Source organism: Cupriavidus taiwanensis LMG 19424 (assembly GCF_000069785.1).
GTDB classification, from domain to species: Bacteria; Pseudomonadota; Gammaproteobacteria; order Burkholderiales; family Burkholderiaceae; genus Cupriavidus; species Cupriavidus taiwanensis.
This window is the reverse complement of the sequence record NC_010530.1, coordinates 112,740-170,410: the sequence shown is the minus strand read 5'-3', so window position 1 is coordinate 170,410 and position 57,671 is coordinate 112,740. Positions and strand designations below refer to the sequence as shown.

The 57,671-nt window shown below is 68.3% G+C and carries 47 protein-coding genes and 1 pseudogene (1 of these 48 only partly in view); 21 read left to right on the top strand and 27 right to left on the bottom strand.

The window, feature by feature from the left end:
- Together RALTA_RS16515 and RALTA_RS16510 are read right to left on the bottom strand one after the other, a co-directional pair.
- Positions 1-560 carry the 5' portion of a thiamine pyrophosphate-dependent dehydrogenase E1 component subunit alpha gene (locus RALTA_RS16515; protein WP_041232417.1) on the bottom strand. Its footprint begins 442 nt before the window's first position, so 560 of the gene's 1,002 nt are visible here — the first part of the coding sequence; its start codon is at positions 558-560; its stop codon lies beyond the left edge, outside the window.
- Positions 561-623: 63 nt separating this feature from the next.
- Positions 624-1,691 carry an ATP-NAD kinase family protein gene (locus tag RALTA_RS16510; RefSeq protein WP_012355012.1) on the bottom strand — a complete coding sequence of 356 codons (1,068 nt, stop codon included), beginning with the start codon at positions 1,689-1,691 and terminating at the stop codon, positions 624-626.
- 365 nt (positions 1,692-2,056) lie between these two features.
- Here RALTA_RS16510 and RALTA_RS16505 point away from each other — a divergent pair, with 365 nt between their 5' ends.
- The 4 genes from RALTA_RS16505 to RALTA_RS16490 all read left to right on the top strand — a co-directional run bounded on the left by RALTA_RS16505 (position 2,057) and on the right by RALTA_RS16490 (position 6,392).
- Entirely contained in the window at positions 2,057-3,046 is a 990-nt protein-coding gene (locus RALTA_RS16505) for a YncE family protein (RefSeq protein WP_012355010.1), read from the top strand.
- Positions 3,047-3,066: 20 nt separating this feature from the next.
- Entirely contained in the window at positions 3,067-4,371 is a 1,305-nt protein-coding gene (locus RALTA_RS16500) for an MFS transporter (protein WP_012355009.1), read from the top strand.
- On the top strand, positions 4,368-5,330 hold the full coding sequence (locus tag RALTA_RS16495) for an amidohydrolase family protein (protein WP_012355008.1): 963 nt from the start codon (positions 4,368-4,370) through the stop codon (positions 5,328-5,330). The genes RALTA_RS16500 and RALTA_RS16495 overlap by 4 nt, the downstream gene beginning before the upstream one ends.
- Positions 5,331-5,402: 72 nt before the next feature.
- Entirely contained in the window at positions 5,403-6,392 is a 990-nt protein-coding gene (locus RALTA_RS16490) for a LysR family transcriptional regulator (protein WP_012355007.1), read from the top strand.
- Here the strand turns inward: RALTA_RS16490 and RALTA_RS16485 are convergent.
- Both RALTA_RS16485 and RALTA_RS16480 read right to left on the bottom strand, forming a co-directional pair.
- Positions 6,361-8,367 carry a sigma-54-dependent Fis family transcriptional regulator gene (locus RALTA_RS16485; protein WP_012355006.1) on the bottom strand — a complete coding sequence of 669 codons (2,007 nt, stop codon included), beginning with the start codon at positions 8,365-8,367 and terminating at the stop codon, positions 6,361-6,363. The two genes, RALTA_RS16490 and RALTA_RS16485, sit on opposite strands and share 32 nt — an antisense overlap.
- A 234-nt stretch (positions 8,368-8,601) precedes the next feature.
- Positions 8,602-9,642 (bottom strand): LLM class flavin-dependent oxidoreductase, encoded by a 1,041-nt coding sequence (locus tag RALTA_RS16480; protein WP_012355005.1) that lies wholly within the window; start codon positions 9,640-9,642, stop codon positions 8,602-8,604.
- A 231-nt stretch (positions 9,643-9,873) separates the two neighbouring features.
- Here RALTA_RS16480 and RALTA_RS16475 point away from each other — a divergent pair, with 231 nt between their 5' ends.
- Positions 9,874-10,629 (top strand): IclR family transcriptional regulator, encoded by a 756-nt coding sequence (locus tag RALTA_RS16475; RefSeq protein WP_012355004.1) that lies wholly within the window; start codon positions 9,874-9,876, stop codon positions 10,627-10,629.
- A 19-nt stretch (positions 10,630-10,648) separates the two neighbouring features.
- On the opposite strand, the pseudogene RALTA_RS31090 reads toward RALTA_RS16475, so the two are convergent.
- Positions 10,649-13,433: pseudogene (locus RALTA_RS31090) on the bottom strand (hypothetical protein).
- Positions 13,434-13,624: 191 nt separating this feature from the next.
- Between RALTA_RS31090 and RALTA_RS16465 the strand changes: the two are divergent.
- From RALTA_RS16465 to RALTA_RS16440, 6 genes are all read left to right on the top strand, one after another.
- Positions 13,625-14,338, top strand: coding sequence for an IclR family transcriptional regulator (locus RALTA_RS16465; protein ID WP_012355003.1), 714 nt, complete (start codon positions 13,625-13,627; stop codon positions 14,336-14,338).
- Positions 14,339-14,402: 64 nt separating this feature from the next.
- Positions 14,403-16,010 carry an OPT/YSL family transporter gene (locus RALTA_RS16460; RefSeq protein ID WP_012355002.1) on the top strand — a complete coding sequence of 536 codons (1,608 nt, stop codon included), beginning with the start codon at positions 14,403-14,405 and terminating at the stop codon, positions 16,008-16,010.
- 54 nt (positions 16,011-16,064) lie between these two features.
- Complete coding sequence (locus tag RALTA_RS16455; protein WP_012355001.1) at positions 16,065-17,249, top strand: aminotransferase class V-fold PLP-dependent enzyme; 1,185 nt, start codon at positions 16,065-16,067, stop codon at positions 17,247-17,249.
- A 30-nt stretch (positions 17,250-17,279) separates the two neighbouring features.
- Positions 17,280-18,035, top strand: coding sequence for a dipeptidase PepE (pepE, locus tag RALTA_RS16450; protein ID WP_012355000.1), 756 nt, complete (start codon positions 17,280-17,282; stop codon positions 18,033-18,035).
- 299 nt (positions 18,036-18,334) lie between these two features.
- Positions 18,335-19,495, top strand: a complete 1,161-nt coding sequence (locus RALTA_RS16445) for a porin (protein ID WP_041232416.1) — start codon at positions 18,335-18,337, stop codon at positions 19,493-19,495.
- 58 nt (positions 19,496-19,553) lie between these two features.
- Positions 19,554-20,510 (top strand): DUF1177 domain-containing protein, encoded by a 957-nt coding sequence (locus tag RALTA_RS16440; protein ID WP_041232415.1) that lies wholly within the window; start codon positions 19,554-19,556, stop codon positions 20,508-20,510.
- Positions 20,511-20,520: 10 nt separating this feature from the next.
- Here the strand turns inward: RALTA_RS16440 and RALTA_RS16435 are convergent, their stop codons facing one another.
- Entirely contained in the window at positions 20,521-21,501 is a 981-nt protein-coding gene (locus RALTA_RS16435; RefSeq protein WP_012354997.1) for a DedA family protein/thiosulfate sulfurtransferase GlpE, read from the bottom strand.
- Between the two features lie 417 nt (positions 21,502-21,918).
- On the opposite strand from RALTA_RS16435, the gene kdgD reads away from it, so the two are divergent.
- Positions 21,919-22,833 carry a 5-dehydro-4-deoxyglucarate dehydratase gene (gene kdgD, locus RALTA_RS16430; protein WP_012354996.1) on the top strand — a complete coding sequence of 305 codons (915 nt, stop codon included), beginning with the start codon at positions 21,919-21,921 and terminating at the stop codon, positions 22,831-22,833.
- A 115-nt stretch (positions 22,834-22,948) separates the two neighbouring features.
- Complete coding sequence (locus tag RALTA_RS16425) at positions 22,949-24,475, top strand: aldehyde dehydrogenase (NADP(+)) (RefSeq protein ID WP_041232414.1); 1,527 nt, start codon at positions 22,949-22,951, stop codon at positions 24,473-24,475.
- 154 nt (positions 24,476-24,629) lie between these two features.
- On the opposite strand, the gene RALTA_RS16420 is transcribed toward RALTA_RS16425, so the two are convergent.
- From RALTA_RS16420 to gudD, 3 genes are all read right to left on the bottom strand, one after another.
- Positions 24,630-25,625: a Bug family tripartite tricarboxylate transporter substrate binding protein gene (locus tag RALTA_RS16420; RefSeq protein ID WP_012354994.1), complete on the bottom strand. Its 996-nt coding sequence runs from the start codon at positions 25,623-25,625 to the stop codon at positions 24,630-24,632.
- Between the two features lie 102 nt (positions 25,626-25,727).
- Positions 25,728-26,750, bottom strand: coding sequence for a Bug family tripartite tricarboxylate transporter substrate binding protein (locus RALTA_RS16415; protein ID WP_012354993.1), 1,023 nt, complete (start codon positions 26,748-26,750; stop codon positions 25,728-25,730).
- A gap of 83 nt (positions 26,751-26,833) precedes the next feature.
- Positions 26,834-28,189 (bottom strand): glucarate dehydratase, encoded by a 1,356-nt coding sequence (gene gudD, locus RALTA_RS16410; protein ID WP_041232413.1) that lies wholly within the window; start codon positions 28,187-28,189, stop codon positions 26,834-26,836.
- Between the two features lie 162 nt (positions 28,190-28,351).
- Between gudD and RALTA_RS16405 the strand changes: the two genes are divergently transcribed.
- The gene (locus tag RALTA_RS16405) at positions 28,352-29,125 is read left to right on the top strand and encodes a FadR/GntR family transcriptional regulator (RefSeq protein ID WP_012354991.1); all 774 of its coding nucleotides are present in this window, start codon (positions 28,352-28,354) and stop codon (positions 29,123-29,125) included.
- A gap of 75 nt (positions 29,126-29,200) precedes the next feature.
- On the opposite strand, the gene RALTA_RS16400 is transcribed toward RALTA_RS16405, so the two are convergent.
- A complete protein-coding gene (locus tag RALTA_RS16400; RefSeq protein ID WP_012354990.1) occupies positions 29,201-29,830 on the bottom strand; it encodes a response regulator transcription factor in 630 nt (209 codons plus the stop codon).
- 306 nt (positions 29,831-30,136) lie between these two features.
- Here RALTA_RS16400 and fusA point away from each other — a divergent pair, with 306 nt between their 5' ends.
- The 3 genes from fusA to RALTA_RS16380 all read left to right on the top strand — a co-directional run bounded on the left by fusA (position 30,137) and on the right by RALTA_RS16380 (position 37,545).
- Complete coding sequence (gene fusA, locus RALTA_RS16395) at positions 30,137-32,245, top strand: elongation factor G (protein ID WP_041232412.1); 2,109 nt, start codon at positions 30,137-30,139, stop codon at positions 32,243-32,245.
- 291 nt (positions 32,246-32,536) lie between these two features.
- Entirely contained in the window at positions 32,537-32,962 is a 426-nt protein-coding gene (locus tag RALTA_RS16390) for a PRC-barrel domain-containing protein (protein ID WP_012354988.1), read from the top strand.
- Between the two features lie 254 nt (positions 32,963-33,216).
- The gene (locus tag RALTA_RS16380; protein WP_167330463.1) at positions 33,217-37,545 is read left to right on the top strand and encodes a response regulator; all 4,329 of its coding nucleotides are present in this window, start codon (positions 33,217-33,219) and stop codon (positions 37,543-37,545) included.
- A 36-nt stretch (positions 37,546-37,581) separates the two neighbouring features.
- On the opposite strand, the gene RALTA_RS16375 is transcribed toward RALTA_RS16380, so the two are convergent.
- The 3 genes from RALTA_RS16375 to RALTA_RS16365 are packed head-to-tail and all read right to left on the bottom strand — an operon-like array spanning position 37,582 to position 39,880.
- Positions 37,582-37,932, bottom strand: coding sequence for a DUF3325 domain-containing protein (locus RALTA_RS16375; protein ID WP_012354986.1), 351 nt, complete (start codon positions 37,930-37,932; stop codon positions 37,582-37,584).
- Positions 37,929-39,584, bottom strand: coding sequence for a PepSY-associated TM helix domain-containing protein (locus RALTA_RS16370; protein WP_012354985.1), 1,656 nt, complete (start codon positions 39,582-39,584; stop codon positions 37,929-37,931). Before RALTA_RS16370 ends, RALTA_RS16375 begins: the two co-directional genes overlap by 4 nt.
- Complete coding sequence (locus RALTA_RS16365) at positions 39,584-39,880, bottom strand: DUF3649 domain-containing protein (RefSeq protein WP_167330462.1); 297 nt, start codon at positions 39,878-39,880, stop codon at positions 39,584-39,586. Before RALTA_RS16365 ends, RALTA_RS16370 begins: the two co-directional genes overlap by 1 nt.
- Positions 39,881-40,220: 340 nt before the next feature.
- On the opposite strand from RALTA_RS16365, the gene RALTA_RS16360 reads away from it, so the two are divergent.
- Positions 40,221-40,919, top strand: a complete 699-nt coding sequence (locus tag RALTA_RS16360; protein WP_012354983.1) for a hydrolase — start codon at positions 40,221-40,223, stop codon at positions 40,917-40,919.
- 208 nt (positions 40,920-41,127) lie between these two features.
- Here the strand turns inward: RALTA_RS16360 and RALTA_RS16350 are convergent, their stop codons facing one another.
- A complete protein-coding gene (locus RALTA_RS16350; protein WP_012354981.1) occupies positions 41,128-41,547 on the bottom strand; it encodes an organic hydroperoxide resistance protein in 420 nt (139 codons plus the stop codon).
- A gap of 46 nt (positions 41,548-41,593) precedes the next feature.
- A complete protein-coding gene (locus tag RALTA_RS16345; RefSeq protein ID WP_012354980.1) occupies positions 41,594-41,944 on the bottom strand; it encodes a hypothetical protein in 351 nt (116 codons plus the stop codon).
- Positions 41,945-42,240: 296 nt separating this feature from the next.
- On the opposite strand from RALTA_RS16345, the gene RALTA_RS16340 reads away from it, so the two are divergent.
- A complete protein-coding gene (locus tag RALTA_RS16340) occupies positions 42,241-42,831 on the top strand; it encodes a P-loop NTPase family protein (RefSeq protein WP_012354979.1) in 591 nt (196 codons plus the stop codon).
- Here RALTA_RS16340 and RALTA_RS29105 read toward each other — a convergent pair.
- The 11 genes from RALTA_RS29105 to RALTA_RS16290 all read right to left on the bottom strand — a co-directional run bounded on the left by RALTA_RS29105 (position 42,764) and on the right by RALTA_RS16290 (position 54,883).
- Positions 42,764-43,939, bottom strand: coding sequence for an MBL fold metallo-hydrolase (locus RALTA_RS29105; protein ID WP_157877180.1), 1,176 nt, complete (start codon positions 43,937-43,939; stop codon positions 42,764-42,766). The two genes, RALTA_RS16340 and RALTA_RS29105, sit on opposite strands and share 68 nt — an antisense overlap.
- A gap of 24 nt (positions 43,940-43,963) precedes the next feature.
- A complete protein-coding gene (locus tag RALTA_RS16335) occupies positions 43,964-44,932 on the bottom strand; it encodes a Bug family tripartite tricarboxylate transporter substrate binding protein (RefSeq protein WP_012354977.1) in 969 nt (322 codons plus the stop codon).
- Between the two features lie 169 nt (positions 44,933-45,101).
- Complete coding sequence (locus RALTA_RS16330) at positions 45,102-45,926, bottom strand: TetR/AcrR family transcriptional regulator (RefSeq protein ID WP_012354976.1); 825 nt, start codon at positions 45,924-45,926, stop codon at positions 45,102-45,104.
- Between the two features lie 82 nt (positions 45,927-46,008).
- Positions 46,009-47,268 (bottom strand): MFS transporter, encoded by a 1,260-nt coding sequence (locus RALTA_RS16325; protein WP_041232409.1) that lies wholly within the window; start codon positions 47,266-47,268, stop codon positions 46,009-46,011.
- 53 nt (positions 47,269-47,321) lie between these two features.
- Entirely contained in the window at positions 47,322-48,077 is a 756-nt protein-coding gene (locus RALTA_RS16320; RefSeq protein ID WP_041232678.1) for a maleate cis-trans isomerase family protein, read from the bottom strand.
- A gap of 36 nt (positions 48,078-48,113) precedes the next feature.
- Entirely contained in the window at positions 48,114-48,569 is a 456-nt protein-coding gene (locus tag RALTA_RS16315) for an acyl-CoA thioesterase (RefSeq protein WP_012354973.1), read from the bottom strand.
- Complete coding sequence (locus RALTA_RS16310) at positions 48,566-49,723, bottom strand: FAD-dependent monooxygenase (protein WP_012354972.1); 1,158 nt, start codon at positions 49,721-49,723, stop codon at positions 48,566-48,568. The genes RALTA_RS16315 and RALTA_RS16310 overlap by 4 nt, the downstream gene beginning before the upstream one ends.
- The gene (locus RALTA_RS16305; RefSeq protein WP_012354971.1) at positions 49,720-50,601 is read right to left on the bottom strand and encodes a VOC family protein; all 882 of its coding nucleotides are present in this window, start codon (positions 50,599-50,601) and stop codon (positions 49,720-49,722) included. Before RALTA_RS16305 ends, RALTA_RS16310 begins: the two co-directional genes overlap by 4 nt.
- Before the next feature lies 1 nt (position 50,602).
- Positions 50,603-52,303 carry an AMP-binding protein gene (locus RALTA_RS16300; RefSeq protein ID WP_012354970.1) on the bottom strand — a complete coding sequence of 567 codons (1,701 nt, stop codon included), beginning with the start codon at positions 52,301-52,303 and terminating at the stop codon, positions 50,603-50,605.
- A 90-nt stretch (positions 52,304-52,393) separates the two neighbouring features.
- Positions 52,394-53,581, bottom strand: coding sequence for an alpha/beta fold hydrolase (locus tag RALTA_RS16295; RefSeq protein WP_041232408.1), 1,188 nt, complete (start codon positions 53,579-53,581; stop codon positions 52,394-52,396).
- 237 nt (positions 53,582-53,818) lie between these two features.
- The gene (locus RALTA_RS16290; RefSeq protein WP_012354968.1) at positions 53,819-54,883 is read right to left on the bottom strand and encodes a porin; all 1,065 of its coding nucleotides are present in this window, start codon (positions 54,881-54,883) and stop codon (positions 53,819-53,821) included.
- A gap of 724 nt (positions 54,884-55,607) precedes the next feature.
- On the opposite strand from RALTA_RS16290, the gene fur reads away from it, so the two are divergent.
- Together fur and RALTA_RS16280 are read left to right on the top strand one after the other, a co-directional pair.
- The gene (gene fur / locus RALTA_RS16285; protein WP_012354966.1) at positions 55,608-56,096 is read left to right on the top strand and encodes a ferric iron uptake transcriptional regulator; all 489 of its coding nucleotides are present in this window, start codon (positions 55,608-55,610) and stop codon (positions 56,094-56,096) included.
- A 43-nt stretch (positions 56,097-56,139) separates the two neighbouring features.
- Positions 56,140-56,397 (top strand): hypothetical protein, encoded by a 258-nt coding sequence (locus RALTA_RS16280; protein ID WP_012354965.1) that lies wholly within the window; start codon positions 56,140-56,142, stop codon positions 56,395-56,397.
- A 151-nt stretch (positions 56,398-56,548) separates the two neighbouring features.
- Here the strand turns inward: RALTA_RS16280 and RALTA_RS16275 are convergent, their stop codons facing one another.
- On the bottom strand, positions 56,549-57,478 hold the full coding sequence (locus tag RALTA_RS16275) for a DMT family transporter (RefSeq protein ID WP_012354964.1): 930 nt from the start codon (positions 57,476-57,478) through the stop codon (positions 56,549-56,551).
- Positions 57,479-57,671: the final 193 nt, after the last annotated feature.

The following is a 57,671-nucleotide window of genomic DNA, read 5'->3' as shown; positions in this document are numbered from 1 at the left end:
TAGCCGTTGTTCTCGATCACGAAGATCACCGGCAGGTTCCACACCGCAGCCAGGTTCAGGCTTTCCAGGAAGGTGCCCTGGTTGGAAGCACCGTCGCCGCAAAAGGTGATGCCGACCTCGCCCTTGCCGCGGAACTTCGCTGCCAGCGCTGCGCCACAAATCAGCGGCGCGCCCGCGCCGAGGATGCCGTTGGCGCCCATCATGCCCTTGGACAGGTCGGCGATATGCATCGAGCCGCCCTTGCCGTTGCACGAGCCGCCCTTCTTGCCGTAGATCTCCTTCATCATCGCCACCGGGTCGACGCCCTTGGCAATGCAGTGGCCATGGCCGCGGTGCGTGCTGGCGATGCGGTCGCCGTCGTGCAGGTGGTGCAGGATGCCGACGCCCGCGGCTTCCTCGCCCGCATACAGGTGGACGAAGCCCGGGATGTCGCCGCGCGCGAAGTCCACGTGCAGGCGTTCCTCGAAATCGCGGATGGTGCGCATCTTGCGGTACACCGTCAGCAGCGTCTCCTTGTCGAGCGGCAGCGCGGCAGGGTCGTGTGAGGCTCTGGCTGTCATGTCTGTCTCCTTCGTTTTCAGGTGTTGCACTTCAAGAAAAGCGGGGACGCTTGGCCGGCGTACTCAGGCCATGGCGTGCTGCGGCACGCTGCGCATCAGGTGGTGGCGCGCCGCGTGGCGCATGCACGCGGCGACGTCGATGCTGCGAAAGGCGTGGTCGTGCAGCGTGACGGTGACCTCATCGTCCGGACCAAAGGTCAGCTCGCGCTCGCCGTCCAGCGCGACGACGCCGCTGCGCTGGCGCACGCGATGCGGGCGGCCGTGCGCGAGGCGCTGCCAGCCGGCAATCGGCACGGTGCACATCAGGCCGGGCGCGATCGGCGCGCTTAGTTCGAATTCACCCGCGCCCGGCGCCGCCAGTTCGATCGCCAGGCCGCCCGCATCGCGCCGACCCACCGGCTCGAGCAAGCCGGCAATCGACGACAGCCCGATCGCTTCGGGATCGGCAAACGACACGTAGACCGCGGCCAGCGTGTCGGTCTTCCACAGTGCGCGCGCGCCGATGAAGTGTTCGTGCGAGATCACGGCATCGACCAGCGCGATGTCGCGGCGGAAGGTGCCATTGCCGTCGCGGATGACGATGTCCAGGCGCTTGTTCGACGCCAGCGCCTGGCTGGCGGGAATGCGGCCGGTGGCATAGAGGCCGGTGGCGAGCCCGGTGACGGTGGGCTCGCGCATCTCGGGGTAGGCATTGTTGGTGCCGGTCGAAAGGCCCGCGATCGGCACCGCGCCGCATTCGCGCACCACGGCGCGGTGGGTGCCGTCGCCGCCCAGCACGATGATCGCGGCCACGCCCGCATCGGCCATGCAGCGCGCGGCGTGCAGCGTGTCGTCGACGCGCGAGGCCACTGGCATGTCGAGATACGCGACCTCGGGCAGGCTCGAGTCGGGCCCCTGGCGGTGCGCCAGGTGCCGCGCCAGCATGACGCGCAGCCCTTCGCGGTCGGGCATCATCAGCACGCGCCGCACGCCGCAGGACGACAGCGCGGCCAGCAGGCGCAGCACGATATTGACGCGGTCAGCCAGCTGCAGGCTGTTGGCGTTGGCGATCACGCGGCGGATGTCGCGCGCCGAAACCGGATTGGCGATGATGCCGACCAGCGGCGCATCGGCGAACCTGGGCTGCCCCATAGCCTGTCTCCTGTGTTGTCGTTGTCGTGACAGGCGTATTTGCAATGGCTGTGCCAGTGGCCGGATGGCATCGCGATGGCGAAATCCGGGCGTTGCGGTGCATCCGACTTCAGGGATAACCCGCAAAAACCGCTGCGCTTTCGCCAGACCGGCGGCTCGGACGACCACCACGGCGAGACAGGTGTCACAGTGCAGGTGTACAGGCTGGACACTCGTATCACCATGACCGGCCCCACCCGCGCCGATTACTGGCGGGAATACCTGAATAGCCAATATTCAATGGTTCGGTGCAGCTGCCTGCGCCAGACTTTCGTCCTCGCCATAGCGAGCTTCGCCGCCCCCGGCGAAGACGACGAGGAGACGACATGGATAACCGCTGGACCGCGGTACTGGTGGAAAAATTCGGCCACAGCTTCAGTGCCTATGACCTGCAGACCGGGGCACGCCGCTTTACCGTGCCGCTGCCGGAATACCCCCACGAATTCGCCATCGACCGCGACCGGCTGCTGGGCTATGTCGGCCACTACGGCGTGCAGACCTTTGCCCATCCCGGCGATGGCGGCGCGGCGGTGATCGCGGTCGACCTGGTCCGCGGCGAGCGGCATGGCGTGCTGGGCTGCGCGCCATGGCATCGCATCCACGGCCTGCAGCTCGATGCGCGGGGCCGCGTCTACGCGCTGAGCGAGCGCGACAACATGCTGCTGGTGTTCGAAGTGCCGTCGTCACGGCACACGCCGGACCGCGCGGTGCCTTCCGGCGGCGTCAAGAGCCACTTGTTCGTGCTGTCGCGCGACGGCCAGCGTGCCTATGTCACCAGCCTGCTGTCGCACACCGTGACGCTGGTTCATCCCCACGACGCCACGCGCCAGCCGCTGGCCGTGCATGCCGGCCGGCGCCCGGAAGGCTGCTGCCTGAGCCCCGACGAAGCCATGCTCTACGTTGCCAGCCGGGATGAGCACCGCATCACGCAGCTGGACGCCCATACCCTCGCAGAATTGGGTACGGCCGCAACCGGCGAGGATCCGACACGGCTCTACTGGTCGCCCTGCAAGCGGCTGATCGCGCTGAACTATGGCGAGCGCAGCTTGCGTTTCTTCGACCCGTACACGCTGGCAGAACTGGCCCGGGTCGATACCGGCGCGAAACCCATCGCGCTGGCCTTCCATCCCGCCGACCCCGGCCGCGCCTGGCTCGCCCTGAATGACAACAGCGTCGGCGTGCTCGACCTGCGCACGCTCACCTTGCGCCACGCCTTTGCCACCGGCAAGGAGCCGGATGGGCTGGCGATCCTGGCGCTGCCGCGCGAATTGCCCCCCAACCCAGACAAGGTGCCGCAGCCCCGGCGCACTCGCTGACGGCAGCCCTGGAGGAGACCATGACCATTTCGCAACCCGCGGGCGGCGCCTGCACGCCCGTCCTCGATTCCCGCACCGGCATTCCGGCCCAGCGCTGGTGGCGGGTGATCCCGCCCATCCTGATGGTGTGCATCGTGTCCTATATGGACCGCGTCAATATCGCCTTTGCCATGCCCGGCGGCATGAGCGAAGCGCTCGGCATCGGCGCCGGCATGGCGGGCCTCGCCGGCGGCATCTTCTTTGCCGGCTATCTGTTCCTGCAAATCCCCGGCGGCAAGCTGGCCGTGCGCGGCAGCGGCCGCAGGTTTATCGCCTGGTCGATGCTGGCGTGGGCGGTGCTGTCGGTGCTGACCGGACTGGTGCGCAACCAGACCGAACTGCTGATCCTGCGCTTTGCGCTCGGCGTGGCCGAGGGCGGCATGCTGCCGGTGGTGCTGACCATGATCGGCAACTGGTTTCCGGACCATGAGCGCGGCCGCGCCAATGCACTGGTGATCCTGTTCGTGCCGATAGCGGGAATGATCACCGCCCCGCTGTCGGGGCTGGTGATCGCCGCGCTCGACTGGCGCTGGCTGTTTATCATCGAGGGCCTGATCTCGGCCCTGTGCCTGGCCCTCTGGTGGCTGCTGGCCTGCGACCGTCCGCAGGAAGCCAGGTGGATCAGCGCGGCCGAACGCGACTATGTGCTGGGCCGGCTGCATGCGGAGCAGCAGCACGCCGCGCCGGCAAGGGCGCCGGCCACGCACTCGGTGCTGGCACGGCTGCTGCGCGATGCCGTGATCTGGCGCCTGATCGCCCTGAATTTCCTGTACCAGATGGGCATCTACGGCTACACCCTGTGGCTGCCCACCATCCTCAAGAACTTGACCCACGGGGACATGGGACAAGTGGGCTTGCTGGCCATGTTGCCGTATGTGGGCACCATGGCAGGCATCTTGCTGGTGTCCGCCTGGTCAGACCGCAGCGGGCGCCGGCGCGCCTTCGTGACGTGGCCGCTGCTGGCATTTGCCGCGTGCCTGGCCGGTTCGGTCTGGTTCCACGCCAACACCTGGCTGGCCTATGGCCTGCTGGTTGGCAGCGGCGTCTGCCTGCAGGCCGCGGCGGGCGTGTTCTGGACCTTGCCGCCCCGGCTGCTGGCGGCGGACGACGCCGGCGTGGCGCGCGGCCTGATCAATGCGCTCGGCAATCTCGGCGGGTTCTGCGGGCCGTACGCGGTCGGACTGCTGATCCAGCATGTCGATGCCGGTGCAGGTGTCTACCTGTTGGCCGGGGCGCTGGTGTTGGCCGCGGTCCTGGCGGCAACCTTGCCGGAGCGTTGCCGATGACGCGCGGCCTGGCGTGCGGCGGCGCGCCGCTGGCCATCGTCGATGCCCATCACCACCTGTGGCGGCTGGATCGCGGGCATTATCCCTGGCTGCAGGACGCCTGCGAGCCGGCCGCGTTTTTCCTTGGCGACAATCGGGCGCTGCGGCACGACTACCTGCCGGCGCAGTACCGGCAAGATACGCATGAGGACGGCCACGTCACCGTGCTGGCCACGGTGCATGTCGAGGCCGAACGCGACCGCAGCGAGGCGGTCGCCGAAACCGCCTGGCTGCACGAGCCCGGCTGGCCGCAAGGCATGGCCGCCGCGGTGGTGGCCTACGCACCGTTCGGCACGTCCGGCTGCGCCGCAGTGCTTGCGCGGCAGGCGAGCTTTGCGCGGGTACGTGGCATCCGCTGCAAGCCGCTGACCGCCAGCAAGCCGGGCGAAGCGGTGGCCGCCAAGGCCGGTTCCATGCAGGACCAGGCCTGGCTGGATGATCTCGCGCGCCTGCCGCGCCACGGGCTGTCATGGGACTTGCGCGTGCCGTTCTGGCACCTGGCCGAGGCGGCGCAGGTGGCCGCCGCTCTGCCGGAGCTGCGCATTGCGCTGAACCACACCGGCCTGCCGCTGGACCGCTCCGACGCCGGCCTGGCGCATTGGCGCCGCGGCATGGAGGCGCTCGCCGCCTGCCCCAACGTAATGGTCAAGCTGTCCGAGTTCGGGCTGCCCGGCGGCCGCTGGGATGCGGCGGGCAACCGCCGCATCGTGCGCGAGACGCTGGCCATCTTCGGCCATGAGCGCGCCATGTTTGGCAGCAACCTGCCGGTCGCCTCGCTGAGCGCCAGTTTCGGCACGGTGCTCGGCACCGTATGCGAGGCCTTGCCCGACCCTGCGGCGCGGATCCGCGTGCTGGCGGAGAATGCGGCGCGCTTCTACCGCATTGCGCGTGCGGACATGGCGCAGCCACCGGTAGGATAGTTCGGATCCTGCTGAGCCATCGGCCGCGCCGGCCGCGTGCATGCTATAAGGACGTGACGCTCACACCCCGCCATGTCCCAGCCACAGAACCTGTTGTCCAGCGCCGCCACGCTGCGCAAACGCCTGCAAATGCGCCATCTGCGCCTGGTGCTGGCACTGGCCGGCCATGGCACGCTGCGCGGTGCCGCGGATGAACTGGCGTTGACCCAGCCGGCGGCCACCAAGGCGCTGCAAGAACTGGAGGACATCGTCGGCGCGCTGCTGTTCACGCGCCACGCCCGCGGCATCGCACCGACGCTGTTCGGCGAAGCGCTGATCCGCTACGCGCGCGTGGTGCTGTCCGATCTCGATGCGCTGCGCGACGAGTTTGCCGCGATCGCCGTGGGCGTGGTCGGCAAGGTGCGGATCGGCGCCATCCTCGCGCCGGTGCCCGGTCTGCTCAGCGGCACCATCAACGGCCTGAAGGCGCACTACCCGCAACTGCACATCTCGCTGCAGGTGGATACCAGCGACGTCCTGGTGCAGGCGCTGCGACAGGATGCCCTCGACGTAGTCGTGGGCCGCATCCCGGCGGATGTGCTGGCGCAAGACCTGGTGTTCGAGCCGCTGGGCGAGGAGACCTTGTCGATCGTAGCCGGCCCCGCACACCCGCAGGCCGGCAAGCGTGCCGTGCGGCTGGCGTCGCTGGCGGGCTGTCCCTGGATCATCCAGCCCGCTGCCAGCCCGATGCGGCAGATCATTGACCAGGCCTTCCGCGACGCGCGCGTGCCGCCGCCCGAGGATGTCATTGAAACCTCATCCATCATGGCAACGCTGCCCTTGCTGGCCGCCAGCGAGCGCGTGGCGGTCGTGCCCGACGCGATCGCGCGCTATTTTGCCGCGCTGGGCGCGCTGGCGATCCTGCCGGTAGCGCTGCGGGGCCGGCTGGTGCCATATGGCCTGATTACGCGCAAGCGTCGCGCGTCCACGCCGGGCATGCGGCTGCTGGCCGATGCGCTGCGCGCGGCCTGCGCGCGTAGCCAGCCCGGCCCTACGCCTGCTCCCCGCCGTCGCGCCGGTTAGGCGATTGGATGCCGTAGCGCTCCATGCGCCGGTACAGCGTCATGCGGCTGATGCCGATCTGGCGCGCGACCGCGCTCAGGTTCCAGCCCGAGGCGCGCAGGTACTGCATCAGCAGCATGCCCTCCGGGGGCAGTTGGTGCGGATCGAACGGGGCGGCGGTGCCGTGCTCCGGGGCGCGATCGGCTGATGCTGGCTGGGCCGCTACGGCAGCCGGTTCGGCGGTGCCGGCGACGGCATCGGGCAGGTCGTGCACGTCGATATAGCCGCCGCTGCAGACCGCGCGCGCGTATTCCAGCACGTTGCGCAGTTCGCGCAGGTTGCCCGGCCAGCGGTGGCGGCGCAGCCGCTCGCTCGCGGCCGGTGACAGCGTCACCGGTTCGCCCGCGCCTTCCTGCAGCAGCTTGCGCACCAGCCAGTCCAGGTCCGTGCGGGCGCGCAGCGGCGGCAGTTCGAAGCGCGCGCCGTTCAGGCGGTAGTAAAGGTCCTCGCGGAAGCGGCCTTCGGCCACCAATTGCTCCAGGCGATGGTGCGTGGCCGAAATGACGCACAGGCGTACCGGCACCGGGCGCGCGGCGCCCACCGGCAGCACCTCGCCCTCGGCGAGCACGCGCAGCAGCCGCGACTGCAGCTCGCGCGGCATGTCGCCGATCTCGTCCAGGAACAGCGTGCCGCCGTCGGCCTCCTGGATCAGCCCGCGCTTGCCGCGCGAGCCGGCCCCGGAGAAGCTGTTGGGCAGGTGGCCGAACAGCTCGCTCTCGATCAGCGTCTCGGGTATCGCCGCGCAGTTCACGGCGACAAAAGGCCCGGCGCGGCGCGCGCTGGCCTGGTGCAGCGCCTTGGCGAAGAACTCCTTGCCGCTGCCGGTTTCGCCATGAATCAGCAGGTGGATCGGGGAATCGACCAGGCGTGCCGCCCGTTCCAGTTGCTGTGCCAGCGCGGCGTCGCCGCCGCTGAGCGCCGCCAGCGGCGCCGGCATCGCTACCTGCGCCGGCGCCGCGGGTGCCTGCCAGCCCAGCGCGGGCGGCATCACGCTCAGGTACAGCAGGCCGCCGCTGCGGTTGAGCGCCACCAGGCGCTGCTCGCTGGGACGCGAGTAGACATAGCGGCCCAACTCTTCCAGCCGGGCGTCGAACAAGGTCTCGAACGGCTGCCCCAGCACGGTGGCGCCCGGCATGCCGCTCAGTTCGGTCTCCAGCATCAGGCGGGCACGATGGTTGTGGCCGACGATGCGCCCGGCATCGTCGAGCGCCAACAGGTATTCCGGGTTGACGTCGACGAACTCTGGCGCGACGTTCAGCTTCAGGATCCAGTCGCGCCGATGCGCCCGCAGGAAATTGGCGTTCTCGATATGCGCCGCGTAGATGCGCACCATCTGCAGCGCCAGGCCCTGGCTGTCCTTGGCTTGCGGCGAGACCAGCGCCGAGATGTCGAGGATGGCGTGCAGCTTGCCATGCGTGTCGAACAGCGGCGCGGCGGTGCAGGTCAGCGGGATATGGGTGGCATCGAAATGGTCGGCCTGGTGCACCGTCAGCGCCTGCCCGGTGACCAGCGCGGTGCCGACCGCGCAGGTGCCCGCGCCGCTCTCGCTCCATTCGGCGCCGAGATAGAGGCCCGCGTGCCGCAGCGCGGCATCGCTGTGGGTGTCGCCGATATAGTCGACCGTCACGCCCTGGGCATCGGTCAGCAGCACCACGTAGCCCAGTGCCGCCACCTGGGCGTGCAGGCTTTGCAGCCCGTGGCGCGCGATGCGGGCGAAGTCGTCGATGCGTTCCTGGTGTTCGCGCAGGCGCGTCTGCGGCAGGATGCGGGCCTCCTGCATGCGCGAAGGGTCGAGCCCGTACTGGTGCACGCAGCGCCGCCACGAGTTCTGAATGATCGCGTCATGCGCGATCCGGTCCGCGAGCAGGGCTGGCGGGGATAGGTAGGTGGTGGCCTGGACCACCGTCTCGATGTGCTCGCGTTGCCGCAGGTCCATCGCTGTCTCCTGTCGTCGCTGCCCTTGGCGCCATGGGCTGCGCCGGCGGCGCGCATGGCTCGCATGAAGCGGTGGATCGGGCGGACTGCGTGCGCGTGCCGGAGGCCGCGCCTCTGTCATGTCTGGGGGCTTCTAATGTATCCGAGCCCGGCGGCGGTGCGCAAACAGGATGCGCGGCGCGGCCGCGGCGGTGCGCCGCAAGTGCGGCGCACGCCATACCATGGCCGTATCGGCTTAGGGCGCGAGGGTGGGCCGCAGCGTACGCGCCGCCTCGGCGGCGATGGCGAACGAACGCAAGCGCGCCGCGTGGTCGAAGATCTGTCCGGTGATCATCAGCTCGTCCGGGCGCAGGTCCTCGACAAAGCGCTGCATACCGGCGCGCACGGCATCCGGGTCACCCACCACCGAACAAGCCAGCGAACGCCGGATGTGGTCCGCCTCGCTCTCGTTCCAGAGCGCTTCGATATCGTCGACCGGCGGGCGCAGCTGGCCCGGCGTGCCGCGCACCAGAGCCAGGAACTGCTGCTGCAGCGAGCTGAACAGCCGGCGGGCCTCGTCCCCGGTATCGGCCGCGAACACATTGAGGCCAAGCATCACATAGGGACGGTCCAGGGTTTCCGACGGGCGGAAGGTGCGCCGGTACAGGTCCAGCGCCTGGCGCATGAAGCCCGGCGCAAAGTGCGAGGCAAAGGCGAACGGCAGCCCCATCGCCGCGGCCAGCTGCGCGCTGAACAGGCTCGACCCCAGCAGCCAGATCGGCACCTTCAGTCCCGCCCCGGGGACCGCGCGCAGCCGCTGCCCGGGGCGCACGTCGTCGAAATACGCCTGGAGCTCTTCCACGTCCTGCGGGAAGGTATCGGCGCTGTCGCTGGAGAGATGGCGGCGCAGCGCGCGCGCCGTGGCCTGGTCGGTGCCGGGCGCGCGGCCCAGTCCCAGGTCGATGCGGCCCGGATAGAGCGAGGCCAGCGTGCCGAACTGCTCGGCGATGACCAGCGGCGAATGGTTGGGCAGCATCACGCCGCCCGAGCCCACGCGGATGCGCTGCGTGCCGTTGGCGACATAGCCTATCAGCACCGCGGTGGCGGCGCTGGCGATGCCGGGCATGTTGTGGTGCTCGGCCAGCCAGTAGCGGTGGTAGCCCAGCTGCTCGGCATGGCGCGCCAGGTCGAGCGAGTTGCGCATGGCCTGGCCGGCATCGCTGCCTTGCGGGATGGGGGCGAGGTCCAGCACCGAATAGGCGATGCCGTTGCCGGCGGGGAGAGAGTCGCGATTCATGTCGTGGTCTGGCGGGCGGCGTACGCCACGCGTGCGCCGCCCGCTGCAATGCGGATGGTTCGCTATGTTAGTGAGCCTGCGCGGATCGTGCTGGCGGCCGCCTTGCGGCCCTGCGGGCGGCGTGGGTATCGGCTGGATACGGACGGGATGCGGCCTGGATGCGGCCGGGCGCAAGGATTGAGCCGCGCGCCGCTTGCCCTTACCATTCAGCCCGATGCGAAGGAACGATCGATGACTCTCAAGACACTGGACGGCGCACTGGCCCTGCTGACCTACTTCACCGTGCGCCAGCCCACCTGGGGCGTGCGCGAGCTGGCCAAGCACAGCGGGGTGCATTACGCCGTGGTGCACCGCGTGCTGGCCACGTTCGCCGCCAACGGCTTCCTGGTGCAGGACGCGGCCACCGGCAAGTACTCGCTGGGGCTGCGGCTGTTCGAGCTGGGCCAGGTGGTGCGCAAGAGCTTCTCGCCCGACGAGATCGTGCGCCCGGTGCTGGAGAAGCTGGCCGCGCAGAGCGGCGAGACCGTGTTCCTGTCGTGGCTCGACGGCCATGAAGGCCTGTGCGTGGGGCTGGTGCACAGCCAGCACCAGTTGCGCTTTTCGATCGAGCTGGGCGAGCGCTTTCCGCTGTATGCCGGCGCGCATGCCAAGGCCATGCTGGCGTTCCAGGACGACGCCTTCCGCGACGAGGTCTACCGCCAGGGCATGGCGCGCATGGGGCCGCATACCACGCTGGAGCGCGAGCGCATCGAGCAGCAACTGGCCGACGTGCGCGAACGCGGCTGGGCGCATACGCGCGAGGAAGCCGCCGCCAGCGTCGCCGGCCTTGCCTTGCCCCTATGGTCGCGCGACCGCAGCGCGGTGGTGGGCTCGGTCGCCATCGCCGGGCCGCAGCAGCGGCTGGACGATGCCGCCGTGCCGCGGCTGCTGGAGGCGCTGCGCGACGCCAGTGGCCGGCTGGAAGACGTGATCGGCTTCGTGCGCTGAGGCCCGCGCAGCGCCCCGTTCACGCCAGCAGCGCCTTGCCCACTTCGCCGCCCAGCACCCGCCGGCCGATCGCATGCCCGAGCGCCCGGTAGCTTTCCCATTGCGCCTCGTCGAAGAACTGGTCGCCGGTGCCCTCCTGCGGAAAGTCCGGATGCGTGGCGCCATAGTGCCGCACGTCGGCCGGCGCCCATGACACCAGCCGCGGCTTGATCAGCACGATGCGGCAGACGCGCGCCCGCGGCGCCGCGCAAGCCGGGTCGGTGCGGTACACGTCGAGCAGCAGCGCGCATTTCTCGGCGCGCTGGCCGCTGGCCGCCCCGCCCGGCAGGAAATCCTCCGGCACGCCGAAGACGCGGCTCAGCACCGGATGCGTGGTGGCGGCCTCGGTATCGACGACGATCTCCAGGCCATGGTCGATGCGCGCGAGGCGGATCAGGTTGGCGAGGTCGCCGAAGCGATAGTCGGGATCGGCCCCGCAGTCGCACAGCACGATCAGCGCGACGTCGCGGCCCGGGCGCAGCAGCTCGTAGACACCGGTGTTGTCGAAATGGCCGCCATCCGACAGGTACTGCCAGCCGCGCCGCGTGCCATGGAAGCGGCCACTCAGCTCGCACCCCAGGTAGTACTGGGTGCGGAATATGCCGGCGGCCAGCCAGGGATGCGTGGCGCGTTCGGGATGGCGCCAGCGCTCGCCCTCGCGCCCGCCGCGGCGTGCATGGCTGGCCGGAAACGACGGCCACCACGTGCCCAGCCGCAGGTTGGCCAGCCCGAGCAGCAGCGAGGTGCCCAGCGTGGTGGCACGGCCGAGCCCGGCCGACACCGCCGCCCCGGAGATGGCAATCCAGTCGCCCACCGTGAGCGACTGCGCCAGCTTTGCCCGACGACGGCCATGACAGATCCGGGCAGCACTGCCAGCCGTCGACCGTGAAGCGCGCATGGGCATCCGGCGCGATCGCGCTCGCGGCGCCCGGCTGCGGCAGGCCGGCGCCGGGTGCCAGGCACAGCGGCTTGCCCTTGCGGTCGCGCTGGACCAGTTGCTCGGCCGGATCGACGGTCAGGTTCAGCGTCACGTTGATCAGGTGCAGCGGCGCCAGCACGTGCGGATCATAGTAGGCGTTGAGGCTGAGCTGGTCGCCGGGCACGGGCTCGGCCACGCTGAAGCGCGCGCGCCGGCGCCGGTCCGCCGCCGGATCGGGATCGGGTGCGGCAAAGCGCTCGCCGTTGGACGCGCCCAGGTAGGCGCGCGTGAGACGCGCCGCGTAGAAGGGCTGCAGCGTGGACAGGTTCAGGAACCCGGTAAAGCGGCCGGCAACCAGCGCCAGCACCAGTGCCACCGCCGTCAGGGTTGCCAGCGCCGGCGCGGTGTAGGCGGTGCCATACACCAGCCAGTCGACCGGCTCGCGGCCATTCCAGCGCACCCACAGCACCAGCCACGACCACAATACGTACAGCAGCAGCGCCAGCACCGCCGCGGCCGCCCCGGCCAGCAGCGAGACCGGCAGGCGTGCCCACAGTGCGCGCCAGGCCGTGCCGGCGCTGCCCTTGCGGCCTGGGTCGAACCAGCGCGCGCCATAGCGCACCAGCCAGACCAGCAGGCCCAGCACGCTCGCGGGCAAGGCCACGCCCCACGGATGCCCGGCGGCGTGGGCGTACAGGTAGGTGGTGCGCGCGGCGGTATCGGCCACGCCCAGTGCCGCCAGCCACAGCGTCAGCGTGACCGCAGTGCGCAGCGCGCGCGTGGCGCGCACGCGATAGCCGGACACCGTGCGCGGCTCGCCCTGCAGCATCACCAGGCAGGCCAGCACGCCAAGCCAGGTCAGCACGCCCAACGCGGCAAACAGCTGCGCCGGCAACGGCTGCGCACCGATCCGTTCCGACCAGTACGCGGCGCCGAGCAACAGCAGTCCCAGCAGCGTGGCGACCATCGGCGCGGGGCTGAAGAAGCGGCCCGGCGCCTGCGGCTCGGCGGCGCGCGGATAGACCAGCCAGTACGCCAGGCCGGGCGGCACCGCGCCGACCACCGCCGTGGCCAGCGGCAGCCACAGCACCGGGCTCCACCAGATCGCGCATTGGCCCTGGTTGAAGGCCTGCCGTGCATCGTGCAGCAGGTCCATCTCGTAGCGTCCGAAGCCGTACCAGGCGCCCGCCGCGACGTGCAGCAGCAGCGCCAGGAGCGCCAGCACCACCAGCAGCGCGCTGCCGATCACGTAGTGCATCGCCAGCCAGTTGCGCGCCACCAGCGCTGCGGCATAGAGGTTGTCGCCCGCGCCCGTGGGCGACAGGTAGCGGCCGTTCTCGCGCAGCCATGCGACAGCGCCGCGGCCAGGATCGGCCGCATAGGAAACCGAGGTGTGGATGCGCCCGGGCGGCTCGCATTGCAGCGTGTGGTAGGCATCGGCCGCGGCCTGGACCGGGCCGGTGCCGCGGCGCAGACGCCCCGGCACGAACAGGCTGACGAAGAAGGCGCCGAGGTAGCCGCCGCCGCTGACGGTGGAGAGGTAATCGAACTGGGCCAGCAGCGAGGCCAGCCCGGGCACGGTCTGCGCCGAGGCGGCGATGCTCGCCCCGGCAGTCCGGGGCCTGCCGCTGTCCGGCGTCGCCGCCGTGGCGTTGGCCGGCATGTCGGTGCCGGCCAGCGCCTGCATCACGCCAAGGCAGAAGGTGGCGCTGCGGATGCCGCCTCCGGACAGCGCCAGTGCCCAGTTGCGCTCGCCCTCATGCGTGCGCGGTGCGATGCCGAGCTGGCGGCGACGGTGCGCGATGCGGGCCGCTTCGTCGCCGTAACCGTGATCTTCCGCAGCCATGGGTGCCTCCCGTAGCAGTCGGCCTGCGCCAAGTATAGGCAAGGGCGCATGGGTCGATATTCGCCCCGATCCGGGCGACGACTGCGCGTTAACCCTGATTGTTGCGGGTGACAGCGAGGCCTAGCATTTCTCTGTATCAGAGACGTTGTCTCTTATATAGAGACAAAGGCAATTCGAAGTTTCGCTCGGCAATGCTCAAGACCCTGGACGGCGCGCTGGCGCTGTTGACCCACTTCACCGTGCGCCAGCCCAGCTGGGGCGTGCGCGAACTGGCCCGCCACAGCGGCGTGCACCATGCCGTGGTGCACCGCGTGCTGGCGACGTTCGCCGCCAACGGCTTCCTGGTGCAGGACGCGCAGGGACGCTACGCGCTCGGGCTGCGCTGGTTCGAGCTAAGCCAGGTCACGCGCAAGACCTTCTCGCCGGCCGAGGTGGTGCAGCCCGCGCTCGAGGCGCTGGCGCGGGAATGCGGTGAAACCGTGTTCCTGTCGTGGCTGGACGGTGACCACGGCCTGTGCACGGACATCGCGCACAGCCAGCACCAGTTGCGCTTTTCGATCGAGGTGGGCCAACGCTTCGCCCTCGACGCGGGCGCGCATGCCAAGGCCATGCTGGCATTCCAGCCGGAGGCGTTGCGGCGCCGGCTCGGCGGCGGCACGCCAGGGCTGGAAGCGCGGCTGGCGCAGATCCGCGCCGACGGCTGGGCCTACACCTGCGAGGAATCCGCCGCCACGGTGGCCGGGCTGGCGCTGCCGCTGTTCCACCGCGACAGCCAGGCGGTGGTGGGCTCGCTGGCCATCGCCGGTCCGCTGCAGCGGCTGACGCCGGAGGCGGCGCCGCGCTGCCTGCAGGCGCTGCGCACGGCGCGCGGCACCATCGGCCCGGTGGCCGGTTTCATGCGCTGAGCGCGCGCCAGGCATCACACACAACAGACAAAACCAGACAACACTAAGGGGAGCGGCGGAAGACATGACCATGCCAACACAACTGAACGCGCCGATGGCGGCGCAGCCCGCGACACGGACGCGCTTCATGGAGCCCTTGCTGCTGCTGGTCTCCGTCGGGCTGTCCGTGTTCGGCGCCATGATCGGCATGCAGCTGATCGTGTCGCTGGGGATCTCGGCAAATACCTCGATCATCGGCGCGCTGATCGCGATCGTGTTCTCGCGCATCCCGCTCGAGGTCACGCGGCGCTTCCGCGTGCTGGAGCGGCAGAACCTGGTGCAGACCGCGATCTCTTCGGCCACCTTCGGCGCCGCCAACTCGCTGATGATCCCGATCGGCGTGCCGTATGCGATGGGCATGCCCGAGCTGGCCACGCCGATGCTGATCGGCGCGGTGATCGCCATGTTCGTCGACGGCGCGATGCTGTACTTCCTGTTCGGCAGCAAGATCTTCCCGGCCACCGGCACTTGGCCGGCCGGCATCGCCACCGCCGAGGCCATCTGGGCCGGCGACCGCGGCGGGCGCAAGGCCGCCTTCCTGGGCCTGGGCATCGCCGTGGGCGTGGGCGGCGCATGGCTGGGCGTGCCGATGTCCGCGTTCGGCGCGGCGTTCCTCGGCAACCTGGCGGCGCTGACCATGTTCGGCGTCGGTCTGCTGGTGCGCGGCTATTCGGTGGCGCTGACCGGCATCGACATCGCCAAGGCGTATATCCCGCACGGGTTGATGATCGGCGCGGGGATCGTCGCCCTGTTCCAGGTCGCCCATGAAATCCGCCGCGCGCGCCACGCCCCCGCGGCCGACGCGCGCACCATCGAAGTCCCGGCCGCACGCGCCAGCCGCATCCTGTCGGGCGGCTTCCTGGTCTACCTGGCTATCGCGCTGCTGATCTCGGTGCTGGCCGGTCATATCTCCGACATGTCGCTGGGCATGCTGGTGCTGTTCGTGCTCTACGCCGCCTTTGCCGCCTACGTGCATGAGCTGATCGTCGGCATCGCGGCGATGCACTCGGGCTGGTTCCCGGCCTTCGCGGTGGCGCTGATCACGCTGACCATCGGCATCCTGATCGGCTTCCCGCCCACGGCGCTGGCAGTGCTGGTGGGCTTCTCGGCCGCGACCGGCCCCGCCTTCGCCGACATGGGCTACGACCTCAAGACCGGCTACCTGCTGCGCGGCGAAGGCCGTGACATGGAGGCAGAACTGGCCGGCCGCAAGCAGCAGTTCCTGGCCGCGATGATCGGCTTCGCGGTGGCCGCGGTGGTGGTGGTGGTGTTCCACGGCAGCTTCTTCGCGCAGGGCCTGATCCCGCCGGTGGACCGCGTCTACGCGGCGTCGATCAAGGCGGGCTCGTCGGCCGAGATCGCGCGCAACCTGATGATCTGGGCCGTCCCCGGCGCGCTGCTGCAGTGGCTCGGCGGCTCGAAGCGCCAGCTTGGCATCCTGCTCTCCACCGGCATGCTGATTGCCTCGCCGCTGGCCGGCTGGGCGGTGCTGGCGGGCCTGGCGATCCGCTTCGTGCTGCAGCGCCTGCGCGGCGACAGGCACGTGGCCGAGATGAGCGCCTTTGCCGGCGGCGTGATCGCGGGCGACGCCCTGTTCAGCTTCTTCGGTTCGGTCACCAAGCTGAAGAAGTAAGCCCTACCCGCGGGCGCATGTGCTGCGCCCCTCTGTCATTTCCCGAGACGTTCCATGGATATCCAGGCAATCCGCGCCGACACCCCGCTGACGGCGTCCACCATCTATCTCGACACTGCCGCGGCCTCGATCCCGCCCGACGCCGTGCTCGACACCGTGCGCAGCTACCTGCTCGACACCGGCCATGTCGGCATCTACCTGCCGGCATTCCGCAAAGCGACCTATGCGCGTGTGGAAGCGGTGCGGGCCACGCTGGCCGCATGGCTGAACTGCGCGGCCGACGAGCTCGCCTTCACCAAGAACGCGACCGAGAGCATTTCGATCGTTGCGCGCGGCATCGGCTGGCAAGCCGGCGATGAAGTGCTGGTGGCCGACACCGAGATGCTGAGCAACCTGCTGCCGTGGCGCCGGCTGGAGCAATCGCACGGCATCGTGGTGAAGATGGTGGCCGCCGACGCCGAAGGCCTGCTGTCAGCCGAGGCATTTGCCGCGGCCATCACGCCGCGCACGCGCCTGCTGACCTTTTCGCACCTGCCCAATTCCAGCGGCGCGGTGCAGCCCGCCGCGCAGATCTGCGCGATCGCGCGCCAGCACGGCGTGCTGTCGCTGGTCAACGGCGCGCAGAGCGTGGGCATGCTGCGCTCGGACGTGGCCGAACTCGGCTGCGATTTCCTCGCCGGCTGCGGCCGCAAGGCGCTGCGCGCGACCGAGGGCTCCGGCTTCCTGTACGTGCGCCGCGCGCTGATCGCCCAGGTCGAGCCGATGCTGGTGGGCTGGTGGAACGGCGCCTATGACCGCGCCACCGGCGCACCGTCGCTGGTGCCGGGCGCGAAGCGCTTCGAAGCGGGCTGCCCTATCGTGCCGGCCATCCTGGGCCTGGGCACCGCCCTCGACTACGCCGCCGCGATCGGCATCGACGCCATCGAGGCGCGCGTGCGCGACCTGACCGAGTATGCGGTGGCCAGGCTGTCGTCGATCCCCGGCTTCGAGCTGTACGGCCCGACCGACGTGGCCCAGCGCATCGGCATCGTGCCGTTCAACGTGCGCGGCACCGACCCGGCCCGCATCGTCGCCGCGCTGGAAGCGCAGCAGTGCATCATCGAAGCCGGCAATTTCATGGCCGACGCGATCCTGGCGCGCTACGGCGTTTCAACCATGGCGCGCGTGTCGCTGCACTACTTCAACACGCATGACGAGATCGACCGCGTCGCCACGCTGGTGCGTGCCGCGATCGCCTGACCCCACACCTGAACCGACGGAAAGCAAGACATGACCCAACGCATCCTTCTGATGAGCAGCTCGCGCAAGGACAACCTCGGCTACCTCGAGCACGCCGGCGAGCAGATCCACACGCTGCTCAGGCACGAGCCGCGCAAGGTGCTGTTCGTGCCGTTCGCCGGCGTGACCTTCAGCTTCGACACCTACGAGGGCATGGTCAGGCCTGTGTTCGAGAAGCTGGGCTACGCGCTGCAATCGATCCATCACAGCGCCGATCCGCTGCGCGCCGTGCAGCAGGCCGACGCCATCGCGGTCGGCGGCGGCAACACCTTCGCGCTGCTCAAGCGCCTGTACGACGCCGGTATCGTCGACGCGATCCGCACGAAGGTGCGTGCGGGCACGCCGTACGTGGGCTGGAGCGCCGGCAGCAACGTCGCCTGCCCGACCATCCGCACCACCAACGACATGCCGATCGTGCAGCCGCCGTCGCTGCGCGCGCTGGGCCTGGTGCCGTTCCAGATCAATCCGCACTTCATCAGCGGCAAGCCCGCGGGGCACAACGGCGAAAGCCGCGAAGAGCGGCTGGCGGAGTTCCTGCACATCAACGCGCCGGAACAGGTGTTCGCGCTGCCGGAAGGCTCGGCGTTGTATTCCGATGGCACCACCGGAACCGTGCTGGGCGAGCGCCATGCGCTGTGGTTCCCGGCGGAAGGGCAGGTCGAGACGATTCGCGAGGGCGAGGCGTTCGCACTGTCGCAGATCACCGGGCCGGCGGGCATGCAGGACTGGCCGGGCTTTGCCGTTTGAGCAACGCGTTAAACGCCGAAGCACAAACGGTTGTCTCCCCTCTCCCTCTGGGAGAGGGGCGGGGGAGAGGGCAGCGTTGCCACGAAGTGAAGCGTCACCGCAACTGCATGCGCCTGCCCTCTCCCCCAACCCCTCTCCCGCAAGCGGGAGAGGGGAGCGAACCAGCGGAATGCATGCGTGACTAGCCACTAGCCATTTCAAGGCCCACCCGGCCACAACCAATACAAACAACACCAGCCCCGCGGGCCGCGTTGCGCCGCCCGCGCGGCCGCCTTTTGCCTTCTGGAGGAGAAAACAAAATGAGCCCAACCCTTCGCCGTGCCATGCGCCTGGCACTTCCAGCGCTGCTGGCCCTGCCCGCCACCACCATGGCGCAATCCGGCGTCACGCTGTACGGCGTCATCGATACCGCGCTGACATACCAGACCAACTCAAACCCCGCCGGCGACGCCCAGATCGGCCTGCAGCAGGGCGGCGAAGGCTTCCTGTCTGGCAGCCGCTTCGGCCTGAAGGGGGTCGAGGACCTGGGCGGCGGCGTGAAGGCCGGCTTCGTGCTGGAGAACGGGCTGCTGGCCGACACCGGCCGGCTCGACCAGCAAGGCCAGCTGTTCGGCCGCCAGGCGTACGTGAAGATCGGCAATCAGTGGGGCGAGCTGGCGCTGGGCCGGCAGTACACCACCGCCAACACCATGCTGTACTACGTCGATCCGCTCGGCGTGGGCGCGGCGCCGTCCAATGCATGGATGGTCTACCTGACCGGCCAGCGCTACGACAACGCCGTCAGCTATACCGGCAATTTCGGCCCGGTGTCGCTGATCGCCGAATACGCGCTCGGCGAGACCGCGGGCAACACCCGCGCGATGTCGTCGATGTCGTTCGGCGCCAGGTACGCGGCCGGGCCGATCACCGCGGTCGGCGACTTCCAGCAGACCCGCGACAGCCAGAGCCGCAACGCCAACATCTATCTGGCGGGCCTGAAGGCCTCGGTGGGCCGCGCCAGCCTGTTTGCCAACTACATCCACAGCGACCGCGACGCTGGCTTCGACGCGTCGAAGGGCGGCACCGACACGGCCACCATCACCAGCATGTCGACCGCGGCCACGCCGACCAACCGTGCGGCGATCAGCTCGGTGTTCGGCAGCAGCCGGCACGATGACTTCTTCACGCTGGGTGCCAGCTACGCGGTGACCGGCAATGTCACCCTGATTGGCAGCGTGATGCACAACCGCACCCGCGCCGACAGCTTCAGCGGCAACCGCACCACCGCCTATGCGGTGGCCGACTACGCCTTCAGCAAGCGCACCGACGCCTACCTGGCGCTGGCCTACGACCGCGTCCACGGCGACTGGTCGGGCCTGTTCGGCAACAACACCACCAGCTGGACCGGCGGCAGCGGCACGCCGCTGGACGGGCGCGACACGCAGACCACGGTGATGGTCGGCCTGCGCCACCAGTTCTGACCGATTTGTAGAACGCCCCGCCCGCGCCGCGCGGCCGGGGCAAACTTTGGAGAAAGCCATGGCCCTGCAGCAGACGCTGGTCATTCACGAAGCCCTGGACAGCCCGCACGCCAACGGCGCGGTCGTCAGCGAACTGTTCGCGCCGTACTCCGACGCCGGCGTGTCGGTGCAAGTCACCACGGTCCGCAACGCGCCGCCCGAAGACGCGGCCAATACCACCGACTTCATCACCATCGTGATCCCGGGCAGCGCCGGCAAGCGTGGCGGCGGCAAGGCGCCGACGCTGGGCGTGATCGGCCGCAATGGCGCCATCGGCGCGCGTCCGGAACTGGTCGGGCTGGTGTCCGATGCCGATGGTCCGATCGGCTGCCTGGCGGTGGCGCTCAAGCTGGCGCAGATGAAGGCGCGCGGCGACCACGTGCCGGGCGACGTGATCGTGACCACCCACCTGTCGACCAATGTCTCGATGGTGCCGCACGATCCGGTGCCGTTCATGGGCATGCCGGTGTCTTCCGACACCATGAACGACTACCAGGTGCTGCCGGAAATGGACGCGATCCTGTCGATCGATGCGTCCAAGGGCAACAGCATCGTCAAGCATCGCGGCTTTGCGATCTCGCCGACGGCGATGCAGGGCTATATCCTGCGCGTCGCGCCGGACCTGGTGGCGACCATGGAATCGACCACCGGCTGCCCGGCGGTGACCTTCCCGATCTCGCTGCAGGACATCACGCCGTACCACAACGGCCTCTATCACTTCAACAGCATCATGCAGCCGCACGTGGCCACGCGGGCCCCGGTGGTGGGCGTCGCGGTGACGGCGCAGTCGGTGGTGTCGGGCAGCGCGACCTCGGCCAACCACGAGGTCGACATCGCCGAAGCGGTACGCTTCTGCGTGGAAGTGTCCAAGCGCTTTGGCGCCGGCAAGTGCCAGTTCTTCCATGCCGCCGAGTGGGAAAAGATCCGCGCCGCCTACCCGGACCTGTCGGTGTTCCAGACCGCCGGCAAGCGCTGAGGCTTGGGGCTCAGCGTGCCGTCGCCTGGCCCGGTCCGGGATGGGTGACGGCGGGCGGCACGGTGGCGCCGTGCCGCCGCTTCCATTCGTCGAAGCCGCCGGCCAGCGCCCAGGTCCTGGCATAGCCGGCCAAACGCAGGCGTTCGGCCAGCAGCGCCGCTGACATCTCGTTCGGACACGCGCAATAGACCACGATGTCGGCCTCGGCCGGCGCCACGCCCAGCGCGTCGAGGCTGTCGAGCGCGCCCTGCATGTCGAGCACCATCGAGCCGGGGATGCGCTCCATCGGCAGGTCGCCATGCGCGCGCACGTCGATCACCACCGGCAGCGTGCCGGCCAGCCGGCGCGACTCCAGTTCATCGACGCTCATGCGGGGCACGCGCCGGGTGATGCGCAGCAGCCGGAAACGGCGCCACGAGCGCCACGCCAGGAACAGCAGGAACGCCCCCACCACCGCCACCACGGCCATATGGCCATAGGTGCTGAAGCCCTCCAGGATGGCATCGATAAAGTCGCTGAACACCACGCCGATCAGCAGGCCGCTGCCGGCCCACACCAGCGCGCCGATCGCGTCGTAGAAGAGGAATACCGGCAGCGGCGTGCCCGTCATGCCGGCCATTGCGGTCGACAGCGCGCCGGCACCGGGCAGCAGCTTGGCGACCACCAGCGAGCGCGGCCCCACGCGCAGGTACAGCGACTGGGTCTGGCGGATGCAGGAATCGGGCGAGATCGATACCTTGCAGATGGTGCGCAGCATCGGCTGCCCCAGCCGGCGCCCGGCAAAGTACCAGCCGGTGTCGGCAATCACGCAGGCCGCGATGACCGCGGCCAGCACCGCGCCGATCGACGGCCCGGTTTCCTGCACCCCCAGGGCGCCGGCGACGAACAGCATCGGATAGGCCGGCACCGGCAGGCCGGCCTGCTCGACCAGTACGTTCAGGAACACCAGCATCAGCCCGTGGTTTTCCAGCAAGGCCTGTAACTCTCCCACCGCGCTCTCCCCCATTGGTTCAGGACGCCAGTGTGCCAGCCGCCGGTTCGCCGTGGCGCGGAAGCTTTGCATGGTCGATTCAAATTGACTGAGTGGGTCATGCGGCCAGTGACTTACGTTGTCAGACAACATTGACTACTCCACGCCTGTCGTTCCCGCGCAGGCGGGAACCCAGTGACTTTGAAGACGCTGGATTCCCGCCTGCGCGGCAATGAGGGTAGGTTTTGATGCCTTGGCCGAACGGGGTTACCGCCCATGGAGGCCCTTGTACCGCTCCCGGTTAACCCGAGGTACGTCGCTGGTCTATTGCCTTCATCATCCCATTGTCGTACGATGACTGATAACTCGACTGACTCGTCACGCTGTGGTCAGCCGTTTTTGCCACCCCGGGCCATCGGCCCGCCCTGGATCGCCGCAATGCTCGCACCCAACGAACTCAAGCAAATCGTCTCCGAAGGCCTGCTGTCCTTCCCCATCACCGACTTCGACGCCCAGGGCGACTTCGCGCCGAAGTCCTACGCCGCCCGCCTCGAGTGGCTGGCCCCCTACGGCGCCACCGCGCTGTTCGCGGCCGGCGGCACGGGCGAGTTCTTCTCGCTGACGCCGCAGGATTACTCGGCCGTGGTCGACACTGCCGTGCGTACCTGCGCCGGCAAGGTGCCGATCCTGGCCGGTGCCGGCGGACCCACCCGCACCGCCATCGCCTATGCGCAGGAAGCCCAGCGCCTGGGCGCCGCCGGCGTGCTGCTGCTGCCGCACTACCTGACCGAAGCCAGCCAGGACGGCATTGCCGCCCACGTGGAAGAAGTCTGCAAGGCGGTCGATATCGGGGTGATCGTCTACAACCGCGCCAACTCGAAGCTCAACGCCGACCAGCTGGCCCGCCTGGCGGGGCGCTGCCCCAACCTGATCGGCTTCAAGGATGGCGTGGGCGACATCGAGGCCATGGTCAGCATCCGCCGCAAGCTGGGCGACCGCTTCTCCTACCTGGGCGGCCTGCCCACCGCCGAGGTCTATGCCGCGGCCTACAAGGCGCTGGGCGTGCCGGTGTATTCGTCGGCGGTATTCAACTTCATCCCGAAGACGGCGATGGACTTCTACCGCGCCATCGCCGCGGATGACCACGACACCGTGGGCCGCCTGATCGACGACTTCTTCCTGCCCTACCTCGCCATCCGCAACCGCAAGGCCGGCTATGCGGTCAGCATCGTCAAGGCGGGTGCACGCCTGGTGGGCCGCGACGGCGGTCCCGTGCGCGCGCCCCTGACGGACCTGACCGGCGAGGAAATGGAGATGCTGGGCGCGCTGATCAACAAGCTCGGCCCGCAATAACCCGGCACGCGGGCGGCCGCCCAGCCGTGCCCGCATGGCATTCCGAAGAGCCGGCCGCGGGGCGCATGCCCTCCGGCCGGTTTCCCCGTTCCAAACGCTGACAAGGATTCCTTCCATGCAAATCACCGGCGACATGCTGATCGGCGCGCAAGCCGTGCGCGGCACCGAAGCGACGCTGCAGGCGATCAATCCCGCCACCGGCCAAGCCATCGGCCCTGACTTCCACGGCGGCGGCGAAGCCGAGGTCGAGCGCGCCTGCGCGCTGGCCGAAGCCGCCTTCGACACTTACCGCAACACCACGCCCGAACAGCGCGCGGCCTTCCTCGAGGCCATCGCCGCGGGCATCGAGGCACTGGGCGACACGCTGATCGAGCGTGCCCACCTCGAAAGCGCGCTGCCCATCGCGCGCCTGCAGGGCGAGCGCGGCCGCACCGCCGGCCAGCTGCGCCTGTTCGCCACCGTGCTGCGCGAGGGCCGCTGGCAGCAAGCCACCTTCGAGCCCGCGCTGCCCGAGCGCAACCCGCCGCGTCCGGACTTGCGCATGCAGCGGATCGCCATCGGCCCGGTTGCCGTGTTCGGCGCCAGCAACTTCCCGCTGGCCTTCTCCGTGGCCGGCGGCGACACCGCCGCGGCGCTGGCCGCGGGCTGCCCGGTGGTGGTCAAGGCGCACCCGGCGCACCTGGGCACCTCCGAACTGGTCGGGCGCGCGATCCAGCAAGCGGTGCGGGACGCCGGCCTGCCCGAGGGCGTGTTCTCGCTGCTGGTGGGCGCGGGCAATGCCATCGGCACGGCGCTGGTGTCGCATCCGGCGATCCAGGCGGTAGGCTTTACCGGCTCGCGCGCCGGCGGCATGGCGCTGATGCGCGCCGCCAACGCGCGCCCGCAACCGATCCCGGTGTACGCCGAGATGAGTAGCATCAACCCGGTGTTCCTGCTGCCCGCCGCGCTCGACGCGCGCGGCGCGGAGATCGGCCGCCAGCTGGTCGATTCGCTGGTGCTCGGCGTCGGCCAGTTCTGCACCAATCCCGGACTGGTGATCGGCATCGAAGGCCCTGCCCTGGACAAGTTCCGCGCGGCGGCGCTCGGCGCGCTGCAAGGCAAGCCGGCCGCAACGATGCTGACACCCGGCATCCATGCCGCGTACGAGCAGGGCGTGGCGCAGCTGTCGTCGCTTGCCGGACTGCGGCGCATCGGCCACGGCGCGGATCCCGTCGGCGCAAACCAGGCACGGCCGGAGATCTTCGAAACCAGCGCCGCGCAGTTCCTGGCCGACCACCGCATGCAGGCCGAGGTCTTCGGCCCGTCGACGGTGCTGGTGGTGTGCCGCGATATGGAGGAGATGCTGACAGTGGCGCGGCAGCTGGAAGGCCAGCTGACCGCAACGATGCAGCTCGACGACGCCGACCACGCCGCCGCGCAGCGCCTGCTGCCGGTACTGGAACGCAAGGCCGGGCGCGTGCTGTGCAACGGCTATCCCACCGGTGTCGAGGTGGCGTACGCGATGGTGCATGGCGGGCCGTTCCCGGCCACTTCGGATGTGCGTTCGACTTCGGTGGGCGCTACGGCGATCGACCGGTTCCTGCGGCCGGTCTGCTACCAGAACCTGCCGCAAGCTTTGCTGCCGGCGGCGCTGCGGAAATAACGAGGGCTGCTCAGATGGGCCCCGCCTGGTGCGGGGCTTTTCGTTTTTGCACGCGCTGCCGCGAGAGGGGAGCAAACCCACGCCAATTCTGGCCGAGAAACAAAAAAACGGCCCGCATTCCCCGTGCGAGCCGTTCTACCTTCGGCAAACCCCATCAAGCCTCCAGCTTGATCCCCGCCTGCTTCACCACCCCGGCCCAGCGCGTTTGCTCGGCGACGAAGAACTTGCCGGTTTCCCCCGGCGTCATCGTCACCACTTCGGCGCCCTGCGCCACCAGCTGGGCGCGCAGGTCCGGCGCGCGGATGATGCGGATCAGTTCGGCGCTGATGCGTGCCACCATCGCGTCGGGCATGCTGGCCGGGGCCATCACGCCCTGCCAGGTGCCCGATTCGAAGTTCGGCACGCCCTGCTCGGCGATGGTCGGCACGTTCTGCAACAGCGGCATGCGCGTGCGCTTGGATTGCGCGATCAGCTTGAGCTTGCCCGACTGCACATGCGGCAGCGTGGCGAGCATGCCGTTCATCAGCACCTGGGCGCTGCCGCCGACGGTGTCGGCAATGGCCTGCGAGCCGCCCTTGTACGGCACGTATTGCCATTTGGCGCCGGTGGCCTGCTCCACCGCGACGCCGGCCAGGTGCGGCGCGCTGCCGATGGCGGTCACGGCGAAATTGAGCTGGCTGCGCTGTGACAGCGCCACCAGTTCCTTCACGCTGGTCACCTGGACCGACGGATGCACCACCAGCAGGTGCGGCGAATACGCCAGCATCGACACCGGCTTCAGGTCCCTGGCGATATTGAACGTCAGCTTGGTGTAGACCGACGGGCTGATAGCCAGCGCGCCGATATCGCACAGCAGCAGCGTGTGGTTGTCGGTCGCCTGCGCGACCAGTGCCGCGCCGACGTTGCCGTTGGCGCCGGGGCGGTTGTCCACCACCACGGACTGGCCCAATGCCTCGCCCAGCTGCTTGCTGACCAGGCGCGCGATGATGTCCGACGAACCGCCGGCGGTGTACGGCACCACCAGGCGGATCGGGCGGTTGGGCCAGTCCGCGGCCTGCGCGGCCGAAGACAGGCCGGCGAGCGGCCCCGCGGCAAGGCCGGCGGCCAGTGCGGAGGATTGCTTGAGGAAGTTGCGGCGTCCGTGGGTCATGCTGGGGTCTCCTGTCGAAGGCGCGCGCCGGCGCGGCACGATGCAGTGCTGGGCCGGCGCGGTCGGTGCTTTGCTTTGGTATGGGGTCTTATGCGGCGGCGATCAGTCCAGCGCGATCTTGCCCTTCTCGATCACGGTCTTCCAGCGCTGCAGCTCCTGCGCCTCGAACTGGTTGAACTGCTCGGGAGTGTTGGCCACCACCTCGAAGCCGCTCTCGGACAGCTTCTGGCGCATCTTCGGATCGTTCAGCGACGACACCAGCGCACCGTGCAGGCGGCTCTTGATCTCCGGCGGCAGGCCGCGCGGCGCGGCCACGCCCTGCCACGAGTAGACCTCGACATCCTTGACGCCGGCCTCGGCCATGGTGGGCACATTGGGCAGCACCGGCGATCGCTTGTCGGAAGTCACCGCCATCGCCTTGAGCTTGCCGGCACGGATATGCTGCAGCACCGCGTTGACGTTCTGGAACGACACGTCAACCTGCCCGGCCAGCAGATCGGAGATGGCCGGACCGCCGCCCTTGTACGGCACATGCAGGCCGTCGGTGCCGCTCTTCTGCCAGAACAGCGCCGCGGTCAGGTGATCGGACGAACCGGCGCCGGACGAGGCAAAGCTGACCTTGCCCGGATTCTTCTTCATGTAGGCCACGAGTTCCGCCAGCGTGTTCGCCGGGAACTGCGGGTTGGCCACCAGCACATTGGGCGCGCGCACCGCAACGGTCAGCAGGTCGAAGTCCTTGGCCGGGTCATAGGCCAGGTTCTTCTGCAGGAACGGATTCACCGCATAGACGCCGATCGACGCCACCATCATGGTGTAGCCGTCGGCCGGCGCGCGCTTCACGTAGGTGGCGCCGATGGCGCCGGTCGCGCCGGGGCGGTTGTCGATCACGAACGGCTGGCCCAGCTTCTCGTTGAGCGGCACGGTCAGCATGCGCGCGATGGCGTCGCTGGAGCCGCCCGGCGGGAACGGCACCACCACCGATACCGGACGTTGCGGCCAGTCCTGCGCCGCGGCGCCGGCAGGGGTGCTGAAGGTCAGCGCCGCGACCGCGGCGAGCGAGCCGAGCGCGAAGGCGCGCAGCCAGTGGTGCAGGCGCGGGGCGGCCTGGCGTTGGAAGGTGTGCATCGTTGTCTCCTGCTGTGTTTTGGTGAGAGAGGCCCGCCGCGCTGGGTTCAGGCAACGGCCATCGGCATCGTCGCGGCGGCGCGTCAGCGCACCATGCACGGCGCCTTGTTGTTGAACTGCCAGCCCGGGATCAGGAACTGCATCGCCGCGGCATCGTCGCGCGCGCCCAGGCCCTTGCGCTGGTACAGCTCGTGCGCGCGCGCCAGCGCATCCGGGTCGAGCTCGACGCCCAGCCCCGGAGTCCTGGGCACCTGCACCAGCCCACCCTCGATCTTCAGCGGGTTGCGGGTCAGGTGTTCGCCGTCCTGCCAGATCCAGTGCGTGTCGATCGCGGTGACGCGCCCTGGCGCGGCGGCTGCCACGTGCGTGAACATCGCCAGCGAGATATCGAAGTGATTGTTCGAGTGCGAGCCCCAGGTCAGGCCCCACTCGGCACACATCTGGGCGACGCGCACCGAGCCTTGCATGGTCCAGAAATGCGGGTCGGCCAGCGGGATGTCGACCGACTGCAGCCGCACCGCGTGCCCCATCTGGCGCCAGTCGGTGGCAATCATGTTGGTGGCGGTGGGCAGGCCGGTGGCGGTGCGGAATTCGGCCATGATTTCGCGGCCCGAGTAACCGTCTTCGGCGCCGCACGGGTCTTCGGCATAGGCCAGCACGCCGCGCTTGTCGCGGCACAGGCGCACCGCTTCCGCCAGCGACCAGGCCCCGTTGGGATCCAGCGTGATGCGCGCCCTGGGGAAGCGCTCGGCCAGCGCCAGGATCGCTTCCATCTCTTCGTCGCCGCGCAGCACGCCGCCCTTGAGCTTGAAGTCATTGAAGCCATAGCGCTCGTACGCCGCTTCGGCCAGGCGCACTACGGCCTCCGGCGTCATCGCCGCTTCATTGCGCACGCGGAACCACGCGTTGTCCGCGTCCGGCTCGGTGCGGTAGTCGAGCGTGGTGCGCTGACGGTCGCCGATATAGAACAGGTAGCCCAGCATCTCCACGGCGTCGCGCTGCTGGCCTTCGCCCAGCAGCGCCGCCACCGGCACCTCGAGGTGCTGGCCGAGCAGGTCGAGCAGCGCCGCCTCCAGCGCCGTGACGGCGTGGATGGTGATGCGCAGGTCGAAGGTCTGCAGGCCGCGGCCACCGGCATCGCGGCCGGCAAATTCCGCGCGCACGCGGTTCAGCATGGCCTGGTACTGGCCGATGGGCTGGCCCACCAGCAGCGGGCGCGCGTCTTCCAGCGTCTGGCGGATGCCTTCGCCGCCCGGCACTTCGCCGACGCCGGTATGGCCGGCGCTGTCGCGCAAGATCACGATATTGCGCGTGAAGTACGGGCCATGGGCGCCGGACAGGTTCATCAGCATGCTGTCGTGCCCGGCAACGGGCACCACGGTCAGTTCGGTCACGACCGGGGTGTGGGCGGGCGCCATGGGAGCGGCGGAAGGGGTCATCTCGGGAATGTCTCCGGCATTGCTTGGGGCGTACGATCGTCCACCCGGGGCTTTGGTGTTGCGTATGTTATCTGTCATCGTATGACTGATAACCCAGTATAATGAGGCCATCTCGGACCGGTCAAGTCCGGGAAACCCCGCCCGTATCCGTACCTAGCCGCCATGCCGAACGCCCAGCCTCTCGCGCCGAGTTCCAGCCCAACCTCCAGCCCTGCCCCGTTGCGCCGCCGCGGCCGCACGCTTGCCGAGGAAGTCGTACAAGCCCTCGGCGAAGACATTCGCCAGGGCCAGCTCAAGCCCGGCGACAAGCTGCCCACCGAATCCGAGATCATGGCCACCATGGGCGTCAGCCGCACCGTGGTGCGCGAGGCGCTGTCGCGGCTGCAGGCCAGTGGCCTGGTGGAGACACGCCACGGCATCGGCACGTTCGTGCTGGAACGCCCCGCCGAGGCGCCGTCGCCATTCCGGATCGGGCCGGATGCGCTGGGCACGGCGATGGATGTGATGGCGATGCTGGAATTCCGCGTCAGCGTGGAAGCCGAGGCCGCCGGCCTGGCCGCCGCGCGCCGCACCGATGCGCAGCTGGCGGCGATGCGCCAGGCGCTCGATGAACTCAAGCACGGCGCCGACGCCGGCAACGACGCCGTGGAAAGCGACTTCGCCTTCCACCTGGCCATCGCCCGCGCCACCGGCAACCGCTATTTCACTGACCTGATGGGGCACCTCGGCACCATGGTGATCCCGCGCAGCCGCCTGCACGTCAACACGCCGGAGCGCGTGCAGTACCTGGAGCGGGTCAGCATCGAGCACGAGAACATCTACGACGCGATCGAACGCCGCGACCCCGACGCCGCCAAGGCCGCCATGCGCATGCACCTGACCAACAGCCGCGAGCGGCTGCGCAAGGCCTCGGGCTCGGCCAGCCCGCAGGGCTGAAGCGGGGCGCGCATGCCGGGTGCATGCGCAGCCAAGTCATACGATGTCTAATGATGGAGACGCCAGCGCGGCCCCTCACGGCGTGAGCCGGCAGCGGCGCGCGAAGTCGACCAGTTCGACCAGCGACGACACCTGCAGCTTGTTCATGATGCGGGCCTTGTAGCTGCTGACGGTCTTGTTGCTGATAAAGAGGCTTTCGCTGATGGCCTTGTACGACATGCCGCGCGCCAGCATTTGCAGCACCACCAGTTCCTTGTCGGACAGGCGCCGCAGCATCTCGTCATCGGCCGACATCGACTGGCGCGGCGCGCCGCCGCGGCCCAGCACCGGGAACACGGTATAGCCGGCCAGCACCGCCTCGACCGCGCGCAGGATTTCCTTGATGTCCTGGGTCTTGCTGACGAAGCCCTGCGCGCCGGCCTGCCACGAGCGGCTGACGAACACGGCCGGGTCCAGCGCCGTCACGACCAGGATGCGCACCTGCGGGTGGATCGCACGCAGGCGCGGCGCCACGTCGAGCCCGCTCGAGCGCGGGATGTCGAGGTCCAGCAGCACCAGGTCCGGCATGCGCGTGCGTACCGTCTCGATGGCGCATTGCCCGTTGTCGGCCTCGATCACCTCGTCGACGCCAAGCAGTTGCGACAGATGGTGCCGAAGCACCAGCCGCATCGCCGGATGGTCGTCAACGATCAGGATGGTTGTCATGCGCGGGTCCGAGGTTCGAGGCAGGCATCGGCTCAGGCAGCATCCCGGGACAGGAAAAGGGAAGCAGGAATGGCGCACGCCGGTACGCGATGCCACGCCAGTATAGGGAGCGGCAAGCGCGCACAGGATGGGAGGAATCCGCATCGCTTGCGGCGAAAATCCTAGGCCGGCCTCAGACGCGCGGCGGCGCGCCAGGGACCCCCGCCGGGGCCGTCCGCTGGTGCCTGTCCCTGCCCGCAGCAGGGGCAACGCAGAGCGGCCAGTGGTGCTACTCTATTCGGGCGTGTTTCATCCATGGAGAACACTGTGCCCCGCAAGACCCCCATCGAGCGCTACCGCAATATCGGCATCAGCGCGCATATCGACGCCGGCAAGACCACGACGACCGAGCGGATCCTGTTCTACACGGGCGTCAACCACAAGCTGGGCGAAGTGCACGATGGCGCGGCCACCATGGACTGGATGGAGCAGGAGCAGGAGCGCGGCATCACCATCACCTCGGCCGCCACCACCGCCTTCTGGAAAGGCATGGCCGGCAACTACCCCGAGCACCGCATCAACATCATCGATACGCCCGGACACGTCGACTTCACCATCGAAGTCGAGCGTTCCATGCGCGTGCTGGATGGCGCCTGCATGGTCTACGACGCCGTCGGCGGCGTGCAGCCGCAATCCGAAACCGTCTGGCGCCAGGCCAACAAGTACGCGGTGCCGCGCATCGCGTTCGTCAACAAGATGGACCGCGTTGGCGCCGACTTTTTCCGCGTGCAGGCGCAGATCGCCGACCGCCTGCGCGGCCGCGCCGTGCCGATCCAGATTCCGCTGGGCGCCGAGGACCACTTCCAGGGCGTGGTCGACCTGGTCAAGATGAAGGCCATCGTCTGGGACGACGCCAGCCAGGGCGTGCGCTTCGAGTACCAGGAGATTCCGGCCGAACTGCTCGCGACCGCGCAGGAATGGCGCGACAAGATGATCGAGGCCGCCGCCGAGGCCGACGAGACCCTGCTCAACCAGTACCTGGCGGGCGAGCCGCTGACCGAGGACCAGATCAAGCAGGGGCTGCGCAAGCGCACCATCGCCAACGAGATCGTGCCGATGCTGTGCGGCAGCGCCTTCAAGAACAAGGGCGTGCAAAGCATGCTGGACGCCGTGATCGACTACCTGCCGTCGCCGGCGGACGTGCCCGCCATCCTGGGCCACACCGAGGACGACCGCGAGGCCGAGCGGCATCCCAGCGACGACGAGCCATTCGCCGCGCTGGCCTTCAAGATCATGACCGACCCCTTTGTCGGCCAGCTGATCTTCTTCCGCGTGTATTCCGGCGTGGTCAACTCCGGCGACAGCGTCTACAACCCGCTCAAGGGCAAGCGCGAGCGCCTGGGCCGCATCCTGCAGATGCACGCCAATGTGCGCCAGGAGATCAAGGAAGTGCGTGCCGGCGACATCGCCGCGGCGGTGGGCCTGAAGGAAGCCACCACCGGCGATACGCTGTGCGACCCCAACAAGGTCATCATCCTGGAGCGCATGAGCTTTCCCGAGCCGGTGATCTCGCAGGCGGTGGAACCCAAGACCAAGGCCGACCAGGAAAAGATGGGCGTGGCGCTGAACCGGCTGGCGCAGGAAGACCCGTCGTTCCGCGTGGCTACGGACGAGGAGTCCGGGCAGACCATCATCTCGGGCATGGGCGAGCTGCACCTGGAAATCCTGGTCGACCGGATGCGGCGCGAATTCGGCGTGGAGGCATCGGTCGGCAAGCCGCAGGTGGCGTACCGCGAGACCATCCGCCAGCCGGCGCACGACGTTGAGGGCAAGTTCATCAAGCAGTCGGGCGGACGCGGCCAGTACGGCCACGTTGTGCTCGACCTCGAGCCGATGCCGCATGGCGGCGGCTACGAGTTCGTCGACGCGATCAAGGGCGGCGTGGTGCCGCGCGAGTTCATCCCCGCGGTAGACAAGGGCATCCGCGAGACCATGCAGTCGGGCGTGCTGGCCGGCTACCCGGTGGTCGATATCAAGGCCACGCTGGTGTTCGGCTCTTACCACGACGTCGACTCGAACGAAAACGCATTCCGCATGGCCGGCTCGATGGCCTTCAAGGAGGGGATGCGCCGCGCCAGGCCCACGCTGCTCGAGCCGATGATGGCGGTCGAGGTGGAAACGCCCGAGGAGTTCACCGGCAACGTGATGGGCGACCTGTCGTCGCGCCGCGGCATGGTGCACGGCATGGAAGACATCGCGGGCGGCGGCGGCAAGATCGTGCGCGCCGAAGTGCCGCTGGCGACCATGTTCGGCTACTCCACCACGCTGCGCTCGCTGACGCAGGGGCGTGCCACCTTCACCATGGAGTTCAAGCACTACGCCGAGGCGCCGGCCAATGTGGCCGAAGCGGTGATCTCGGCGAAACGGGTGGGCTGAGGCGGTCCGCCCCGGGCCGGCTTGTCGCGCCCTTCAATGACGCGCCGGCCCTTTCCCCACCCCACCCCACCCCCCCCCCGCTCGTCCCAATCCCGCTGCCGCAGGCTGGCGACACCCCCGCGGCGCCAGTGCGGATGCGTTGTTTTTTCAAGCCGCGCGAAAGAATTACCGCTGCCCGGGCGGCAGCAGGCCCCGCCGCGCGGCGATCCACGTGGAAACCGTGCCAAAGCGGCGCAGGCATGGTCATTGCGCACGCCAAGCATTCCACCGTCTCGCGACAAGGAGCACAGCATGCAAACCCAACCTCCCAGCAGTCAAGGCGCAGCCATCGTCGGTTCCGGCGTGGGTGAAGGCCCGGGCCCGGAAGTGATGGCGGCTTCCAGCCTGGACGGCACCAAGGCGTATTCGTCCGACGGCGAGCATGTCGGCAAGATCTCGGAGATCATGCTGGATGTGCCGCACGGCCGCATTGCCTATGCGGTGCTGACCACCGGCGGCTTCCTCGGCATTGGCGACACGCTGCATGCCATCCCGTGGAACGCGCTGGTCATGGACACCGACGAAAAGTGCTTCCGGATCGCCGTGACGGCGGACCGGATCAAGTCCGCGCCGGGCTTCAACAAGGACAGCTGGCCGAGCATGGCCGACCCGCAGTGGGGCAAGTCGCTGCACGAGTACTACGGGCGCGACCCGTACTGGGTCTCGCCGCCGCTGTAATCCGCTTGCAGCACGCTGCGCGCAAGGGCCGCGAATGCGCCGGATCAGGCGCCTCGCGGCCCGCTTGCATTGCACGGCAACGCTAGGCAAAGTCTGCCAAGACGCGCGGGCCGAACGCCGGGGCCGGCGTGCCCCGAGAGAGGACCATGAGGACACCCGCCGCCAGCATGACGCCCTTGCCATCTCCGCCATCCCCGCCGTCCCGCGCTGGATCCGCCACGGGCCCCAGCGCAGCCCCCGTCCCTGCCGCCGACATGCCGGGCTGTCTTGCCGGCGGCGGCGAAATGGGCGCGCTGATGCGCGCCTTCGACTGGAACGCCACGCCGCTGGGGCCGCCGCAAGGCTGGCCGCACAGCCTCAAGACGGCGATCCGCATCATGCTGACCTCGCGCCAGCCCATCTGGATCGGCTGGGGCGATGCCTTGCATTTCTTCTACAACGACGCTTACAAATCAATCATCGGCGGCAAGCATCCCGGCGCGCTCGGCCAGCCCACCTCCGTGGTCTGGCGCGAGATCTGGCCCGAGATCGGCCCGCTGCTGGCCACCGCGATGACCGGCAGCGAGGGCACCTTCGTCGAGCAGAAGCTGCTGATCATGGAGCGCAACGGCTACCCGGAGGAGACCTACTACACCTTCTCCTACAGCCCGGTGCCGAATGACCATGGCGGCACCGGCGGCATCATCTGCGCCAACAGCGACGACACCGAGCGCGTGCTGGCTGAGCGCCAGCTAAACGTGCTGCGCGACGTGGCGGCTACGGCCAGCGAGGCGCGCGCCTGGCGCGACGCGTGCGAGCGCGCCATGGCGGCGCTGGCGTCGGACCCGCGCGATATCGTGTTCGCACTGCTGTACATGGCCGAGCCCGGCGCCGCCACGCTGCAGCGCGCCGGCGCCATCGGCATCGATGACGCCCACCCGGGTGCGCCTGCGCACATCGCGCTGGACGCGCAGTGGCCGTGGCCCGTGGCCGAAGTGCTGGCGCAGCAGCAGACGGTCCTGCTTGACGACCTGGCCTCGCGCTTCGCCGTGCCGCTGCCGGGCGGCGCATGGGGCGTGCCGCCTTCGTCGGCGGCCGTGATCGAGGTGGCGCCCTCGGGCAGCGCATCGCATCGCGGCGTGCTGGTGGTGGGGCTGAACCCGTTCCGTCTGTTCGATGCGCGCTACCGCAGCTTCCTGTCGCTGGCGGCCGGGCAGATCGGCGCCGCCATGCAGTCGGCGCTGGCCTACGAGGCAGAGCGCAAGCGCGCCGAGGCACTGGCCGAGATCGACCGGGCCAAGACCGCGTTCTTCTCCAATATCAGCCATGAGTTCCGCACACCGCTGACGCTGATGCTGGGCCCGCTGGAAGACCTGGTACGCCGCGCGAGCCCCGGCGAAGACCGCGCCATGCTGGAAATGACGCATCGCAACGGGCTGCGCCTGCTGAAGCTGGTCAATGCGCTGCTGGATTTTTCGCGAATCGAGTCCGGCCGCGTCACGATGCGCCGCCAGCCCACCAACGTGGCCGCGCTGACGGCCGACCTGGCCTCGCTGTTCCGCGCGAGCGTCGAAGCGGCCGGCATCACGCTGCGGGTCGACTGCCCGCCGCTGGCGCGGCCCGTGGCGGTGGACCGCGACATGTGGGAGACCATCGTGCTGAACCTGGTCTCCAACGCCTTCAAGTTCACCTTCGCCGGCGCCATCACCGTGGCCGTCGCGCCGCACGGCGACGGCGGCGTCGCGTTGACCGTGCGCGACACCGGCGTGGGCATTCCGGCGGCGGAACTGCCACGCATCTTCGAGCGCTTCCACCGCGTGGAAGGCGCCCAGGGCCGCACCATCGAAGGCAGCGGCATCGGCCTGGCGCTGGTGCAGGAGCTGGTGCGGCTGCAAGGCGGCACGATCGACGTGCAAAGCGTGCCCGGCGAGGGCACCTGCTTCACCGTGCGCCTGCCGGCCGCCGCCGACGCGGACCTGGATGCGGACACTGTCGAGGCATCCGATGCCGACGCCGCGCCTGCGTCCGGCAGCGTGCCGGCGCGCGCCTATGTCGAAGCCGCACTGCGCTGGCCCCAGGCCGAGCCGCCGCCGCAGGCGACGGCACTGGCAACGCAGCGCCCGGCCGTGCCGTTCCCGCACACGGCGGCCGAAGCCGGCGATGCGGCCGGTGCCGGCGCGCTGGTGCTGGTGGCGGACGACAACGACGACCTGCGCGACTACATGCGCCGCCTGCTGAGCGCCGCCGGCCATCGCGTGGTCGTGGCCGCCGACGGCGAGGCGGCGCTGGCGCAGGCGCGCGCGCATGCGCCGGCACTGGTGGTCTCGGACGTGATGATGCCGCGCCTGGACGGCTTTGGCCTGTTGCGCGCGCTGCGCGCCGATGCCGAACTGCGCGAAACGCCGGTGCTGCTGCTGTCAGCCCGTGCCGGCGAAGAGGCACGCGTGAGCGGCCTGGGCAGCGGCGCCGACGACTACCTGGTCAAGCCCTTCTCGGCGCGGGAGCTGCTGGCGCGCGTGGCCAGCAACCTGCGCCTCTCTGAACTGCGCCGAGCCACCGAGCGCCGCCTGCAGGAACTCAACGCCACGCTGGAGCGCCGCGTCGCGCAAGCCGTGGCCGACCATGACCGGCTGTGGGAACTGAGCGAAGACCTGCTCATCGTCGCGCGCTTCGATGGCTGCCTGCAGCGGGTCAGCCCGGCGTGGACCCGCACGCTCGGCCACGCGCCGCAGCAGGTGCTGGGACGTGCGTACCTGTCGTTCATCTATGCCGACGACCAGGCCGGCGCCAGCGCGCAGCTGGAGGCCCTGCGCCACGATGGCGTGCCGGTGCGCTTCGAATGCCGGCAGCAGCGCGCCGACGGCGCGCTGCGCTGGCTGGCCTGGACGCTGTCGGTGGACCCGGCCAACGGCCATATCCACGGCGTGGGCCGCGACGTCACCGTCGACCGCGAAGCCCAGGCCGCGCTGCGCCACGCCGACGCAGCCCTGCGCACGGCGCAGAAGATGGAGGCGATCGGCAACCTGACCGGCGGCGTCGCGCATGACTTCAACAACCTGCTGCAGGTCATCGGCGGCAACCTGCAGCTGCTGGCGCGCGACCTCGCCGGCGATGACCGCGCCGAGCCGCGCCTGCGCAACGCGCTGGCCGGCGTCGCGCGCGGCGCCAAGCTGGCTTCGCAACTGCTGGCGTTCGGGCGGCGCCAGCCGCTGGCGCCCCGGGTGGTCAACCTGGGCCGGCTGGTGCGCACGCTCGACGACATGCTGCGCCGCGCGCTGGGCGACGGCATCGAGATCGAAACCGTGGTGGCGCCCAACCTGTGGAACACGCTGGTCGACCCGTTCCAGGTCGAGAACGCGCTGCTGAACCTGGCGATCAACGCCCGCGATGCCATGCAGGGACACGGGCGCCTCACCATCGCGGCGCGCAATGCGCTGCCGGGTGAAGCCGCGGACGAACCGGCGGGGGCCGGGCCGATGCAGTATGTGCTGCTGTCGGTCACCGACACCGGCGTCGGCATGCCGCCGGAGGTGCAGGAACACGTGTTCGAGCCCTTCTTCACCACCAAGCCCGAGGGCCAGGGCACCGGCCTCGGCCTGAGCATGGTGTATGGCTTCATCCGCCAGTCCGACGGACACGTGAAGATCTTCAGCGAGCCCGGGCACGGCACCACGGTCACGCTGTTCCTGCCGCGCGTGCGCCGGGACGAGGATCCGGATATCGAACCGGACGCCGGCCCCGCGCGCGGCGGCAGCGAGACCGTGCTGGTGGTGGAAGACGACGAGGACGTGCGCGCGACGGTGGTCGAGATGCTCGCCAGCCTGGGCTATCACGTACTGCGCGCACGCGACGCGCACAGCGCGCTGGCCATCGTGGAGCGCGGCGTGCCGGTAGACCTGCTGTTCAGCGACGTGGTGATGCCCGGCCCGCTGCGCAGCACCGAGCTGGCGCGCAAGCTGCGGGAACGGTTGCCGGACGTGGGCGTGCTGTTCACCTCGGGCTACGCCGACAGCGTCATCGTGCATGACGGGCGGCTCGATGCCGGCATCGAGCTGCTCAGCAAGCCTTATACCCACGAGGCGCTGGCGCGCAAGGTGCGCCACGTGCTGGCCAACCGTGGCCAGCGCGCCGCGATCGCAGCGATCGCCCCGCCCGCCACGCCGGCCGGCCAGGCGCCGCCTGCCGCGCCGCTGTGCGTGCTGTGCGTCGACGACGACGCGCTGGTACGCGCCGGCACCGCGGAAGTCCTGCGCGCCTATGGCCTGCACGCGCTGGAAGCGGACAGTGAGGCCGCGGCGCTCGCCATGCTGGCGGGCAACGTGGTCGACGTGCTGCTGACCGACGTGGCGCTGGCCGGGGACTCCGGCGTGGAGCTGGCGCTGGCGGCACGCGCGCGCCATCCGGGGCTGGGCGTGGTGTTCGCCACCGGCTATGCGCTCGACCTGACGCCGGCGCAGCGTGCGGGGCTTGGCGCGGTCGCCGTGCTGCGCAAGCCGTATCCGCCGCAGCGGCTGCTCGAGGTGCTGGGCGATGTCGTGGGCGGCGCCGGGCGCGAAATCGCACACCCCGCCGAAGCAACCGGCCGGCCGCAACCGGCAGGCTGAGTGCGCCGCCCGGCCGCGCGTCGCCGCCGGGGCGGCTCAGCCGGCGAGCAGCCAGCCGGCGCCCGCGCCGGCCAGCCCGACCAGCGCCATGCCGGGCAGCAGGCGCTGCACCGCGCGCGGCGCGTAGGACAAGCCCAGCGCCACGGCGATGGCACTGGCCGTCAGCGTGCCCACCCATGCCACCGTGCCCAGCGGCCCCCCCTGGGCGGCGACATGCAGGGCCCACGCCAACGCCAGCGCCACCGCGCCGGCCAGGCGCAGACGCGCCACCGCGCCGCGCGCGGGCATGCTGCCGCGGCCATGGATATCGGCATGGTGGCGCTCGAGCGACAGCGCCAGCGCAGCAAACCCGGCCAGCGACAGCGCGAAGGCAGCCAGCGCGTTCATGCAGCCTCCTGCGCGCCGGCGGCGACGTTGCGAGCGCGCGCTGCCACGCGCGCGGGCGCCGGCTGCCGCCGGCCGGTCATCCACGCGGCGGCGCCCAGCCCCAGGCCCAGCGCGAGCGATACCAGGTCGAAGCCGGCCACGGCGGCCGGCCCGCGTCCCTGCAGCAAGGTCACACCCAGATGCGAGCCGGTGGTCAGCGCATTGAGCAGCGGGATGGTGCCGAACAACGCCGCACCCGCCCACAGCTGCGCGCGCCACATGCCGCGCGTGGGCCGGCACAGCGCCAGCAGCGCGCACGCGGCCCAGGCCATGAAGAACCAGCGGACCTCGGCCTCGGGCCGCTGCGCCATCGCCACCGGCAACAGCCGGTTGGCCCAGAAGTAGCTGGCAAAGGCCACCGGCAGGCCCGCGATCGCCCCGATATTGAGCGCCTCGACCAGGCGCAGCCCGAACCCCGGCCGCCCTCGCGCAGCGATCGCCTTGGCCTGTTGCTGGCGCGTGCGCACGGCCCACAGGATCGCGCCGGTGGCAACCATGGCGGTGCCGGCCAGCCCGCACAGGAAGAACAGCGCGCGCAGGCCCGGCGGCGCAAAGCTGGCGATATGCAGCCCGGTCATGACGCTGCGCGTCAGCTCGGCGGCGGACTTGTCCTCGGCATACGTGCCCAGCACGGCGCCGCTGGTCCCCGCGAATTCGAGCGCGGACGGATCGTGCGCCAGCGTAGCGGGCTCGGCGCGCGAGAGGGTCACGGTCGCGTTGGCGTCGCCCGGCAGGTTCACCACGATGCGGCGCACCTGCCCGCCCTGCCACGCGCGCTCGGCCTGCGCCATCATCGCGGGCACGCTGGCCAGGGGCGCGGCCTCGCCCGCGGCTTTGGGCGGCAGCGGGCGCAGCCGGGTCTGCGCCTGGAAGGCGCGCTGGTCGCCGCCGTACGCGGCCTCGACGCCCCACGGCATGTACATGAACAGCAATGTCACCAGCCCGGTGTAGGTGATCATCAGGTGGAACGGCAGCGGCAGCACCGCCAGCGCGTTGTGCGCGTCGAGCCAGGAACGCTGGCCCTTGCCGCGCCGGAACGTAAAGAAGTCGGCAAAGATGCGGCGGTGGGTAATCACGCCGCTGACAATCGCCACCAGCATGAACATGGCGCAGAACCCGGCGATCCAGCGCGCCCACTTGGCCGGCATGTAGTGCAGGTCGAAGTGCAGCCGGTAAAGGAATTCGCCGCCGCGGGTCTCGCGCGCGGCCTGCAGCGGCGCACCGGTGGCGGGATCGAGCAGGCGCGTGTCGAAGCGGCGCGGCTTGCCGTCGGCATCGCGAGGCGCCTGCCCGGGCTTGTAGGTCCACAGCACATTGACCGCATCGCGCCGCCCATCAGGCAGCGTGATGAACCAGCGCAGGGCATCGGGTGCCTCGCGCTCGAGATAGCGCAACGCGTTCTGTGCCATCTGCCCGGGCGGTACCTGCGCGGCGGGCGACTGCGCGGCATTGGCCGGCGCGGTGCGATGCAGCTCCGGCCGCATCCACAGCGAGATCTCTTCCTTGTAGTAACTCGCGGTGCCGCCGCAGAACATCAGGAACAACACCCAGCACACCAGCAGGCCGCTCCAGGTGTGGAGCCATGCCATCGACTGCCTGAAGCCCGCGCGCATCACGCCCCCCGCCCAAGCGCCAGCATGGCCGACAGCAGCGCGGCCGGCAGCGCCAGGCCCGCCCACGCGCGCCACGCGCTACGCACCGCGAACACCCAGACCGCCGCGCCGGCATAGATGGCGAACGACATCAGCGTCGCCGTGGTCACGGCATCGTGCCGCGCCATCGGCAGGTAGAGCGACAGCACCGCCGTGGCCAGCGCGGCCAGCGCGTAGCCGCCGGCAATGGCGGCGACGGCGCGCGCGCCCACGCCGGCGCGATAGCGCCAACCGGCCGCCTGCAAGGCCTTGCTCACGCCGGCACCCCAGGCACCGCGCACGTAGCGGCATCACGTGGCCAGGCGGCGCGGCTGAAACAATAAAGATGGCAAGCGGGGACGGGAGCGGCGGGCATGGCGAGATGCGGGCATGAAGCGACCACAAATGATAACAATTCGCATTTTCAACCACAAGGAAATCCCTGCCGGTGCAAGGTAGGCAGGGATCTGTCTAATCAATTTTTTTGAATAACACTGACAATGCACAGCGCCGGAAGTGCGCGAGCCGTTAGCTATATTTCTGCATATGCGGCGCGACACAAGCAAAACAGCGCCACCGCAGACAATCAACAATTTTGAATTTATTCGGAGAATCGTCATGTCGAACGCCAAGCTTGAAGTCCTGACCCCGCGCAACAGCCAGCTGATCATCATCGACCACCAGCCGCAGATGGCCTTCGGCGTCCAGTCGATGGACCGCCAGACCATGAAGAACAACGTGATCGGGCTGGCCAAGGCGGCCAGGGTGTTCGACGTGCCGACCACCATCACCACCGTCGAGAGCGATTCGTTCTCCGGTTACACCTACCCCGAATTGCTGGATGTGTTTCCCGGCAAGCAGACCCTCGAGCGCACTTCGATGAATTCATGGGACGACCAGAAGGTGCGCGACGCCCTGCAGGCCGCCGGCCGCAGGAAAGTCGTGGTGGCCGGACTGTGGACCGAGGTCTGCAACACCACCTTCGCGCTGAGCGCGATGCTGGAAGGCGACTACGAGATCTACATGGTCGCCGACGCCTCGGGCGGCACCAGCAAGGAAGCGCACGACTACGCCATGCAGCGCATGATCCAGGCCGGCGTGGTGCCGGTGACCTGGCAGCAGGTCCTGCTGGAGTGGCAGCGCGACTGGAAGAACCGCGACACCTATGACGCCGTCACGGGCATCGCCAGGGAACACTCGGGCGCCTACGGCATGGGCATCGACTACGCCTACACCATGGTGCACAAGGCGGCGCAACGCACCGCCACGCCGCACGCATCGATCGCCCCGGTACACGCGCCGGTGATCGAGCGCTGAGCCACGCCGCCAGCATCTGACAGGAGACCACACCATGAACCCCAGCCGAAGCCTCGCCCATGGCGCGCTGTTGCTCGGATGCTGGCTGGCCATCGGCACCTCGAGCCTGGCCGCGGCGGCCATCGTCGCGCAGACGCTGGCCTGAGCGGCGCGTGCGCTGCCGCAGCAGGATCGAAGGGCTGCCTCACCATGAGGCAGCCCCCTTGCTTCAGACCAGCCGGGTCTCGACGTGGATGTTGCCGCGCAGCGCCTTGGAGTACGGGCAGGTCTGGTGGGCGGTATCGACCAGTGCCTGCGCCAGCTCGCGCTCGATGCCGGGAATGCTGACATTGAGCCGGGCCTGCAGCAGGTAGGCGTCGCCGGCCGTGCCCAGGTCGACCTCGGCGTCGACCGACAGGTCCGACGGCAGCTTGACCTGCCGCTTGCCGGCAGCCAGCCCGATCGCGCCGATGAAGCAAGCCGACCAGCCCGCCGCCAGCAATTGCTCCGGATTCGTGCCGGCGCCGCGAGAGCCGGGCGAGGACAGCTGCAGGTTCAGGCGGCCGTCATCGCTGCGCGCCTCGCCGTCGCGGCCGCCCGCGGTGATATGGACCTTGCCGGTGTACAGCACTTTTTCGATACGGGTCATGTCTTGTTCCTGTTGTGTTGGTGGAGAGGAAGCCGGCCGGCACGGCTTAGGCGTAGGCGCCATCGAGATACGGATCGATGCTGCGCGCCGGATCCGCCGAGACGCCGCTGCGGTCAAGCCCGGCCACGAAACGTGCGCCGTCGGTGTAGGGGTCGACGTTGCGCGCGCCGTCACTGAACGGATCGAGACTGCGGGCGCCGTCGCGGTACGGGCTGCGCGGCTCCTGGACCGAGCGCGCGCCCTCGCCGTACGGGTCACGGGCGTCCACCGCGCTGCGGGCACCATCGGCGAACGGGTCGCGTGCGCCTGCGGCGGAGAAGCTGGCGGCCTGTGCGCCGGCAGCGGCGGCAGCAAGGGCGAGGGCGAAGACAAAGCGGCGGGCGATTCGGGTAGTCATGATCGGTTTCCTTTCAGTTCACATTGAGGGTTGAGCGGGCCGGCTTTCGCTTTCGGGTATCCGACGCCGCGGCCACGGAACGTATTTAAGGTGACCGGTGTATCGGCCATGTAGCCGATGCGGACCGCATTTGTCAGCCGCCGTGTCGGTCGCAAGGCGGGATACAAAGCGGTACAAAGTGGCGGGGCAACGCGCGCGTGCGCCTTGCTGTCACGTCGCACAGTTAGACCCAAATTGTTGACAACCCTGCATGTACGGCCTAGCGTAGGCGTCCTCCCAGGGAACCGTTTGCGAAAATGACGAGTTCGACGACGTCTGGCAGTGCAGAGCCTTCCACCGCGCATCGGCTTGTGATCGTTGAGGGCATCATGGGTTCAGGCAAGTCAACGACGATGCGCCTCATTGCGAAATATTTGCAAGAGGCGGGGCAGCCAGCTTTGCCGGTCCACGAGAGGACAGAGCCCCACCCGGTGCGCGCGACAGACGAACTTGAACACTGGTTTGAACCGTGGCGGGACGCGACACCACAGCATCTCGCGGACCGTGCCCTGGCCAGGTGGCAAGCCTTTGTCGAGGCGACACAGGTGGAGACCTCAATCCCGGTAATGGACGGCCAACTGTTTCATGGAGACCTGACTCACCTGCTGCTGATGGACGCCGAGTCTGCGTTGATTTTCGACTACGTACAGGCGCTGGCCACAGTCACTGCTCCGCTCAATCCGTTCGTCCTGTACCTTTGGCAGGAGGATGTCGAACAAGCAGTACGGACGGTCTGTGCGGAGCGTGGCGCCGAGTGGATCTCGCGCGTCATTATCGTTGTCACTTTTCGGAATTGCTTCGCGATTTCGCCCGTAACGGAATCCATTGCAGGTCGCTGCCGACTATAAGCTCGCCCTCGAATCCCTCCTTTGCCCTTGTCCAGCGCGCTGCCGTATTGTCGGCTGGTGCCAGATGCGACAGAACCAGAACCTTCACTTTTGCCGCTTGCGCCACTGCACCAACGTCTTCCACCGCGGTATGGGCATGCACGAGGTGATGCGCCTTCGCTTCCTGTGCTGCATTGCGTGGCTTCGGGTACAAGGCATTGACCCACGCAGTGTCGATCACTTCATGGACGAGCACGTCCGCCCCTTGCGCGAGCCTGACAAGGTTTCGACTTGGGCTCGTGTCGCCAGAGAAAACGACAGACCCGTGTGGGGTATCGAAGCGGAAAGCAAATGACGGATATACCGGCGGATGGCTGACTAATGTGGCGGTAACCCTGACATTCTCATCTTGGTATACCGGAAACGGCGCCATCTCGGGTGCCGGATCCGTATTGGGATCGATGCCTGCTTGCGCGGGGATGGCGATGTCCTGCACTTTGATCCGGCTATGCGGGTTAGGCTTACGGCTATCAAGAATGTTGTCGTTAATGTCGGTAGCAAACGCCCGGTACATCGCCTCGGTCATCGCGACGGTACCTGGGGTTGGGCCTTCCGGTGCGACGACCGCCGACACACCAGTCGTGCTACCGCTGACGGGTGGCAGCTTTCCCCGTGCCCCAGGTCCGAACACCAGCACGGGGTCCTTACGCTCGCTTAGTCCGTCGGACGCGCCAAACAGTACGAGCGAGGGGTAATCCACCACGTGGTCCGCATGCAAATGAGTAATAAACGCAGCTCGCAGCGATTCGAGACCGCGCGCTGGCGGTGGTGCACCGAGCCCCGCCTGGAAAAAACGACGAAGCCACCCGGCGCCAAAATCCACCAGGTAGACCTGGCCATTCACCACCACTGCCGACGAGATTCCGGCAGCCTGTACGCCGCGCCACGAAGTTCGCCCTCCAGAGGTACCCAGCAGAACCAAGTGAGCTTCCTCTCCCGCTGCCGCCGGTGCGCTGGCTTGCTGCGCGTAGGTCGTGGAGGAGTGGACGCCAATCGCGATATATGCACTGAGTACCGCAGCAGTTGCCGTCCGGCGCAAGGAGAAACGCATGTCACCTCTGTCTGTCATGTACATATCGTTGTTGTGGGTTAGTTATTCTGGCTTGACGCCCGCGTCTTGAATCACCCGCTCCCATCGCACTTTCTCGCCCTGCACAAAACGTGCGCTCGGCTCGCGGCCAAGCGCCATTGGATAGGTGCCAAGATCCTTAAGCCGTTCGACGAAGGCCGTCTGCGCTAAGGTGCGGCTTACGGCCGCATTCACCTCATCGAGCACGGCGGCGGGTGTGCCCTTCGGCGCGAACAATGCAAACCAGCCCTTGACGGTCAAGCCCGGTGCCACATCCTTTGCGAGCGGAATTCCGTCCAGCCCAGGCAACGCAGTGTCCGAAGTAACCGCCAGCGCCTTGAGCCGGCCGCTGCGTACAAGCGGCACGAGAGGTGCGATGCCGTCGACGTAAACCGGTACATCGCCCTTGACCACAGCCTGGATCGCCTGCGTGGTGCCGCTGAAGCTGATCTGGCGGAATTTGACCTTCTGCAACTGGCCCATCATCTCGGCGGTCAAGTGAGGCACTGATCCACGGGTCGGACTGCCGATGGCGATATCGTCTGGACTAGCCTTTCCTGCCTTGAGCACTTCAGCAAGACTTTGGTATCCCGATTTAGGATCGGCAACGAACATCATGGGCGTGTAGGCCAGTGTCGACGCGACCTCCGTGTCCCGCTGAATGTCGAACTTGGCCTCCTTGTACATCATTGGCGTGATCACTGCGGCCGCAGCATGGAACAGGCCCAGTGTGTAGCCGTCCGGCGCCGATTGCCGCAGTGCAGTCATGGCAACAATGCCGTTGCCGCCTGGCTTGTTTTCGACGATGACCTGCTGTTTCCACACGGCAGTAAGGCGTTCGGCAACCTGGCGCGCGATGATGTCGGGGGCGCTGCCCGCGATCGATGGCACTACGATGCGAACCATCTTCTCCGGATAGGCAGCAGCGTTGGCAGAAGCCGTGGCGGTAAGCCCGGCAAGAAGAAGCAGCCCGAGGCAGGCGCGACGTTTCATGTTGTCTCCCATGTATGGCGCACAGCCTGCCGGGGGCGGCGTGGCAATGCTATTTGATATACAGACAATTTTAAATTAATTGCCTTGGTCTCAAATAAGTACTTACCACTAAGGAAACTGCCTGGAAGTCAGAGCCAAGCCATGAAGCGCCGTACAACGGCCGAAATTTTCAGGCGGCCTTGTCCCGGGATTTTCGCAACGGCTGGCGACTCTGCCGCTTCCACGCCTCGATGCCATCAAGCGTGATGCGCAATCCTTCTTCGAAGGCACTATCGGAAGACAGCCGCGAAAACGCCTTGCTGACAAAGCGCGCCCCCGGATACTGCAGCTCGGAGGCCGACTCCAGCTTCTTCTCAATAAATGCCTGGTGATAAGCGGGGAGCTGCCGCGAGGCCTCGGCCATGCTGGCCGACACCAGATACTGCGCAATCAGGTGATAGCCCAGGGCCACCTGTTCGGCCGTAAATCCGCCCTGCATGATGGCCGACGTCATCCGGTTGAAGAACTCCATCCCGTAATCCGTCTCGCCCGGTTCGACGTCCTGGAACAGGCGGAAGCGGTTGTGCGAAGCCACGTAAATGCTGACGCCAGGATTCTCCACCGCCACTTCAAAGCTGAGCCTTGCAATTCCCTCCACGTCGGCTCGCCAGTCGCCGGTCAGCGACGGCAGCGCCCCAACGCGCTGGCGGTAGTAGTCGTTGAGCACGCCGGACACCAGCTGGTCACGGCCCCCGAGGTAATAGTGGATCAACCCGGGCGCCACGCCAAAATCCCTGGCCAGCTGCACCATCGAGATCTGGTCCAGTGGCATGGACTTGGCAAGCTTGATCGCATGCTGCAGGATCGCAACCCGGCTCAGCATCGGCTCGGCGCCGATGGGCGATTCTGTCTTGGGCGGCCGACCACGGCGGCGCGGCGCAGTGGGGGTGGCGGCAGTTTTTCCGGCGCTTGCGGCGGTTGCGGCGGCAGTAGGATTGCGGCGTGCGGCTGGCATGTTGGTCTGACCGGTCGTGGACACAGGGCCGCATAAATTGCGGCCCTGGTAATTTTACCGTGCTGCGCCAGCCATGGCGAACTCAGGCGCCGGCGGGCTCGGGCAAGCCCGAACCATGAGTGCTCGGGCGCAGGTAACGCCCCAGCGACAGCGTCAGCGCCCCCGCCGCCAGCAGCATGCACGGCAGCACCAGCAGCGCCGTGTCGTAGTTGCCATGTTGGTCGAACCAGCCTCCAAGCCCTATCGGCCCGATCACCGCGCCAAAGCCGTAGCCGGAGAACGCAATCCCGAACAGCGCCCCGAACGCGCGCAGCCCGAAATACGAGCGCACGAGGTAAGAGATCAGGTCGCCCTCCGCGCCGATGGTCAGCCCGATCAGCGTGGCGGCGACCAGCAGCAACTGGTAATCCCGCGTGACGCCGAGCAGGTAGATGCCCGCGGCACCGCCGACAAAGAACACGCAGGCGACGAACGGCGCATGGATGCGATCGATCAGCACCCCGGTCAGGATGCGGCCCACCAGCAGCCCCACACCGACCATCGACGCGCTGCGTGCCGCTTCGGCCGGGCTGAAGCCCTTGTCGGCAAACATCGCCGGCAGGTGCGGCCCCAGCGACAGCGTTGCCGACGACGCCAGGATAAACACCCCCCAGATCGCCCACAGGCGGTAGCTGCGCAGCGCCTCGCGCAGCGGCACCCCGGGCGCTGCCGCCTTTGATGCGGCACGCGCCATGCCGGGCACGCGGCGCTCGCGCAGCAGCGCGCAGGCCAGCAGCGACAGCACGATCGACCCGAGTCCCAGCGCAACATAAGCCGTGCGCCAGCCGTAGCCAGTGACGAGGTACTGCGCGGTGGCCGGCATCAGCACCGTGCCCGCGCCGAGGCCGCACATCGCGATGCCAAGCGCCAGCCCCAAACGCCGGTCGAACCACTGCGGCAGCACCGCCAGATAGCCCAGCACCGAGGTCGCAGCGCCAAACACGCCAACCACCACCGACAGGCTCACCCACATCGTCTTGCTGCCATCCTGCAAGGCCATGCATGCCGTGGCGATGCCGAACACCAGCGCCGACGCCGCGATCACCCGGCGGATGCCGAAGCGGTCCATCATCGTGCCGACCAGCGGGCTGACCACCGCCAGCCCGAACATCGACGCCGCGTAAGACAGCGAAGCTTCCGAGCGGCCCCAGCCGAACTCCTGCGCCAGCGGCTGCACGAAGACGCCGGCGGTGGCGTTGAACAGCGGGGCGTAACCCGCGAGCATCCCGAGCGCCGCACCCAGGATGACGACGACATAGGTCCAGCGGCCGGCGGCCGGCGCCGGTTGGGGGGCTTGCTGCATGGTGGTGTCTCCGTTGCGGATGGTTACCGTCTCTGCGGGCGGTCGCTTTTGTGTCATGCCAGTCCGGTGCGGCTGCCGAGCAAGGCGCCGGCGCCGGGCGCTTCGGCGCGCAGGCCGAGCCGGCGCAGCATCTGGCGCGCGGTGCAGGCCGCCGTCGATGTCACCGGGATGCCGAGCGCCTGCTGGGCCGGCTCCAGCGCCGCCAGCGACGGCATCTGCACGCAGGCGGACAGCACCACCACATCGACGCCGGCGGTATTTAGACGCTGCACGTCCTGCAGCAGCTGCATCGGATCGCGCGCGCCGACTTCCAGGTTGTCGAGGATCGAGAAATTGATCGCATCCTGCACCGCGATGCCTTCGCTTTCGATGTAGTCGACCACGGTGCGCGTGAGTGCGTCGCTGTATGGCGCCAGCAGCGCAATGCGGCGCGCGCCGAAGTCCTTCAGCTCTTCCACCAGTGCGCCGGCGGAGGTCATCACTTCAGGCAGGTGCGGCCCGTCGCCGATCGCCGCGGTAAGGTCTTCGATGACCTGCCGGTGGTAGCCCTGCCCCATGCACATGGTCGCGACCAGGCATGCGGTGCTCATGATGTCGACGCGCGCATCGGCAAGTTCCTGCGCGCAGCGGCCCATGTCGCGGTTCATCTGCGCCAGTTCCTCGGCCACCACGCGGTGCATGCGCACCCGGCTGGAATGGAAGGAGAAGCGCTCGGGCAGCACCTGCATGCGGCCGGCGAAGATGGCGGGGACTTCGCGCTCCATGGTGATGTTGGAGCTGGGGACGATCTGTCCGATTCTGTATTGCATGATGGAAGTCGAGAGATTCGGCGGCATCGCCGCGCATCAGCGCGCGGTAGCGGGCCGCAGGAAGGCCGACAGCGCGGCGCGCAGCGAGTCGGGAATGGACGTGCCGACACGTTCGTCCAACCGCACGCAGATCGGCGAGAAGGTCGCGTCGAACACCGCGCTCCCGTCGGGGCGCCGGGCCATGCAGCGGATGTCGTAGGAGCGCGTGCGGATCGCTTCGATCCAGCACTCGATGTCGATCACATCGTCAGGCCATAACGTGCCGATGAATTCGAAACGCATGGCCTTGCACGGCGTACCGACACCATGCAGAGTGCCCAGCCGCCCCGCACCGCCGGCGATATGGTCGGAGAACAGCCCCACCGCACCGAGCAGGTAGTCCGTGAAACGGCCGGTGTAGACGACCCCGGCCGGATCGCAGTCGCCCCAGCGCACGGTGCGGCGCACCACGAAGGGCTGGTCGCTCAGCACGTACTCGGTGGCGCGGATCATGGGTGCGGCCCTGCCGGCGCCGACACGCCCGCCGCCGTCAGCTCGGCAAGCAGGTTCGGGTATTGCTCGCGCAGCCGGTTCAGGTCGACGCGGCCGGTGCGGGTCATGAAGCGGAACACGAACTCATGCGCCGTGGGCAGATCCATCCATTCGCGGATGCGTTCGTACCAGTTGTACGAGGCCTCCGACGCGCTGATCAGCTTGGCCTTCTCCGGGCGGCGCTTGGCGTCATAGCGTTGCAGCGCCGCTTGCACATCGTCCGGCGACGAGACAATGGCCTCGGCCAGCGCGATCGCGTCTTCCATGGCAATGCGCGTGCCCGAGCCGATCGAGAAATGCGCGCTGGTCAGCGCATCGCCGATCAGCACCTGGTTGCCGACATGCCAGGTGTCATTGACGATCACCGGGAACTGGCGCCACACCGAGTTGTTCGACACCAGCCGGTAGCCGCCCAGCTCGGCGGCAAAGATCTTCTCGAACAACGCCTGGCGCTCTTCCTGCGTCATCGCCTCCATGCCGAAGTCGAGCCAGGTCTGGTGATCGCACTCGGCCACGAAGGTGCTCATCGCGTCCGAGTAGGGATAGTAGTGGGCGACGAAATACCCGCCCTCGTACTTGCGGAACACCAGCGCCGGGTTCGGGAACGGCTTTTCCACGCCGTACCACGCGAAGTGGTTGGTCAGGCTATGGCGGCGCGTGCCGAAACCGGCCTCGTTGGCGCCGCGCAGCAGCGAATTGACGCCGTCGGCGCCGACCACCAGATCGGCATCGATCGCCGAGAAATCGCTGATGCGCTGGTTATACGAAATCCGCACGCCCAGTTCGCGCGCGCGCGCCTGCAGGATCTGCAGCAGCCGGATGCGCGGGATCGCGCCGCCGCCCGCGCCCGGGCGCTTCATCGTGATTGGGTACTCGTGGCTGACGATGGAATGGCGGTCGCTGAAGCGCATCGCGCGCGCCAGCTCGTCGACCACGGCCGGCGAGGCCGCGCGCAGATTGGACAGCCCGGTGTCTGCCAGCACCACGCCGAAGCCAAAGGTGGCGTCTTCCGGGTTTTGCTCGTAGATGTCGATGTCGACATCGGCGAGCCGCTCCTTCAGCAGGATAGCCAGGAACAGCCCCGACGGACCGCCCCCGATAATGGCGACTTTCATTTGGCTTCCCCCGGGGCGATGACCAATGCATCCATGTCGAACTGCTCGATGCGCCCTGCCAGCCCGCCGGTCAGCGCGCCGTACCAGACCGCCGGCTTGAAGCCGAGCGCCTTGCGGCCGAAGCGAATGCCGGGGTTGCCGTCGATGCGCACGTAGCCGTTACCGAGCGGCGTGGTGGCGTAGCCTTCGGTCTTGTCGGCGACGTCCAGCAGCGCGGCGAACTCGGGCACGTCGAGCACGAACACCGAGGCCTTGCCCGCCGGCGCGGCCTTGTCGATCAGCGCGGCCTTGCGCTGCCACACCGGTTCGATCGAACCGAACGGCGCGCCATCCTTGCCGGCGTTCTCCAGCCCGATGGCGGCCTCGATGGTCAGCCGTGCGTCTTCGGCATCGGACTCGCTGAACGGACGCACCTGCCAGGTAATTTCGATCGGATAGCCGTTGGGATCGTTGAAGTAGATCGACTCGATCACCTCGTGCCGGATCTGGTAGCGCAGCGGGATGCCGACCGCTTCGACACGCTGGCGCCACCGCAGCAGCTCGGCCTCGTCGCGCACGCGCCAGGCGGTATGCGTGGCGCGGTCCTGGTAGTGCTCGCGCACCGTGAGCCAGTCGGGACGCTCGGTGCCGATGTAGTAGAAGAAGGCGATGGTGCTGCCGTTGCCGCTGTCGAAGAAAAAATGCAGGAAGTCGGCATGGTTGTCCGGACCCCAGCCCTTGGCAGAGATCGCATGCACCAGCGGCAGGCCGAGCAGGTCGCGGTAGAAGTGCACGGTCTCGGCCAGCTTCCACGTCGGGCGCGCGGTGTGGTGCACGCCATGCAGCTGCACGGATGGCGCCGCGGCAATGTTCGTCGCTTGGGTCGTTGCTTGGGTCATCTCACTTCCCTTCATTGGTATTGCCACGGGCCGCCTCGGCCTCGAGCGTCTGGGTGATCTGCTGGCGCAGCAGCGCCTTGCTGAGCTTGCCGGATGCGGTCAGCGGGAATTCGCGCACAACTTCCACCCTCTCCGGCCACTTGAATTTGGCCAGGCCCGCCTGCTGCAGGTACTCGGTCAGCTGCGGCAGCGACAGGCTGGTAGCCGGCGGCTTGGGCACGATGAACGCGCACACGCGCTCGCCGTAGATGCGGTCGGGCATGCCCACCACGGCGCAGGCAAGCACCGCCGGATGCAGGTTGATCACGTTCTCCAGCTCTTCCGCATTGATCTTCTCGCCACCGCGGTCGACCACGTCCTTGATGCGGCCGCAGAAGAAGTAGTAGCGGCGCCCGTCGACCACGCGCGACGACATCAGGTCGCCGGAGCGGTAGAAGCCGTCGGCGGTAAAGCGCGTCACGTCTTCCTTCTCGGACTTGTAGTAGCCGCGGATCGTGTACGGGCCGCGGAACAGCGCCTCGCCGGCCTCGCCGTCCGGCACCGGATCCTCGGTGCCGGGATGGACGATCTTCACTTCGTCGTACTCCGACACCGGGCTGCCGACCGAGCTATCGCGGATCTCCTGCGGATCGTCGCGGCGCGCGAACATGATCACGCCCTCGGTCATGCCGAAGATGTGGTGCGTCGGCGAGCCGGTCAGCCGCGTCAGCCCCGCCGCGTTCTTCGGCGCGACGAAGTTGCGGCGCGCGCGCTCGGCCGCGCCCGCCTTGGCCAGCTCCGGCGCGATCCGCGTCAGGATCGGCCCCGCCACGCCGAACCAGGTCGGACGGTAGTCGCGCACCAGCCGCTGCAGGTTCTCCTCGCCGATATCCGGCGTCACGGTCACGGTCGCGCCGGTCAGCAGGAACGGGCCGAAGAAGCAGCCCATATTGAGGTTGTGCATGTACGGCGTGGGGAAGAACAGCACGTCTTCCTGCGTGTAGCCGTTGCACGCGGCCACCGCGCGCATGTTGTACAGGTATTCGTTCTGGAAGCGCGGGATGATCTTGGGCACACCGGTGGTGCCGCCCGAAAGCTGGAACACGGCCACCTGGAAGGGATCGTGCCGCACGCCGGCGAGCAGCTCGCGCGCCCGGACCAGCGGCATCTGTTCGATCAGGTCGGCCAGCAGCACTGCCTTGCCACGGCGCTCGCCGCGCGCCTGCAGGACGTGGGCAAAGCTCGGCACCTCGGCCTGCATCTCTTCCGCGAAAGCCACATCGTCGAACTTGGGATCGTCGCCCTGCACCAGGTGCAGCCGCGCTTCGCACAGGTTGCCCAGGTAGCTGATCTCCAGCTTGCGGAACGCCTGCAGCGAGCACAGCGGGATGATGCCGGCCTTCAGGCAGGCGAAGAACGCCAGCAGCAGTTCATTGCAGTTGCCGCACTGGAACACGGCGCGGTCCAGCGGCTTCAGGCCAAGCGCCAACAGCGCGGCGGCCAGGCGGTCGGTCTGCTCGTCGAGCTGGCGATAGGTCAGCTCGCCTTCGGGGCCTGCCAGCGCCAGGCGGTCGGCATGGCGTTCGAACGATTCACGAAAGGCGCCCGCGAGGGATTCGCCGGTCAGCACGCCTTCGGCGACATAGCGGCGCAGGCGATCTTCGTCGGGATACCGGACGCCCGCCAGCAATTGCGGCGGTCGGACAGTGTGGTTCTGCAGCATGTGTCTCTACCCTGTGTTGTCGATGGTCGGAGCCGCGTGCGTTGGTGTCGGAGGGGCGACGGCGCGCTGGCTCTGGTGGTGGCTTGCCGGCTAGCTCATGTTCTCGCGTAGCCAGGCGACGATATGGCGGCCGGCGATGCGCTGGCCCGGTTCTTCGTCCCGGCTCAGCGCCATGCCGTGGTGGTTGCCGCGCACGCGCAGGTGCTGCTTGCGCGCACTGGGGATCTGGCGGTAGATCGCTTCGATATCGGCCGGGAAGGTGCACTGGTCGCCGGTGTATTCCAGCAGCAGCGTGGGCTGGTGCAGGGCATCCAGGGTCTTGTCGAGCGCGGCATTCGACGACAGCCCGGACCACGTCGACAGCCACGACTCCGGCGTGACCACGCGGCCGAAGCCGACGCTGCCCCAGTTCGACACGAACGGGTCCCTGCCCCACAGCGAGCCGGTCTTGCGGTCCGAGGGATCGAGCGAGATGTCCCATGAGCGCAGGTCGGCATCGGTGCGCCAGACCTGGAAGATGGGGGCATGCGCAGCCACGCGGCGGTCGGCTTCGGTGCCGCTGCCGCCCTTGATGCGCTGCCTGGCTTCATGCTTCGCCTTGAGAAGTGCGCGGGCGCGGGTGTCGATGCGAGCCGCACGTTTCTCCTGTGCTTCCCGGTAGCGCGCAATAAAGTCCGGCGCGTAGCTGCCCCGCCCGGCGGCGGCATCAAAGCCGTTGGCGGCGGAGAACGGGTCGAGCGACGGGTCGGTTTGCATGGGGTCGTTCTCGTCGACCACGGAGGGGTCGAGGCCGCTCATCAGCAGCTTGCCCTGGCCGGGGTGTGGCGACACCAGGATCATGCCGTCGACCACGGGCATCTCGGCTTCGGCCAGGCTGGTCGGGCGGCCGCCTGGCGTGCGGGCGATGCGCTGGTCGGAGGCGGCTTGCGACTGCTGGTTGTAGAAGGCATACAGCCCCGCGCCGCCGGAGTTGCCTAGCAGCACGATGCGCTCGTAACCCAGCTCGCGCAAGTGGGCCATGCCGGCGGCTACGTCGAGCAAGGCGAGTTCATGCTCCAGGCGCAGATCGTTGCCAATCGAGCGCGGGCCCTGGACCCAGCAGGCGCAGCCGGCGTCCAGCACGAACGGCACCAGGTAATGGGTGATGGCCATTTCGCGGGGGTGCATCAGGGAGACGACGGTCTTTTCTTTTCCCGTGACCGTGAACAAGAAGCCTAGCGTGCGCTGGCCATCTGCCGTGTTGAGTGCATAGGGGACCATTTGATAGGGTCTGGACATCAGCCGTGCGTCCCATGACGCCCCCCGCATGCCCGCTGTCACCGTCGGCTTCTCTTGATCTGTCACGATGTCTCCTCTGATAAATGCTACCGTCTCAATAATGTAGGCGCGATTTGATACCATGTCAAATAATGGTAAACCTTGTCGCGTTCGTTGATCATGCGGAAAAAGAAGCACGCGCCTGCCAGGGCGCGTGCTTTCAAGGTACGGCAATGCCGCACAGAAGATGAAGCCGCTTTAGAAGCTGTGGCGCATGCCGATGACGGCGCCAATTTGATTTTCACCGGGCAGGACGGAACCGTCATAGCCGTTCGCGCTTAGCGCCGATCCGCTCTTGTTCTTTGTGTAAGACGCGGTCACATAGGCATCGGTACGCTTCGACAACCGGTAATCGGCGGATACCACGAATGAGATGGGATCCCTCGCCGAGGTACGATCGTTGGTTTTGTATACCGCCCCAGTCAATGCAAAGTTCGGTGCGAGGTTCCAGTTTGCCCCCGCCCACATCAAATCTGTGCGGGACATCGTCGTCACGAGTTGGCTCACCAGACGGCGGTAGCCGAGGTATGCCGTCACGGGACCAACGTCAACCGCCGCGGCACCGACATAACGTCGTTCGGTGAGGCTTGCCTTCGAGGCTGAATTGCCGTTGAGCTGATCATAGACACCGCCGAAGCGGAACTTTCCGGCCTGGTAGCTGAAGCCAGCGCTCATGTCGCGGCCGACTCGGCTATTTCCGGGAACCTCCGATCCATTAGCTACAGTCGAATCAACACCGAAACTGTAAAGCCCTGAAATCGTCAGGCCGCCAAACTTGCCTGTGTATTTGGCCGCATTGTCGACCCTACCCGCCAACCACGGATCATGGCTGAAGGCCGAGTACTTCGGTGCAAAGTACATTGGGTCATACGTGATGATCAGGTCGAACATCAGGTTGTGATGTCGCCCCATGGTGAACTGCCCGAACGCGTTGCTGTCCAGTCCGACGTACGCCTTGCGCCCGAAGAGCCGTCCGCCCTGCGATGCCATCCCTGTGTCGAGCACCATACCGCCTTCCAGCACGAACACACCCTTCAGCCCACCGCCAAGATCTTCGACACCGCGCATGCCCCAGCGACTTCCGGCGATATTGCCGGACGTCATACGGAAGAGGTTGCTACTCTGCCGCGTGGCATCGGGCACATGGTTCAGGTACTCGATGCCGATGTCCGCCACACCATAAAGCGTGACCGACGACTGCGCATGGGCGTGCGTGACCGCCGCCGCGAGCATGGCGCCCGCGATGGGCAGGTATTTCTTCATGGCTCCTCCGGTGATGGTAGAGCCCCGCCGAGGATTCATCGCGTCGGGGGGCTTGCGTCTCGTGTTCGCGGGCACATCGAAATCTCGCTAATGCTACGATGGCCTTTTCATTTATTTGATATACAATCAATATTGAGGGTATTTTGAGACAGTGTCAAATAATGGTTTTCCCCGAGCCGCCTGAAGATCCGGGCGCGTAGGGGAAGTCACTGCCGAACAGAATGTGCTCTACCCGAAAATCTCTACCCGAAAATTTTCCTTGTAATGAGATCGATTCCCATTTACTATTCGATCACTGCCTGACGCGCGGTGCACACAGACAAGCACCGGACGTCGCGGGCAGACCGGCCAGGCTGGCCCCCCTCGCGGCACGCGACGGCATCCAGCGCTGGCGGGCATGACAGATTTCCGGCGGCCGCCCCCGCGGCCTTCGATACCGACTTTTGTGGGGACCGCTCCGTCACGCGGAGCGTTTGGTAGTAGCCAGTCTCCGGAAGATCGGGAAAGCAACCAGACCCCGCTTTCCCGATCGCGTCTTCCGGCGGCAAGCCAGGCCACCTTTTTATTCCGCGCGCCGTGCAGGCACGTCGCGCCGCCAGGGACGAGGGCGCCAGCGCCCGGCCGGCCCTGGCGCTTCCCGCCTGAAATTCCGCCAAGCCACTGACGCCGTGCCCGTGCGGCGCCAGGCCGGGCGCCGCCCTGACTGCGGGGCGCCAGCCGCAGCATGCCTATGCCATCCGCCATGTCATCCGAGAGCACCAACCCGAGCCACCTCAAGCGCGCCGGCCTGAAGGCCACCTCGCCGCGGATGCGCATCCTAGAAGTGTTCCGCGCCAGCGCCCGGCGCCACCTGAGCGCGGAAGATGTCTACCGCATCCTGCTGACGCAGGACGAGGATGCCGGACTGTCGACGGTGTACCGCGTGCTCAACCAGCTGGTGCAGGCCGATATCCTGCTGCGGCACAGCTTCGAGTCGGACCACGCGGTATTTGAACTGAACGAGGGCGGTCACCACGACCACCTGATCTGCGTGGCGTGCGGCCGCGTGGAGGAATTCCGCGACGAGCGCATCGAGCAGCGCCAGCGCCAGGTTGCCGCCGACAACGCCTTTGAGCTGCGCGAGCATATGCTGGTGCTGTATGGCGTATGCCCGCAGTGCCGCGCCGGCGCTGCCGATGCGCAGCGCGTGCCGGAACTGCCGGCCAGCGCCTGATCACGCCGCCCCGCCGCATGTTGCGCGCCTGACGGAGCCATCCATGGAGCGCCTGACCAAACCCCTGTCCGAATTGAAGCACCTGATCAACCTGTGCCTGCGCCAGGAGCCCGGCTGCCACGACTGCCAGCTGCGCGCGGTGTGCGTGCACCGTCCCGACCATACCGGCTGCAACTGGAGCGCCGAAGTCGATTTTCCCGAACGCAGCGAAGCCGACGCCATGCGTCACTGGCGCCAGGCGCGCCGCGTGTTGATGATGGTGCGCGCGCAGTACAACGTGGGCACCGCGGCGCAGGCCTGAACCGGCCGCTCCGGTCAGATGTCGAGCTGTGCTGCCGTGATGCCGAGCGTTGCGGCAATCCGCCCACGCGGCATGCGGGATCAGATCCCCGCTTGCGCAAATTGCGCGAGGTAGTCTCCGTAGGGCCTCCACCGCATCCACGTGGCCTGCGTCAGCGTTCAGCGGTAGTCGCGGCGATCTGGCTGCTTCCCGTTTCCCGCGCAGCCCCCGGCCGCAGTACCAGCCACACCGCCATCCCGATCAGCGCGCCGCCGGCGGCATGCGCCCACGACAGTGCCTCGCCCAGGAACAGCGCGCCCCACACCATGCCGAACGGCGGGATCAGGAAGGTGACGGTCAGCGAGCGCACCGGGCCAAGGTCCGCAATGAGCCGGTAATACAGGATGTAGGCCAGCGCCGTGCACAGCGTGCCCAGGCCCACCATCGCCGCCCACACGCCGACGCCCGCGTCTGGCAGGGTGTTGTGGCGCCATAGCGCCGCGACGCAGAAGGGCAGCAGGAACGCCGCCGCGCCGAGCAGGCTGCCGGCCGCGACCAGCCGGCTGTCCAGCCCGCCGCGCTGCGTGATCCAGCGCCGGGCAAGAAAGCCCGACAGCCCGTAGCACGCGGTGGCAAACAGGCAAGCCAGCGCCCCCAGCAGGACCTCCGTGGAAAAGGCCACCGGCCCGGTGCGCGTCAGCACCCCGACTCCCGCCACGCCCAGCACCACGCCCATGGCCTTCGCCCGCGTCAGCGGTTCCGAAAAAGCCAGCGCGCCGATTGCCACGCCCATCAGCGGGGTCATGGCGTTGAACACGGCCGAGTAACCGGCCGGCAGCCACAGCGCCGCCACGGCATACATCGCGAACGGAATGCCCGAGTTGACCACGCCCAGCGCCAGCACCGCCGGCCATTTGCCTTGCATGTTCCAGCGCAGGCCCAGCAACGGCAGGCACGCCGCCAGCGTCAGGGCGCCGATCAGCACGCGCACGAAGGCCGTCGGCACCGGCCCCAGCACCGGCGCGCCGATGCGGATGAAGAGGAAGCTGCCGCCCCAGAGGGCGGCCAGCGCCAGCAGGCGGAGCAAGTCGAGGGGTTTCATTGGTCAGGCGAGGGGACACCCCGCCGGCAAAATCGGCAATGCCGCATTGGACGCCGGTGCAGCGCCGGCCGCAAGCCGGATTCGGACCTGTGGCCCGGCAGCATCGTTTGCCTGGCTGGCAAGGGCTGGAGATTGAGGGCAGCTTCGCAGTTTTACGCGCAAATGAGCGGCGTTTTCGCCACAATGTCACGTA

Coding starts and splice junctions, on each gene's coding strand:
- RALTA_RS16465 (WP_012355003.1), top strand. CDS start 13,625: ATGCTCAAGACCCTGGACGGCGCGCTGGCGCTGTTGACCCACTTCACC.
- RALTA_RS16345 (WP_012354980.1), bottom strand. CDS start 41,944: ATGACTACCCGAATCGCCCGCCGCTTTGTCTTCGCCCTCGCCCTTGCT.
- RALTA_RS16445 (WP_041232416.1), top strand. CDS start 18,335: ATGAGCCCAACCCTTCGCCGTGCCATGCGCCTGGCACTTCCAGCGCTG.
- RALTA_RS16350 (WP_012354981.1), bottom strand. CDS start 41,547: ATGACCCGTATCGAAAAAGTGCTGTACACCGGCAAGGTCCATATCACC.
- RALTA_RS16400 (WP_012354990.1), bottom strand. CDS start 29,830: ATGACAACCATCCTGATCGTTGACGACCATCCGGCGATGCGGCTGGTG.
- RALTA_RS16495 (WP_012355008.1), top strand. CDS start 4,368: ATGACGCGCGGCCTGGCGTGCGGCGGCGCGCCGCTGGCCATCGTCGAT.
- RALTA_RS16510 (WP_012355012.1), bottom strand. CDS start 1,691: ATGGGGCAGCCCAGGTTCGCCGATGCGCCGCTGGTCGGCATCATCGCC.
- pepE (WP_012355000.1), top strand. CDS start 17,280: ATGACCCAACGCATCCTTCTGATGAGCAGCTCGCGCAAGGACAACCTC.
- RALTA_RS29105 (WP_157877180.1), bottom strand. CDS start 43,939: ATGACAGACAGAGGTGACATGCGTTTCTCCTTGCGCCGGACGGCAACT.
- RALTA_RS16455 (WP_012355001.1), top strand. CDS start 16,065: ATGGATATCCAGGCAATCCGCGCCGACACCCCGCTGACGGCGTCCACC.
- RALTA_RS16425 (WP_041232414.1), top strand. CDS start 22,949: ATGCAAATCACCGGCGACATGCTGATCGGCGCGCAAGCCGTGCGCGGC.
- RALTA_RS16475 (WP_012355004.1), top strand. CDS start 9,874: ATGACTCTCAAGACACTGGACGGCGCACTGGCCCTGCTGACCTACTTC.
- RALTA_RS16505 (WP_012355010.1), top strand. CDS start 2,057: ATGGATAACCGCTGGACCGCGGTACTGGTGGAAAAATTCGGCCACAGC.
- RALTA_RS16330 (WP_012354976.1), bottom strand. CDS start 45,926: ATGCCAGCCGCACGCCGCAATCCTACTGCCGCCGCAACCGCCGCAAGC.
- RALTA_RS16340 (WP_012354979.1), top strand. CDS start 42,241: ATGACGAGTTCGACGACGTCTGGCAGTGCAGAGCCTTCCACCGCGCAT.
- RALTA_RS16300 (WP_012354970.1), bottom strand. CDS start 52,303: ATGCTGCAGAACCACACTGTCCGACCGCCGCAATTGCTGGCGGGCGTC.
- RALTA_RS16380 (WP_167330463.1), top strand. CDS start 33,217: ATGCCGGGCTGTCTTGCCGGCGGCGGCGAAATGGGCGCGCTGATGCGC.
- RALTA_RS16460 (WP_012355002.1), top strand. CDS start 14,403: ATGACCATGCCAACACAACTGAACGCGCCGATGGCGGCGCAGCCCGCG.
- RALTA_RS16305 (WP_012354971.1), bottom strand. CDS start 50,601: ATGACCCAAGCAACGACCCAAGCGACGAACATTGCCGCGGCGCCATCC.
- gudD (WP_041232413.1), bottom strand. CDS start 28,189: ATGACCCCTTCCGCCGCTCCCATGGCGCCCGCCCACACCCCGGTCGTG.
- fur (WP_012354966.1), top strand. CDS start 55,608: ATGCCTATGCCATCCGCCATGTCATCCGAGAGCACCAACCCGAGCCAC.
- RALTA_RS16490 (WP_012355007.1), top strand. CDS start 5,403: ATGTCCCAGCCACAGAACCTGTTGTCCAGCGCCGCCACGCTGCGCAAA.
- RALTA_RS16290 (WP_012354968.1), bottom strand. CDS start 54,883: ATGAAGAAATACCTGCCCATCGCGGGCGCCATGCTCGCGGCGGCGGTC.
- RALTA_RS16280 (WP_012354965.1), top strand. CDS start 56,140: ATGGAGCGCCTGACCAAACCCCTGTCCGAATTGAAGCACCTGATCAAC.
- RALTA_RS16370 (WP_012354985.1), bottom strand. CDS start 39,584: ATGCGCGCGGGCTTCAGGCAGTCGATGGCATGGCTCCACACCTGGAGC.
- RALTA_RS16480 (WP_012355005.1), bottom strand. CDS start 9,642: ATGAATCGCGACTCTCTCCCCGCCGGCAACGGCATCGCCTATTCGGTG.
- RALTA_RS16500 (WP_012355009.1), top strand. CDS start 3,067: ATGACCATTTCGCAACCCGCGGGCGGCGCCTGCACGCCCGTCCTCGAT.
- RALTA_RS16295 (WP_041232408.1), bottom strand. CDS start 53,581: ATGTCCAGACCCTATCAAATGGTCCCCTATGCACTCAACACGGCAGAT.
- RALTA_RS16420 (WP_012354994.1), bottom strand. CDS start 25,625: ATGACCCACGGACGCCGCAACTTCCTCAAGCAATCCTCCGCACTGGCC.
- RALTA_RS16485 (WP_012355006.1), bottom strand. CDS start 8,367: ATGGACCTGCGGCAACGCGAGCACATCGAGACGGTGGTCCAGGCCACC.
- RALTA_RS16335 (WP_012354977.1), bottom strand. CDS start 44,932: ATGAAACGTCGCGCCTGCCTCGGGCTGCTTCTTCTTGCCGGGCTTACC.
- RALTA_RS16390 (WP_012354988.1), top strand. CDS start 32,537: ATGCAAACCCAACCTCCCAGCAGTCAAGGCGCAGCCATCGTCGGTTCC.
- RALTA_RS16325 (WP_041232409.1), bottom strand. CDS start 47,268: ATGCAGCAAGCCCCCCAACCGGCGCCGGCCGCCGGCCGCTGGACCTAT.
- RALTA_RS16375 (WP_012354986.1), bottom strand. CDS start 37,932: ATGAACGCGCTGGCTGCCTTCGCGCTGTCGCTGGCCGGGTTTGCTGCG.
- RALTA_RS16415 (WP_012354993.1), bottom strand. CDS start 26,750: ATGCACACCTTCCAACGCCAGGCCGCCCCGCGCCTGCACCACTGGCTG.
- RALTA_RS16360 (WP_012354983.1), top strand. CDS start 40,221: ATGTCGAACGCCAAGCTTGAAGTCCTGACCCCGCGCAACAGCCAGCTG.
- RALTA_RS16310 (WP_012354972.1), bottom strand. CDS start 49,723: ATGAAAGTCGCCATTATCGGGGGCGGTCCGTCGGGGCTGTTCCTGGCT.
- RALTA_RS16320 (WP_041232678.1), bottom strand. CDS start 48,077: ATGCAATACAGAATCGGACAGATCGTCCCCAGCTCCAACATCACCATG.
- RALTA_RS16440 (WP_041232415.1), top strand. CDS start 19,554: ATGGCCCTGCAGCAGACGCTGGTCATTCACGAAGCCCTGGACAGCCCG.
- RALTA_RS16275 (WP_012354964.1), bottom strand. CDS start 57,478: ATGAAACCCCTCGACTTGCTCCGCCTGCTGGCGCTGGCCGCCCTCTGG.
- RALTA_RS16405 (WP_012354991.1), top strand. CDS start 28,352: ATGCCGAACGCCCAGCCTCTCGCGCCGAGTTCCAGCCCAACCTCCAGC.
- kdgD (WP_012354996.1), top strand. CDS start 21,919: ATGCTCGCACCCAACGAACTCAAGCAAATCGTCTCCGAAGGCCTGCTG.
- RALTA_RS16315 (WP_012354973.1), bottom strand. CDS start 48,569: ATGATCCGCGCCACCGAGTACGTGCTGAGCGACCAGCCCTTCGTGGTG.